Origin of the sequence: Shinella sp. (assembly GCF_052438155.1) — a bacterium.
Taxonomy (GTDB): domain Bacteria; phylum Pseudomonadota; class Alphaproteobacteria; order Rhizobiales; family Rhizobiaceae; genus Shinella.
In genome coordinates this window covers 263494-317538 of the sequence record NZ_JBQVPI010000006.1, presented here as the reverse complement: position 1 = coordinate 317538, position 54045 = coordinate 263494, and the positions used below count along the sequence as shown (strand labels likewise).

Below are 54045 nucleotides of genomic sequence, written 5' to 3'. Positions count from 1 at the left end.
CACGTCGCTTGCATCGGACATGCCGGGCGTGATGGACCAGTTGTTCTCGATCTGGCCGCGCAGCGCGTCCATTTCGCTCAGGCTCAGCTTGACGCCGCTCGTGGTCTTCTTGCCGCCCAGCGCTGCCTGCTCCTGCGAGCGTTTGGCGCCACCGCCGGCTGCCTTTTCCTTGTTGAGAAGAGCGGAAATCTCGTCGGCATTGAAGTCGCTGTCATTCAGCGAGCTTGCCTTTTCCTGCTTCTTCTTCTGGTCCTTCTTGCGGTCGGGCGTCTTGGCGGTTTCAGCCTTTGCCGTCTCGACCTTCTTGCTGTCCTCGGCCTTCTTCGCCTCGGCCGTCGCGGTTTCAAGCTTCGGCTTCATCTCGGGAAGCGGAATCTTGTCGGGCAGCGCTTCGGCTTCCGGGTCCGCGGTCGGCTTTTCCTCGGTGGGTGTCGCCTCGGGCTTCGGGTCCGGCTTGACCTCCTGCTTGGTTTCCGCGGTCGCTGCGACCTCCGTCGACGGCTCGCTGGCAGTCTCTTCCTGCTTCACGTCCTCGACGGGCTTGGTGTCAGGCGTCTGGACGACCTTCTCCGCCTTTTCCGGTGAGGCGGCCGTCTCGACATCGCGCGGCTTTTCCTCCGGTGTCGGCAGGGTCTTCAGGTCGACCTTGTTGTCTCCGGCGTTTTCCGCATTCTCGACCGGCGTTTCCTTCTTGGTCGGAATGGGGGCTGCCTTTTCCCTGACTTCGGCCTTCTTGTCGCCCTGCTGGATCTGCGTCAGCTCTTCGATCGACACCATGTCGACCGGCAGCGCCTCGACGCTGGCGACGTCGAAACTTTCAGGGCTGCCAAGCGAAACCAGCGCCGCGGTGATGACCAGGGCGTGAAGCACGGCTGATGTGGTAAGGCTGCCCTTCATGGCCTGCGATTACCTGTCCAGTTTCTGCTCGGTGACGAGGCCGATATTGGTGAACCCGCCAGCCTGGATACGCGACATCACGTCGGCGACAATGCCGTAAGGCGCATTGCCGTCGCCGCGTACGAAAACGCGCTCGGTGTAACCCGTGGTCGCCACGGCCTGCAGCTTGGCGGCAACCTCGTCGATCGGGATCGCCGTTTCCTGCAGGAAGACCTGGCCGTCGGCCTTGACCGACACGGTGATCGGCTGCGTATCGGCGTTCAGCGCCTTGGCCTGCGTCTTCGGCAGGTCGATCGGCACGCCGACCGTCATCAGGGGTGCTGCCACCATGAAGATGATGAGCAGCACGAGCATGACGTCGACGAACGGCGTCACGTTGATTTCGCTCATCGGGGCTCTCTTGCCACCCCCGCGACGACGGCGGCCACCGCCTGAATTCTTTCCACCAACTGACATGCCCATTGGCGTTGTCTCCTACTGCGCCGCGGCGCGCGGCTGCAGCTTCTCGTCGATCTGGCGCGACAGGATGGCGGAGAACTCGTCCGCAAAACCTTCCATGCGCGATGTCAGCTTGCCAGCATCAGCAGAGAACTTGTTGTAGGCAATAACCGCCGGAATTGCGGCAAGCAGGCCGATTGCGGTTGCAAGAAGCGCCTCGGCGATACCGGGTGCCACGACCGCAAGGCTTGTCTGCTTGGATCCTGCAATGGCCTGGAACGAGGTCATGATGCCGACGACCGTACCGAAGAGACCGACGAAGGGGGCCGCCGAACCGATGGTCGCAAGCGAACCCAGACGGGCTTCCAACGTTTCGGATTCCCGCGACAACGTCACGTCCATCGCCCGGTCGATACGCATTTGCAGGCCGATCGGCGATCGCGCGCCGCGCTCGAAACTCTTCTTCCACTCCCGCATCGCCGCCACGAAGATGGCGCTCATGCCGGAGGTCTGGCGATCGGAGAGCGTGCGGAAAAGCTCCTCCAGCGACTGTCCCGACCAGAACACCTGTTCGAAACTGTCAAGCTGGCGGCGCGCCTTGCCATAGCTCACCGTCTTGTCAACGACGATTGCCCAGGTCCATACGGACGCTGCGATCAGGCCGAGCATGACCAGCTTGACGACGAATCCGGCCTGCATGAAGAGTGCCCAAAGAGTCACGCTGTGCGCCGCTTCCAAACCCACTTGTTCCATAGACCTATGTCCCCGAATCCAAACACCCGGCACGGGCCCTTGCGGCTCGAACCGGGTAACATTCACGCCGCACGGTCTGCCTTAAAGGTAGAACTCGCATCGGCATTCACAGAAACGTGCGTCACAGCCAGGGATTTACTCCACACTGCTTCGCATGCCCGTCAAGAATGTCCGGTTGATGCCGCCGGCTGCCATGCCGGTCAAAACGCTTACAACCCGCCTTCTTGACGGCAAATTTGGTTAAAGGATGACGTGCAGTGCACAAAATCCTCACGACCTGAGTAAGACATCATTATGGTTAAGGGAGTGTTACTGCTAATGCGCGCCCAAAGTTTCTTGCGCCTTGGCAAGAAAACGCGCGGCCAGACCTTCCGGCAGGCGCCGGGGGCGCCCGGCGGAATTGATGACGGCAATGATGACCCGGGCGGCAATCAGAAGCTGTTCTCCGCGGCGGATTTCCTGGTTGAGGATCATCTTCGCCCCGCCTGCCTTTTCCGTGGAGGTCAGGATCGTCAGGATATCATCCATGCGCGCGGGTGACTTGAAGTCGATCTCCATGCGATGCACGACAAAGACGAGGCCCTCACGGTCCTCCTCCAGAACGAGGCTGCCCTGCTCGACACCAAGCAGCCGCAGATAATCCGTCCGCCCGCGCTCAAGAAAATGCAGATAGCGGGCATGGTAGACGACGCCGGAAAAATCCGTGTCCTCGTAATAGACCCGCTGCACGAGACGGTGGCCCGCTTCGGTCAGTTCGCCTGAGAGATGATGGTTGACGTCCGTCATGGTCGAATCCGGCTTACAGTTTCCGCCTCTCTCCCGCAAAGCGCCGACAATTGCAAGACGAGAGGGTCAGCCGAGGTCGACGACCATGACTTCCGGCGGCGAGCCGAAGCGCACCGGCGCGATCGAACAGCCAAGCCCACCGGAGACGCAAAGATGCCTGCCTTCCTCGATCACATGGCCGTAGGCGAAGCGATTGCCATAGGCAGAAGGCACCATGGGCGAATAGCCGAACAACCGCACCTGCCCGCCATGGGTATGGCCGGAAAGCGTCAACGAAACCCGCGAGGGCACTTGCGGAAAGATATCCGGCTCGTGCGCCATGAGGAGGATCGGCGCCTCATCCGTCACCTGCGCCAGCGTGCCCGGCAGGTCGTCCAGCCCGACATAGCCAAAACGGTTCCAGCGCCGGCCGGGGCGCAACGCAAGCTGGTCTTCCAGGCCGGCAAGCCAGAAGGCGCCCGTCGTCGCCTCGATCCGCGCGGCACGGTTGGAGTAGACGGCAATACCCGCCTCCCGCAGCACGCGATGACTGACCGTCTCGCCGCCACCGGCCGCCTGTGCGTCCAGATCGTCCCACCAGTCATGGTTTCCGAGGATGGCATGGACGCCGAGCGGCGCATGAAGCACCGACAGCTCCGCCGCCCATATCTCCGGCAGCACCTGGCTCCAGACCGCGCGCATGCTGGAAATGTAATCACCCAACAGCACGATAATATCGCCGCCGAGATCATTGGCATAACGGCAGATATCGCCGATGCGGCGCGCAGTCATCCAGGGTTCGCAGGCGTGAATGTCGGCAAGCGCCACGATCCGGAGTTTTTGCCCCTCCGGCCAGCCGGGTGGCACGACGCGATAGGTCGTCGTGCGCAACCGCAACAATGGCTCGATGCCGACCGCATAGGCGGAGGACGCTAAACCCACGGCAATCAATCCACCGAAGGTTTTGAGCATCCCACGCCGGGTCAGCACATCAATCGTCCTCGCTAAACAGCCTGAACTGCGACGCCTCGAGATCCTTCGGTGGCGTGAGCCCCATATGTTTCCAGGCGTTTACGGTCAAAACACGGCCGCGCGGCGTGCGCTGGATGAAACCCTGCTGGATCATGTAGGGCTCGATGATGTCCTCGATCGCGTCACGCGGTTCAGACAGGCCAGCCGCGATCGTCTCGATACCGACTGGCCCGCCGCCGAAATTGTGTGCGATCATCGAGAGATAGCGTCGGTCGAGCTGGTCCAGCCCCATATTATCGACGAGCAGCCGCGTCAGCGCGTCATCGGCAATGACCCGGGTTACCGCCTCCGCCCGCGCCACTTCGGCAAAATCGCGCACCCGGCGCAGCAGGCGGCCGGCGATGCGCGGCGTGCCGCGCGCACGACGCGCGATCTCGTGCGCGCCGTCTTCGGTGATGCCGAGCCCCATCAGCCGCGCGCCGCGGCGCACAATCGATTCCAGTTCTTCGACGGTGTAGAAATTCAGCCGCACCGGAATACCGAAACGGTCGCGCAATGGCGTGGTGAGCAGGCCGAGGCGCGTGGTCGCGGCGACAAGCGTGAATTTCGACAGGTCGATCTTCACCGAGCGCGCGGCCGGGCCTTCGCCGATGATCAGGTCGAGCTGGAAATCCTCCATGGCCGGATAGAGGATTTCCTCGACGGCCGGGTTGAGACGATGGATTTCATCGATGAAGAGCACGTCGCGTTCTTCGAGATTGGTCAGCAGCGCCGCAAGGTCGCCCGCCTTGGCGATGACTGGGCCGGAGGTCGAGCGGAAATTGACGCCGAGTTCCTTCGCCATGATCTGGGCGAGCGTCGTCTTGCCGAGGCCGGGTGGGCCGACGAAAAGCACGTGGTCGAGCGCCTCGCCGCGGTTCTTCGCCGCCTCGATGAAGATCTTAAGGTTGGCGCGCGCCTCCGCCTGGCCGGTAAAATCGTCCAGCGTCTGGGGCCGCAGGGCGGTATCGATGTCCTCGCCGCGCTTTTCCGGCGTCAGCAGTCCGTTTTCGTCGCTCATCGCGCCCTAATCCCATTGTCCACGGCGGAAGGCAACCGCATCACCGCGACAATTCCTTGAGGCCGAGACGGATGAGCTTGGCGCTGTCGCCCCCCTCCCCGCCATTCTTCAGCGCCGCCGCTATGGCATTGGCCGCCTGATCGCGCGAATAACCGAGATTGGTCAGCGCCGAGACGGCATCAGACACCGGTGCCGAAGCAACACCTTCGCCCAGCTCCTGCTTGAACCCGATCGAGGCCGAGGCCTCGCCCGCAAAAGCCGGCGCCTTGTTGCGCAGTTCGGTGACGATCCGCACCGCGACCTTCGGCCCGACGCCCGGTGCGCGCGACACCGCCGTCTTGTCCTGCAGCGCAATCGCATTCGCCAGTTCGCCCGGCGTCAGCGTCGAGAGCACCCCGAGCGCCACCTTGGAGCCGACACCCTGCACGCTCTGCAACAGGCGAAACCATTCACGCTCCAGCGCGGTGAGGAACCCGAACAGCTTGAACTGGTCCTCCCGCACATAGGTTTCGATGAACAGCACCGCCGCCTCGCCGGCCGACCCGAGCCTGCCAAGTGTTCGCGCGGAGCAATGGGCAACGTAGCCGACACCGTGCACGTCGAGCACCACATGGTCGTCGCCGATCTCGTCGATTGTGCCTTTGAGTTTGCCGATCATGGGATGGGTCCGTCAGGGATGGGTTTCGGGCGTGATCAAGCGGATCATCGGAAAATAGGTCTTGTAGCGCGCGGGATCGCGGGTCAGGAGACTGTGACCGCGCACAAGGGCGTGGGCACCTATATAAAAATCCGGCAGCGGCGAACGCTTGTCGCCCCCGCCGCGTTTGTATTGCAGGAAGGCCAGGCCGGCCGCGTGAGCGGCCTCCCACGGCAGATCTTCTCGAAGAAACGACGTGGGCGAAAGGGCCGCATCGAGGGCGCCCACCGTGGCAAAGCCGGCGGCCATTTCCGCGTAAATCAACGGGTTGATCAGTACATCACCCTGCCGCCGCGCCTCGGCGATCGCGAGGAGCGACCAACCCTCGAAGGCGCTGCCGGAATCAAAGAGGTCAATCAGGACGTTGGTGTCGATGAGCGTCGCCATCAGTCGCGCAACAGCTTGTAGAAGGCATCTCCATCGAGATCGCCAAGCGCCATTGAGCCTTTGTGGCGGCGAAGATGCTCTGTCAGAGCCTGCACTTTCTGCTCGCGCTCGTCGGTGGAGGGCTCGACAAGGCGCAACACGGCGCTGTCGCCCTGGAGCACGAATTCGACTTCCGATCCCGGCACGATGCCAAGATTGCTCCGCACATTACGCGGGATCGTCACCTGGCCTTTTTCCGTCACACGCATGGTAATACCTCCACGGTATTACTTATCGGTTAGACTAGAACAAGTCAAGAACAAATCAGCCGACAAGCTTGGCGAGGCGGCCGGAGAGGCCCTGACGGTTGTGGGCGTGGCAGATGGCGATGGCGAGCGCATCGGCGGCGTCATTGCCGGTGAAGGTGGCCTTCGGCATCAGCACCTTCAACATCATGTGGATCTGCTGCTTCTCGCCATGGCCGACGCCGATGACGGCCTTCTTGACCGCGTTCGGCGCATATTCGGCGACACGCAGGCCCGCCCGCGCCGGCACCAGCATGGCGATGCCGCGGGCCTGGCCGAGCTTCAGCGTCGCCACGGCATCCTTGTTGACGAAGGTCTGCTCGACGGCCGCCTCATGCGGCTGATAGCTGTGAATGATCTCGGAAAGTCCGTCATGCAGCTGGCAGAGGCGGGAAGCGAGATCCGCATCCCCATCGGAGGTCACGGTGCCGGAGGCAACGAAGCGCAGGGAATTTCCTAGCGTCTCGATGACGCCCCAGCCGGTGCGGCGAAGGCCGGGGTCGATACCGATGATGCGAATCATTTCCTGCATGCTGAAACCCTAATCTTGTCGGGGTGACCCTGCCAGTGAAATGTGAACAAAACAAAAACATTCAGGCTTTTGCAAAGGGGCTTGCGAAAACCTGGAAGCGGTCGCTTGGATTTCACGGAACTGAACCTACATGGGAGGACGATCAAATTCCCTTACAAAGAGGCCGCTCCCATGGTGCCCTTCTCCATCCTCGATCTTTCCCCGGTCACCGAAGGCGGCACCGTCGCCCAATCGCTCGAAAACTCCCGCCGTCTGGCGCAGGAGGCGGAGGCCTATGGCTACAAGCGCTTCTGGCTCGCCGAACATCACGGCATGCGCGGCATCGCCAGCGCCGCCACCTCGCTCGTCATCCAGCATGTAGCGGCGGGGACGAAAAAAATCCGTGTCGGTTCCGGCGGCATCATGCTGCCGAACCATTCGCCGCTCGTCATTGCCGAGCAGTTCGGCACGCTCGCCGCCCTCTTCCCGGATCGCATCGACCTCGGGCTTGGCCGCGCGCCCGGCACGGACATGCGCACGGCCCAGGCGCTTCGCCGCAATCTGGACAGTGCCGCCAACAATTTCCCGCAGGATGTCGTGGAACTCATGCAGCTCATGGGACCGACAAGCCCGCAACAACAGGTCGTCGCGATCCCCGGTGCGGGCAGCAACGTGCCGGTCTGGCTGCTCGGCTCCAGCCATTATTCGGCCCATCTTGCCGGCATGCTCGGCCTGCCCTTCGCCTTCGCCTCACATTTCGCGCCGGACATGCTGTTGTCGGCGCTGGAAATCTACCGCGAACGCTTCGAGCCCTCGCAATATCTCGACAAGCCGCATGCCATGGTTGGCGTGATGGGTGCAGCCGCCGATACGGATGCGGAGGCCGACTATCTCTTCACCTCAATGCAGCAATCCTTCGTGCGCCTCCGCCGCGGCACGCCGGGCGCCTTCCCGGCACCGGTCGACGACATGGATCCGCACTGGAGCGAAGGGGAGCGCATCAATGTCGAGCACACGCTGCAATATGCGGTGGTCGGCGGGCCCGAGAAGATCAAGCGCCAGATCGCCGATTTCCTGTCGATCACCAAGGCCGACGAGTTGATCGTCTCCATGCCGATCTACGACATGGACGCTAGGCTGAAATCGGTTCGGCTGTTCGCCGAGGCTCAGCAGGAGCTTGCGCTCGCCGCCTGAGCGAAAAAAGGCCGGGGCCATGTGGCACCCGGCCTTTTTGATGAACCTCTCTATCGTCATGGTCGGGCTTGACCCGACCATCCGTGCCGCGCTGCCGCGTGGATCCTCGGGTCAAGCCCGAGGATGAGAACGATACGAGGATAGGTCTATTTGATCAGGCCGAAAGCTTGGCCATGACTTCGTCGGACACTTCGAAGTTCGAGTAGACGTTCTGTACGTCGTCGTCGTCTTCCAGCGTGTCGATGAGCTTCATCAGCGACTGCGCCTTGTCCTCGTCGACCGGCACGGTGTTCTGGGCCTTCCAGATCGCCTTGACCGTCTCGGCTTCGCCGAGCTTGTCTTCCAGCGCCTTGGAAACCTCGCCGATATCCTCGAAGCCGCAGATGATCGTGTGGCCGTCCTCGTCCGTCGTCACGTCCTCCGCACCGGCGTCGATTGCCGCCTCCATGACGGCATCGGCGTTACCGACGGAGAGCTTGTAGGTGATTTCGCCAACGCGGTCGAAGGAGAACGAGACCGAACCGGTTTCGCCGAGCGCACCGCCAGCCTTGGAAAAGGTCGAGCGAACGACGGACGCGGTGCGGTTGCGGTTGTCGGTCAGCGCCTCGACGATGACGGCGACGCCGCCCGGGCCGTAGCCCTCGTAGCGGACTTCCTCGTAGTTCTCGCCATCGACGCCGGATGCCTTCTTGACGGCACGCTCGATATTGTCCTTCGGCATGGACTGCGCCTTGGCGTTCTGGATCGCCAGGCGCAGGCGGGCGTTCATCGACGGGTCGGGCAGACCGGTCTTTGCCGCAACCGTGATTTCGCGCGCAAGCTTGGAGAACATTTTCGACCGCACGGAATCCTGTTTTCCCTTGCGGTGCATGATATTCTTGAACTGTGAATGGCCAGCCATGGCACCCCTGTCTCGTTTTTTGGCGCCCACGTCCGGTCGCCGGTCACTGTGCCGGAGCCCTCGCCGCGCTGATGCGCCGGCCTTACGCCCCGATTTTCGAAATGCCGCCTTATAATTTCATTGCCGCCGGACGTCCAGCAGTCCTGCAAACAAAGCGGCGGGTGAGTTTCAGTCCGCCCGAACGCGGGCGCGGCTCAGCAGGAAGGAGTGCCCGTCGCTACGCTCGCAGGTCAGGCCCGTGCGCTCCGAATAGCAGGTGAAGGGACCGGCCGACCAGGTTTCGCCATAGTCGACCGTCGTCTCACCGCCGCAGCAGCCCTGGTCGCCGACATTCGTCCTCACCACGGCCCTGCCACTCCGGCCGAGCGTCGCGCGCAGATATTTCGGTTCGACCCGATCACAGGAAAGTTCCGGCCCGCCATCGATAGGCTGATACACCTCGGTGCCGCCTTCCGGAATATAGGTGCAGCCGATATTGCCGGACGGCATGACGAACCGCTGCGCCAGGCCAAAGGAACGCGTCGGCACTTTTTCGACGGGTTGCGTCACCGTCTCGCGCGGCTGGCCGGATTCGACCGCGGGACCGCCCGGCGTCGGCGCGCCGCTCGCGAAAGCAAAGGCGGACGTGAGCAACAGGACAGGCATGGCAAAGAGAAAACGCATCAAAAAACTCCGGCATCAGACGCCGGAGAGAATATGAATCGTCGGCCGCTTCGGCAAGCTGCGGATGGAAACGGTGATCGTCGCGTCCTCATCGGTCACCGCGTCGAAGCCGGTGCCGAACATCGAGAGGAACTGGCTGATCGGCGGCCCGCGGCGATGCATGGGCAGGATGAGCGAGGAGCGCAGGCGTTGCACGACGCGGCTCATGCTCTCCGCGCCCATGGTGAGGCCACCATCCACCGGCACCATCAGCACGTCGAGCCGGCCGATTTCGGCATATTGTTTTTCCGTCAGTTCATGATGCAGGTGGCCGAGATGGCCGATGCAGAGGCCGGCGACCTCGAAGATGAAGATGGAATTGCCGTTCGGCTCCATCGATCCGCCCCAGTTGCGGATGTCGGTCGGCACATTGCGGATATAGGTGTCACCCACCACGACATCGTGGTCCGCGCCCTTCTCTGAACCGTCCTGCCAGCCATGCAGCACATATTCGATGCCGGGCTCCGGCGTCATCGTGTAATGGCTGGAATGAGCCTTGTTCATCGTCACCACGGTCGGCAGCGCCGGTGGCTTGAACCAGCCGTTATAGTCGGTGGCGATTTTCACGCCCGCCGGCGTCTCGATGAAGAAGGTCGAGTGGCCGACATAGGTGATGCGCACCTCCTCGTTCGCCCTGGCCTGGACCCGCAGCGGTGTCGTCGCGGAAAAGCTGGCGAAGGTGACGGAGGGGAGCGACCTTGCTATCATCTGGCACTGGCTGACCGGCGCCTCGGCTTGCGCAAGCAATGGCCGCGGCGTGGCAACGAAAACAAGAGCGGCAAGCAAAAGCGGAATGAGCAGGAGATGCGGCATCAGCGGCTCCGTTCATTGGTCGGCGCGACTATGCGCCAGCAAGCCGGATGGGTCGAGATTTCCGACGACCCACCGCGATCACAATCGTTTGACTGCCCGCCGGGCTTCTCCCGGAACCTTCTCCACGACGGCACGTTCCATCTTCACGCAATCCAACGTGAAGAGGTATAGCTATGTCCAATCTTACCCGGGCCCGCGAAAACCCGAAAGAACAGCTCTTTGACGAGATCGACAGGATCCATGCCGGCATGCTCGGCGTCGAAGGTAGCCACATGCACATGCAGCCGATGGCGCCGCAGCTCGACCGCCAGGCGGCGACGATCTGGTTCTTCACCAAGACGGATGCCGAGATCGTTGAAGCGACTGTGCCGGGGTCGCGGGCGCATTTCTGCGTTGTCGGCAAGGACCACGACTACCATGCCTGCATTGCCGGACGGATTTCCGTGCGCCGCGACCCGATCAAGGTCGACGAATACTGGAGCTCCGTCGTCGAGGCCTGGTTCGACCACGGCAAGGACGACCCGAAGCTCACCATGCTGGCGCTGGAAATGGAGGACGCCGAAGTCTGGGCCTCGACCGGCAGCAAGCTGAAATTCGGCTGGGAGATCGCCAAGGCGAACTTCAATCCGGCCGAGGAGCCGGATGTCGGCGTCAAGGCGCACCTGACCTTCAGCGGAGGCTCGGCCGATCACCTGCGCCACATGATCTGAGGCGCTTCTTACCGCAATTCGCTGGTATCGCGTGAGATCAGCGCCAGAAATCCGGCACCGTTTCGGCCAGCCGCGGACCGAGGCGAAGCGGTGCGATCTTCTCGGCAAGCCCCGTGCGGTCGGAGATTTCGACCGCCAGCCCGCAGATCGTCGCCGGCCCGGAGGCCGCTTCGAAGCGGCTCTTCGGCATTTTGGAGATGAAGCGGTTGAGCGGCTCTTCCTTCTCCATGCCGAGCGAGGAATCATAATCCCCGCACATGCCGGCATCCGACATGTAACCCGTGCCGCCGTTCAGGATCTGGCAATCGGCCGTCGGCACATGGGTGTGCGTGCCGACCACGACGCTCGCGCGGCCGTCGACGAAATGGCCAAAGCACTGCTTCTCGCTGGTCGCTTCGGCGTGGAAGTCGAAGATGATCGCGTCCGCCTGCTCGCCGAGCGGGCAGGAAGCGAGGATCGTTTCGCCGGCTTTGAAGGGGTCATCGAGTTCCGGGTGCATGAAGACGCGGCCCATGATGTTAGCGACGAGCACGCGGGCACCGTTCTTGGCCATGAACAGGTTGGCACCGCGGCCGGGCGTGCCGGCGGGATAGTTGGCAGGGCGCAGGAACTGGTCGTGCCGGCCGGCAAACGTCACCGCTTCCTTCTGGTCCCAGACGTGGTTGCCCGTTGTCACCACGTCGGCACCGGCATTGACAGTTTCAAGAAAGATCTCTTCCGTGATGCCGAAGCCGCCGGCCGCGTTCTCCCCGTTGACGACGACGAAATCCAGCTTGAAATCGCTGATCAGCCCGGGCAGGCGCTGCCACACGGCCGTTCGCCCGGTCTTGCCCACCATATCGCCCAGAAAAAGAAAACGCATCGAACTGCCTTACAAAACCTGTTGGAACAAACGGAAGCCGCTCTCGGTGAGGATCGCGTCCAGGGGGACGTCGTGCGGTTCCGCGGGTACTGATGCCACTTCCTGGCAGTCGAACGCAATGCCGATCAGTTTTGGCGCATGGCCTTTCGCCTTCAGGCGGTCGATCGCCCGGTCGTAATGGCCGGCACCATAGCCGATGCGGTGCCCTGCCCGGTCGAAGGCCGACAGCGGCACGAGCAGGATGTTTGGATCGAGCACGGCAGCCTCCGGCCCCGGCCCGGTCGTGCCGAATCCGGTCTTCACGACGGGCGCCCCGACAACCAGTTCGCGGAAGATGATCGTCTCGCGATCGAGCACGACAGGCAAGCACAGTCGCGCGCCGCGTGTGCGCAGATGCGCCAGGAGCGGACGGATATCCGCCTCCGAGCGGATCGGCCAGAAGCCCGAAATCACGGTGCCAGGCTCGAAGTCGAGGCGATCGCCGGCATGCTCGACCATGGCGAGGCTGCCCTCGATGCGCGCCTCCGGCGTCATCGCATCGCGCAAAGCCAGCCGTTCGTTCCGGATCGCCGCCTTCTGTTCTTTGGATGTCACGTCCGTCTCCAGCCTTTTCGCGCGTGGCTTACCAGCTAGCAGCGTCCAAAGGCAAATCCCCATCTTTTTGCGACGACGCGGCGTCGCAGGAAATCAGGCCGACGGAGGGGATGAAACTTGTCCCACAGCGGGACAAAGTGGCGAAAAACCGCCCTATCCCGTTAAGCATTGGAACGCCTTGCGCTTCCCGCGGCGCACATCTGCCTTTAAGCGGGGCGCATGACGTCCTCGGAAAATGATCTTTCCCACCTCCCGGAGCTGACCGAAATCGAAAGACGGTGTCTCGAACTTGCCGCCAACGGCAGGACACCGGCCGATATCGTGCTCGAAACAGATCTCGCAATGCCGCGTGTGGCTGAGGCCATGCGCAGCGCGATCGACAAGCTCGGCACCCGCAACATTACCGGCGCGATCACCCGCGCCATTCGCCTCGACTTGCTTTAGTCAGGCGGCGGCGGCGGTTTCCGCCAGCCGCAGCATGGCCTGTGCCGCGCCCTCGTCGGTGATCAGCGTGTTGCAGCCGACGCGACGGATGGTGGCGCGAATGGCCGGCGCCCGGTGTGCGCCGCCGGAAACCAGCACGATATGGCGCGCCTTGCTCACCGTTTCGAGGTCGATCGACATGACGCGGTGACGGATCGGATGATCGATCGTGCGCCCTTCGGCATCGAGGAAATTGCACATCGTATCGCAGACGCAGCCGGCCTCGATCAGTTCCTCCAGCTCATGCCGGGCAATGAAATCACGCGACAGGGAGCTTGCACGCGGCCCGATATCGCCACAGCTCACCACCGCGATATCCATGTTCTCCGCCAGTTCAAACAGCGTCTTCAGGCCGCATTTCTCGATGAGGCTGCGCTTGGTTTCCCGCGAATCGACGAGTAGCGGCGCAAGAAACAGGTAACATTCCGCGCCGAGCTGGCTCGCCAGCCGCCAGGTATATTCGATCGGGTTGATATGATGCGCCTCGACCACACCGCCGAGCAGCGAGACGACCTTGACGCGCTCCCGCCGTGCCGGGCGGAAGCTGGCGAGCGAGGCGGTCAGTGTGCGCCCCCAGCCGACGCCGATGGTGCAATCGTCCGGGATCGCCTCGGTCAGGAACTGGCCAAGTGCCAGCCCCACGCCCTTCGCCGTCGCTTCCGCGCTTGCCGCCGCCGGCACCACCACGGCCTCGTCCAACCCGTAGGCCTTCTCGAGCCGCACGGCGAGTTCGACACAGTCGCCGACACCCTCGTTGATCCAGATCTGCACCTCGGAGCGCTTCAGCGCCTCGTCGAGCATGCGGATGACGGTGCTGCGGCTGACGCCGATCTTTTCCGCCACGTCCTTCTGGGTGAGACCCTGGTTGTAATAGAGCCAGGCGGCCCTGAGCCGAAGGGCGGCCGATTCCGAATAGGCCGTGTGTGTGTCGCGCCGGAGCCTTGTCACGTCGCCTCCATCTGTCTGCAATCGTTCTGCACCACCTTAACACACGAAATCGAAAATGCGACATATGTCCAGACGATTGAGCAAAAGTGCTTGACTTTCGCCCGCCGAAGCGACGATAGTTCATGACATATCGGCTGGCGGCCTTCCGTCGGCAGATTGGTTGTGTCGGCACGCGCGGCGACTGAAACAGGAAGCACAGTCGTCGAGCGCGCTTTCACAGGAACATGGAGGAGGGCTTGGCATTTCTCTCGGGAAACCAGCCCAGCAACAACCATTTCGGGATATCGACATGACGTCCAAGCTTGAACAACTCCGCGCGATGACCACCGTCGTGGCAGACACCGGCGACATCGAAGCCGTGCGCCGCCTGAAGCCGGTCGATTGCACCACCAATCCGACGATCGTCCTGAAGGCCCTCGGCACGCCGATGTTTGCCGACACCGTCAACGAGGCCATCCGCTGGGGCCAGTCCCAGGGCGGCAACCACGACGGCGTCGTCTCGGCGGTTGCCGATCGCCTCGCCATCTCCGTCGGCGCAGCCCTCTCCGAGCTCGTTCCCGGCCGCGTCTCGACGGAAGTCGACGCCGACCTGTCCTTCGACACGCAAGCCTCGATCGCCAAGGGCCGCGAGATCATCAAGGCCTATGAAGCGCGCGGCATTCCCCGCGACCGCATCCTCATCAAGCTCGCCTCCACCTGGGAAGGCATACGCGCTGCGGAAGTCCTCCAGAAGGACGGCATCGACTGCAACCTGACGCTGCTCTTCAACAAGGCCCAGGCCATTGCCTGCGCCGATGCCGGAGCCTTCCTGATCTCGCCCTTCGTCGGCCGTATCCTCGACTGGCACGTCAAGGCGAGCGGCAAGACGTTTTCGGCAGAAGAAGATCCGGGCGTTCTCTCGGTCCGCGCGATCTACGACTACTACAAGTCCAACGGCATCAACACGATCGTCATGGGCGCCTCCTTCCGCAACACCGGCGAAATCGAAGCGCTGGCCGGTTGCGACCGCCTGACGATCAGCCCTGCCCTGCTCGAGGAACTCGACGCAGCAGAGGGCACGCTGGAGCGCAAGCTGTCGCCGGAAAAGGCCATCAAGGCCTCGCCGATCAAGATCGACGAAAAGACCTTCCGCTGGATGCTGAACGAAGACGCCATGGCGACCGAAAAGCTCTCCGAAGGCATCCGCGCCTTCGCAAAGGATCTCGGCAGCCTGCGCGCCATGATCGACAAGGAACTGAAGGCGGCCGCGTAAGGCTTGCCAACCGATATGAACCGCAACGGCCGCCCTTTCGGGGCGGCCGTTTTGTTTTGGCCCTTAACCATAGCGCCAGCAATTGTTGAAGCGGGGCTCGCGATGCCACCGATGCACGCCTAGATTATAGCGAGGCATAGTAAGAGGGGATTCCGGCATGAGGCGTTTTCTGGCAGCAATCATCGTGCTTTGCATGGCGGGCCTCGCGGCACCGGCGGCAGCCGAAGACACCTTCCACGGCGAATGGCAGCAGGTCTCCTCCAATGCGGGCGAGTGCCAAACCTGCCGCGTCACCATTCGCCAGACCGGCTCTACGCTGCAGATCATCGCAAACAACGACTGGACGGCCATTGCCGAAACCGGGGACAGCAAGACGGCCGGCGGTGCAGGCTTCTGGAAGCGGGGGACGCGCAAGACCTATGCCGGCAAGAGCTTCGACATCAAGCTTCGGCGCAATGACGGTGGCGAACTGCTCATGTTGATGCGCATCGAACCGGCGCGCGGCCAGAGCCGCACGATCAAAGGCGTATTTCAACGCATCGAGCAGCTGAAAATCTAAGGAAAAAGAGTACGATCCGCGCAACCGATGGAGATTTACGATCATGGGTGCCTACAAACGCAGGTGGGCACCGTGTGACCCAGCCCACGGGCCAGGTCAGGGACAGCTCCCTTTGGATCGAGTATGGCAACCATCTGATTTCACAGAAGAAATATCGCTTCCTTCCGAAATCTTCGCACGCTCTTTGCCCCTGAGATAACCTCGACTTGCGACTCATCCAATTAGAGTAGTGTCACAGGCGGTGTCAAAATTTCAACCGCCAATCGCGCTGATGATCGCCTGTTCGGCAGATATTATTGCGCGTGGGCTTATCAGCCGACCCTCACGAATATCGCTTTGAAATGGCGGCAAATGACGCCCCTTCTCGAATACAAAGGGGATGCTCACATTGCGTCTATATCCCGCGCCCGGCTAAAGCGAACTATGCCCTGTCGAAAACGATCGCGCTTTTTGCGCGCCGGGGTACTTCTGCACCTCCGGCTGAATATACAATCGCGTTTATCTCAAGATTCGCTTGGTGACTGATCCTGAACCAGTACGACTCTTGAAACATCATCGCTCTTCGGCTGTTCGCCGTGCTTCGGCAGCTTGAGCCTCATGCGCTGTCGATCAGCAAAATCAAACGCGTAGCCGCGTGTACGAAACGAATGCCGGGTTTCGCCGTGCGGGTCTGAAACAGCGACGATCCAATCTCCATGTTCCACGAAAATCACGACTGAGTTTTCGCGCAACGGTTCGACCCCAAGGTTTTGAGCGGGAAGAGCAAGCGGCGGCTACTCAAAACAATGCCGCCGCTTGCAGGTGTCCCCCATTTGGACCTGTTAAACTATCTTGCTGCGACCGGCACATTTGCGTTACCGCACGCCGCGAAATCGATATGCGAGAAACCGAGCCGCATGCGCTGCCCATCAGCAAAACTGGCTGCATGCTTGTGAAATCGGAAGGGATGACGGGACTCGCCACCGTCTTCAATGACGATGACCGACCACTCTTTGTTTTCTGCGAAAAGGACAACAGACCTACGCGACATAGCTTCGCCTCGTAAAATTGGGGCGAAAGATGTCAAGCTCTCATGGTCGCGCCCGTTGGATCGGCGACCGGTGGCGCAACCATACGCTTATATTAGCGTGTGTCGAACGAAAAGGACCCGGCTTAGCGGAGCCGGGTCCTTCTCACAGTCGAGCTACAGGGGTAATCAGGGGCATGCCGACTGCGACAGAACATTAGCATTTACTACTCAATGGACAAGGATGACGGCATAGTCATATCGAGTGAGTTAAAATCGAGATTGTCGGCGACAAGCATTAGATAGCACCGACTATGATCGAACCTACGCCCTTGACGCATCGCGACTAGTATTTGTCGTTCATGGAAGAACAAAGCTGAGCGAATACATTCGATTTCACTAAACTTCAACGTGAAAAACGGAACGTTTACAGTCCAATTCACGAACTTTTGCACCGTTTTACCCCATTTGGAGGGAGTACAGCGCCGTACGTCTAATCAGCTATACCGATTGCAATTCAATGTATTTCGTAGGGTGTTTTGCAACCGCTGTCCGATGGGGTGATGTATGAGCAACTTTGCGTATCTCGCCATCCGCGTAGCGCTTGGTGCGTCCCGACAATGGTACGAAAAGGGACCCGGCATCATCACGACACCGAGTCCCTGCATCCACCCCCGGATGTGGATTTATCTCGAACGGCTGTAATAGGCCCGTGCTGAGAATTCCACGATTTTACGGAACCGTGTCGGCTCAACATGACCCATGGAATAGGTGTCGATTAGATACCGAGCAAACGACGAGCGCGCGTCCTCGCTTGTGTCAAACCAGCCCTGCGCCACGATATCATCGTATATTAGCTTCACAGAATTCAACTCTTCAGGCTCAAATTGAGTGGAGTGCATAGAAGTCTCCTTCACGGCGAAAACATGAGCGCTTTTATGAATGCTATGGTGCGCTCAAATGCTGCCTATCCGCGAAAGATACGCTCGTTGTCCCATTGCCACTATTAACTTTGACATGTCGAACGGTCGGTTGACTCCGTTCGCGACCGGAAGCACTCGCCTTTCTAATTCAATCGCCCGGGCAAATGCCGCCGCGACTCTCTTTAAATTGATCGCGACCGGCTTCGTTTCGCCCGCATCCCCTGCGTCAGGGGTTAGCCGCTCCGCATGCTCTAGCCGAAGAGCGGAGAAAAGGCGGTCAACCTCAACAACGATGGCGGGCAGGTGGCGAAGTGCTTCCCGAAAATCACGCGTACCGAGAGACCGTTGCTCAATTCGTTTGCCGTAAATCAAATGAATGTCGGAGGGGACTTTGACCCGATGATAAAAGTAGCCGTTCGGGTGCCGATAAAGACGGCACTGATTTGCCATGTTTCGATCGGTCAGTCGAAATCATTGAAATCCAAGGGGAAAGAGTACGATCCGCGCAACCGATGGAGATTTACGATCCTGGGTGCCTACAAACGTAGGTGGGCACCGTGTGACCCAGCCCACGGGCCAGGTCAGGGACAGCTCCCTTTGGATCGAGTATGGCCCCAGGGATTGTGGTTCCTGTCGAGAAGCGCAGACCGTATCAGATATATAGGATGAAAGCGGCCTCTTCGCCAGTGGCAATTGTGCCGCTCAGTTGGCTGGCGGCTTGCCGGAAAGTTTTGCCGCCATGCCCTGGATCTGGCTGGTCAGCTCGCCAAGCGCCTGGGCGATCACATCCTCGCTCTTGGCAACTTCGTCGATCACGCCTTCCCGGCCCTTGCGCAGCTCCTCGGCTTCCTTTTCCAGCTTGGTCAGGCGACGGGTGGCTTCGTTCAGCTCGTCCATCACCATGATGCCGGCCATGACGGTCAGCCGCAGATCGCCGATCTCGCCGAACTGCTCCTTCAGGTGCCCGACATACCGATCGAAGCCGGCGGCAAGCTCTTCGAGATGCGCCTCCTGCCCCTCTTCGCAGGCCATGCGATAGGCCTTGCCATCGATCTGTACGGTTACCTGTGCCATGCGAAATATCCTGATTTTTGGGAGGCGGACGGCTAGCGGTCGAGCACGGCCCGGATCGTTTCCATGGCCGTGACGAGCCGGCGAGAGACCTCGCGGTTGACCTCCTCCAGACGATTGGCGCGGAATTCGGATTGATCCAGTTCCTGGGCAAGCCGCGACCGGTCGGTGTTGACGCGACGAACCTCGCCCTCAACCTCGCCATGGTCACGCTCGCGGTCAAAGCGCATGTCGAGCGCATTGTCGAGGGTGCTGATCGCTCTGCGCAGCTCCTCGATCGCCACCCTGACTGTTTCCCCGTTCGTCATAAAGCCTTCACCGGCACTCTCAAAATACGCGAATCGCCGCCGCCAACGCCGGTTCTCTCACCTTGACAGTATTCAACTGCGGGCGGCAGCGTCAACAGCAGGCCGCCAGGCGCCGGAAAGCCGCTGTGGATCAGCGCTTAAATCGGTTGTGAAATCGACCGGCCGCACGGGGTAGAAAACACTAAAAAAGCGGCCGGAATTGGCCCGCAAAGGCCGGAAAAACGGCCGAATTCGTTGACTCCGACGGCGCACCTGCTATGTGTCTCCCGCTTCCTAACCGATGCTCCAAAAGGCATCGGGCCCAACACTCCGAAGAATACGGAACAGTCATGATCTCTCGCGAAAAACACGACCGGATGGCGAACGCAATTCGCTTCCTTTCCATGGATGCCGTGGAAAAGGCGAACTCCGGTCACCCCGGCCTGCCCATGGGCGCAGCAGACATCGCAACGGTTCTTTTCACCCGCTTTCTCTCTTTCGATCCGAAGACTCCGTCCTGGCCGAACCGCGACCGCTTCGTGCTGTCGGCCGGCCACGGCTCGATGCTGCTCTACTCGCTGCTCTATCTGACGGGCTACGAGGACATCACGATCGACGAGATCAAGAATTTCCGCCAGCTTGGCGCGCGCACCGCAGGTCACCCGGAATACGGCCACGCCGCCGGCATCGAGACGACCACCGGTCCGCTCGGCCAGGGCATTGCCAATGCCGTCGGTATGGCGATTGCCGAGCGCAAGCTGCGCGACGAGTTCGGCGCCGACCTGATGGAGCACTACACCTACGCCATCGTGGGTGACGGCTGCCTCATGGAAGGTATCAGCCAGGAAGCACTCTCGCTCGCCGGCCACCTGAAGCTCAACAAGCTGATCGTGTTCTGGGACGACAACAACATCTCGATCGACGGCCCGATCTCGATTGCCGACTCGACCGACCAGCACGCCCGCTTCCGGGCCTCGCACTGGCACACCATCGCCGTCGACGGCCATGATCCTGAGGCAATCGCTGCCGCCATCGAGGAAGCCCAGAAGTCCGACAAACCGACCCTGATCGCCTGCAAGACGACGATCGGTTTTGGCGCACCGAACAAGGCCGGCACGCACAAGGTGCACGGTTCGCCGCTCGGTGCCGAGGAAATCGCCGCCACCCGCAAGGCGCTGAACTGGGAATCGGAAGCCTTCGTGGTTCCGTCCGACGTGCTCGACGCCTGGCGCCTCGCCGGTCTTCGCTCCACCAAGGCCCACAAGGAATGGGACGCCCGCCTCGAGAAGACGGAAGCCGAGAAGAAGGCCCAGTTCGTCCGCCGCTTCGCCGGCGACCTCGAAAGCGGCCTGGATTCGGCCATCTCCGCCTACAAGAAGAAGCTTGCCGAAACCAAGCCGAACCCGGCGACCCGCAAGGCCTCCGAAGACGCGCTGGAAGTCATCAACGGCGTGCTGCTCGAAACGATCGGCGGCTCGGCCGACCTGACCGGCTCGAACAACACCAAGACGAGCCAGACCAAGTCGATCACGCCGACCGACTTCTCCGGCCGCTACATCCACTACGGTGTTCGCGAGCACGGCATGGCTGCTGCCATGAACGGCATGGCGCTGCATGGCGGCCTCATCCCCTATTCCGGCGGCTTCCTGATCTTCTCGGACTACTGCCGTCCGTCGATCCGCCTCGCCGCACTGATGGGCATCCGCGTCATCCACGTCCTGACGCATGACTCCATCGGTCTCGGCGAAGACGGCCCGACACACCAGCCGGTCGAGCACATGGCGGCACTGCGCGCCATCCCGAACCTGCTCGTCTTCCGCCCGGCCGATGCCACGGAAACGGCAGAGGTCTGGCAGCTGGCGCTCGAAAGCCATAACCGCCCGTCGGCCATCGCGCTCACCCGCCAGAACCTGATGCCGGTGCGCCTGGAATACGAGGAAGAAAACCTCTCGGCTCGCGGCGCCTACGACCTCGTCTCGGCAAGCGACGCCAAGGTGACGATCTTCGCCTCCGGCTCGGAAATCGAGATCGCGGTGAAGGCCCAGCAGGCGCTGTCCGCCAAGGGCATCTCGACCCGCGTGGTCTCCGTGCCCTGCGTCGAGCTCTTCGCCGAGCAGCCGGAAGCCTACCAGAAGGCCGTCATCGGCAACTCGCCGGTCAAGATCGCCGTCGAAGCCGGCATCCGCCAGGGCTGGGATCACTTCATCGGTTCGGACGGCATCTTCGTCGGCATGTCCTCCTTCGGCGCCTCGGGTCCCTACAAGGAACTCTACAAGCACTTCGGCATCACGCCGGAAGCTGTCGTCGCCGCGGCGGAAGCCAAGCTCGCCTGATTGTCTGTCGGGCGCGGCCTCCCGTCGCGCCCTGACGTCGCCTAGAGATTATCCATAGGGAGAGACCCCACATGACTGTGAAAGTTGCCATCAACGGTTTTGGCCGCATCGGCCGTAACGTGCTCCGCGCCATCGTCGAGTCCGGCCGCACCGACATCGAAGTCGTCGCCGTCAACGACCTCGGCCCGGTCGAGACCAACGCGCACCTCGTTCGCTACGATTCCGTCCACGGCAAGTTCCCCGGCACCGTCACCGTTTCCGGCGATACGATCGACGTCGGCCGCGGCCCGATCCGCGTCACCGCCATCCGCGACCCCAAGGAACTGCCCTGGAGTGACGTCGACATCGCGCTGGAATGCACCGGCCTGTTCACGACCAAGGAAAAGGCCGGCGCGCATCTTGCCAACGGCTCCAAGCGCGTCATCGTCTCCGCACCGTGCGACAATGCCGACAAGACGATCGTCTACGGCGTCAACCACAACACGCTGACCAAGGACGATCTCGTCATCTCGAACGCGTCGTGCACGACGAACTGCCTGGCGCCGGTCGCCTACATTCTCGACAAGGCCTTCGGCATCGAGAAGGGCTACATGACGACGATCCACTCCTACACGGGTGACCAGCCGACGCTCGACACCATGCACAAGGACCTGTATCGCGCCCGCGCCGCAGCCCTGTCCATGATCCCGACCTCGACGGGCGCCGCCAAGGCCGTCGGCCTCGTGCTGCCGCAGCTCGCCGGCAAGCTCGACGGTTCGGCTATCCGCGTTCCGACCCCGAACGTCTCGGTCGTCGACCTGAAGTTCGTGCCGAAGCGCAACGTCACGGTTGAAGAAGTCAACGCGGCTATCAAGGCTGCAGCCGAAGGCGAACTCAAGGGCATCCTCGACTACGTCACCGACCCGCTCGTCTCGATCGACTTCAACCACGACAGCCACTCCTCGAACTTCGCTGCCGACCAGACCAAGGTTCTCGACGGCAACCTCGTTCGCATCCTGTCCTGGTACGACAACGAATGGGGCTTCTCGAACCGCATGTCCGACACGGCCGTTGCCCTCGGCAAGCTGATCTAAGCAAAAACGCGAAACACCCGGACAGCGATGTCCGGGTGTTTTTTCTTGACCAGACACCAGACTTTCGGAGCCGCGCCATGACCTTCAAGACCCTCGACAACCTCACCGACATCACCGGCAAGCGCGTGCTCGTCCGCGTCGATCTCAACGTGCCGGTCAAGGACGGCAAGGTAACGGATGCAACCCGCATCGAGCGCGTCGCCCCGACCATTCTCGAACTGTCGAAGAAGGGCGCCAAGGTCATCCTGCTTGCCCATTTCGGCCGGCCGCAGGGCGCCGTCGTCGCCGACATGTCGCTGGAACAGATTCTTCCCGCCGTGAACGAGGTCCTGGGCAAGAAAGTGCACTTCGCCACCGACTGCATCGGCGAGCCGGCTGCGGCCGCCATCGCCTCGCTGCAGGATGGCGATATCCTGCTTCTCGAAAACACCCGCTTCCACAAGGGCGAAGAGAAGAACAATCCGGACTTCACCGCAGCCCTTGCCGCCAACGGCGACCTCTACGTCAACGACGCCTTTTCCGCCGCGCACCGCGCCCATGCTTCGACCGAAGGCCTTGCCCACCTGCTGCCTGCCTATGCCGGCCGCACCATGCAGGCCGAGCTTGAAGCGCTGGAAAAAGGTCTCGGCAACCCGGTTCGCCCCGTCGTCGCGATTGTCGGTGGCGCCAAGGTCTCCACCAAGATCGACCTCTTGATGAACCTCGTGAAGCGCGTTGACGCGCTGGTCATCGGCGGCGGCATGGCGAACACCTTCCTCGCCGCCCGTGGCACGAACGTCGGCAAGTCACTCTGCGAGCATGACCTCGCAGAAACCGCCAAGCAGATCATGATCGAGGCGGCAACCGCCGCCTGCGCCATCGTGCTGCCGGAAGACGGCGTCGTTGCCCGCGAATTCAAGGCCAATGCCGAAAACGAAGTGGTCGATGTCAATGCCATTCCCGCAGACGCCATGATGCTCGACGTCGGCCCGAAGACGATCGAAGCGGTCAATGCCTGGATCTCTCGCGCCACGACCCTCGTCTGGAACGGCCCGCTCGGCGCCTTTGAAATTGCCCCCTTCGACACTGCGACGGTGTCGGCTGCCAAGCACGCCGCCGCCCGTACCAAGGAAGGCAAACTGGTCTCCGTCGCCGGTGGCGGCGACACGGTTGCGGCCCTCAACCATGCCGGCGTTGCGGACGATTTCTCCTATGTCTCGACCGCCGGCGGCGCGTTCCTGGAATGGATGGAAGGCAAGCCCCTGCCGGGCGTCGAAATCCTGCACCAGCAGAAATAATACAAAAGGACTTGCGTCCGGCCACGGATCGCCTACATTTCTGGTCAGTATCAACGAACAGAAAGGAAGGTGATCCAATGTCTAATGAGATTTCGGTCTTGGCTTCGGGCATGGGAATTGTGGTGAATGAAACGAGGCAGCCCTCGTTCTGACCCCACCTTCCTGCGGGCCCAAAGGCCCGGGTCCACGCCGGACCAAACCTCATGGGGGTCACCTTCGGGTGGCCCTTTTGCGTTTTGGAGTTTGCGGCACTTGCCAGCAGCCTAGGCCACCTTCGGGTGGCCTTCTGCGTTTCAGGGCCTGATAAGCACCGTCAGCATCATCAATACGATGGCGACCACGGCGATCTTCCAGAAATCCGCACGCCGCTTCAGCCCCGGCAGGCCGACGGGCCGGATGAGATGCAGCAGCATGACGGCAAGAAGAAGTGCTGGAAGAATTTTCGACATGGCGGCCTTTCTCCGCCCTTCCTGTCATACCCGAGACATTTTTCCAAGCGACCAACACGTCGTCTGAAAATCGTGTGCGCGTCGCCTTTGCATCTGGCAATCGGCAACAGGTGCGCTATTCCTTTCCCATTGGCGAAACTCACGGAAATCCTATGCGCAACAATCTCATTTCCGTCTTCGCGCTTCTCATGGGCACCCTGTTCCTCTTCCTGGGGAACGGCCTGCACGGCCTGCTGCTGCCCATGCGCGGCGCCTTCGAAGGCTATGAGACGACGATGCTCGGCCTGCTCGGCACGTCCTGGGCCTCCGGCTTCGTGCTCGGCTGCCTGATGGCGCCGACCATCGTCAAACGCATCGGTCATGTGCGCGCCTTTTCCGGCTTCGCCTCGCTGATCGCCATCATCGCGCTTTTGACCGGCATGCTGGTCGACCCGTTCTGGTGGATCGTGCTGCGCGCCGTCACCGGCTTCTCGATCGCCGGCACCTCGATGATCATCGAAAGCTGGCTGAACGAGCGCGCCACCAACGAGAGCCGCGGCCTGATCTTCTCGCTCTACATCGCCATCACGCTGATCGGCACCGTCGGCGGTCAGATGACGGTGGCGCTCGGCGACGTGACGACGCCGATGCTCTTCATGTTCGCCGGCATTCTCTACTGCTTCGCCATGCTGCCGACGACGCTCTCGACCGCCGCCTCGCCGCAGCCGCTGAAGCAGGTGCGGCTCGATATTCCAACCCTTTTCCGCACCTCCCCCGTCGCCTGCGTCGGCATCGTGCTGATCGGCATTGCCAACGGCGCCTTCGGCACGCTGGGTGCCGTCTTCGGTGCCAATGCCGGCCTGTCCTCCAGCTCGATCGCCATCATGATGAGCGTGGCGATCTTCGCCGGCGCCGTCATGCAGCTGCCGGCCGGCCGCATGTCCGACCGGATCGACCGGCGCATCGTTCTCGCGATTCTCGCTGCTATCGCCGCCGGTGCCGGCCTCGCGCTCTTCGTCTTCCAGCCGGCCTCCGTCACCGTGCTGTTGATCCTGACGGCGGTCTATGGCGCGACGGCGAATGCGCTCTATCCCATCGCCGTCTCGCACGCCAACGACTTTGCCAGCCCCGAGGACTTCGTAAAGGTCTCCGGCGGCCTGCTGCTGCTCTATGGCGTCGGTACGATCATCGGCCCGACGCTCGGCGGTCCGATCATGTCGGCGGTCGGCCCCTATGCGCTCTTCATGGTGACCTGCTTGGCGCATATCCTGATCACGGCTTATGCCATCTTCCGCAGCCGCCGCCGCGCCGCGCTGCCGGCCGAGATGCGCGACGCCTACACGACCATCAACCCCGGCACCATGATGACGCCGGAAAGCCTTCAGCTCTCGCCGCGCGCGCTCGCCCAGCCGCAAGCCGTCGACGAACAATCGGAGGAGAAAACCGCATGAGCCTCTTCGATGAAGACGGTCGCCCGTTGAAAAAGACTGCGCACGAGATCGGCAGCGACCTGTCGCTGCTCTCGGCCGATGAACTGGCAGCGCGAATCGACCTGCTTCGAACGGAGATCGACCGTCTGGAAGCGGAGAAGGCAAGGAAGGGCGCAAGCCGGTCGGCGGCCGAAAGTCTCTTCCGCTAGAGCCGTGCCAGATCGCCGTAGCCTTGCCAAAAAGGCACAGCAACCGGCAAACCGACAATAGAGTTAACCGGCCATTAAGCCTTACACGTTATTACTTGCCCATCCGGTTCTTCCGGATTCAGACATTTTCGCCCCTTTGGGGAATCGGTCTGATTTTCTCCCTGTTTTACCTTGAGAGCCGCTTTTCGCGGCTCTTTTTTTGTTTGCCAGAGCGTGTGCACGGCACCTGTGCCGAAAGAATTGTGGAGATTAACCCTTTATTAAGAATGCCCTTGCGCGAATTAGGTTATGGGATCATCCTTGAGACATTAAAAGGCCGCTTGGAACACAGAGCGCCAACCTTCCGTTACCTGCAGTGTGATGCGTTCAACAGGGATGACACCATGTCCGAAAGAGGATTGAATACCGTCAGCTTCGCTGGCCACGTTGCGTCGTCCGCGCAATTCAAATCCCTGTACGCCGAGGGCATGGGTCTGGTCGAAGAGACCGCAAGCTATCTCGACGGCGTCGGGCGCCAGGCTTCCAAGGTGCTGCCCCGCATGGCCTCGGTGCTGTATGCAGCCGAATCGATGCGTCTTACCACCCGCCTGATGCAGATGGCCTCCTGGCTGCTGCTCCAGCGCGCCGTCAACAATGGCGAGATGAGCCGCGACCAGGTGCTGTCGGAAAAGAACAAGGTGCGCCTCGACAGCTTCAACGTCGACAAGACCGCCCCCGGTTGGAACGACCTGCCGGAAGCTTTCCGCGATCTCATCGAACGGTCGCTGCGCCTGCAGAACCGCGTCGCTCTGCTCGACCGCGAAATCTACCGCCCGCAGGAAGTCCAGGCCTTCGAGCCCGGCAACCAGAACAGCGTCCAGGCCCAGCTCAACCTGCTGCAAACCGCCTTCGGCAACAACTGAGCAGTCCACAGACACGGTGAAACGATGACCCGGCTTCGGCCGGGTTTTTTGTTGCCTGCGTTTTGCTGTCTCTGGACGGCCCCTCATCCGGCTGCCCGGGGGCAAGGCGCGCAGCGTAAGTCGACAAACCGCGGACAACAAAAAACCCGGCCGAAGCCGGGTTCTTGAAATCATCCAGTGGAAGCGGATTAGAGGCCGAGGCCTTCGAAGCGCTTCTTGAACTTGGAAACGCGGCCACCGCGGTCCAGCATGTGCTGGTTGCCGCCGGTCCAGGCCGGGTGGGACTTCGGGTCGATTTCGAGGTTCATCGTGGCGCCGGCCGAACCCCAAGTCGAACGGGTTTCGTATTCGGTGCCGTCGGTCATGACGACCTTGATGACGTGGTAGTCGGGATGGATATCAGCCTTCATGACACTCTTCCTGCTTGTTCCGGGGGCCATTTGTCGCAACGCATTGCGGCAGCGAGGCCAAAGACGTAAATGAAGCCGCGGTCGGTCGGACCTACGGCTTCCCAATTCGATGGCGAGCCTATACATGAAGGCCGTCTGGATAACAAGAGCCGAAAGACAATTCGTGCCGCCAGGCACTGGAAATGGGGGTATGGTGTCCACAGACAGAGAAGCAGTCGCGCTGGCGAAATCCGAGCGCCGGACCGTCCGTCCGCTGGGCAGGCTTATTCCTTATATCGGCCGCTACCGTGGCCTCGTCGCCGGAGCGCTGGTCGCCCTCGTCATGGCGGCCGTCACGACGCTCGTTCTGCCCCTCGCCGTGCGCCGCATGATCGACCACGGCTTTTCCGATGCCGGCGCGAGCTTCATCAATACCTATTTCACGATGCTCTTCGTGCTGGCCGGCCTTCTCGCGCTGGCGAGCGGCATGCGCTACTACTTCGTCATCACGCTCGGCGAGCGCATCGTCGCCGATCTTCGCCGCGACGTCTTCGCCCATGTGACAAAACTCTCGCCGTCTTTCTTCGATATTAACCAGTCCGGCGAGATCGTCTCGCGGCTGACCGCAGATACGACGCAGATAAAATCCGCCGTCGGCGCTACCGCCTCGGTTGCGCTGCGCAACCTGATCCTCTGTTTCGGCGCCATCGCCATGATGGTCTATACCAGCCCGAAACTCTCGAGCCTCGTTATCGCCGCCATTCCCGTCATCGTCTTCCCTCTCGTCGCCTTCGGCCGCTCGGTGCGCCGCCGCTCGCGCGAGGCGCAGGATACGCTCGCTGCCGCCTCCGCCTATGCCGGCGAGGCGATTGGCGCGACCCGCACGCTCCAGGCGTTCAATGCGGAAGACGCCGCCCGCGCGCGTTTCTTCGGCGAGGTCGAGAGCGCCTATGGCGCGGCCCGCTCCGCCATCCGCGCCCGTTCCTTGCTCACTGGTTTTGCTATCGCCATGATCTTCGGTTCGGTCGTCGCGGTGCTTTGGTTCGGTGCGCGTGACGTGCTCTCCGGAGGCATTTCGGCCGGCACGCTCGGCCAGTTCCTGCTCTACGCCGTCTTCGCTGCCGGTAGCCTCGGCGCGCTGTCCGAAGTCTGGGGCGAGCTTTCGCAGGCCGCCGGTGCAGCCGAGCGCCTGACGGAACTGCTTGCCGAGGTGCCGGCGATCGCCGCGCCCGCCAATCCGGTGACGCTTCCGTTGCCCGCACGTGGCGAAATCGCCTTCCAGGATGTGCACTTCTCCTATCCCGCCCGCCCCGGCTATCGCAGCGTCAACGGCCTGAGCTTTGCGGTGAAACAGGGCGAGACGGTCGCGATCGTCGGCCCCTCCGGCGCCGGCAAGAGCACGATCCTCTCGCTCGTTCTGCGCTTCTACGATCCCGATTCGGGCACGATCACCCTCGACGGTATCGATCTGCGCACGGCGGATCCGGAAGAACTGCGCCGCCGCATCGCGCTGGTGCCGCAGGACGTCACCATCTTTGCCGCGACGATCCGCGACAACATCGCCTTCGGCATGACCGATGTCAGCGACGATGCGATCCGCACCGCCGCTCGCGCCGCCCAGGCGGAAGAATTCATCGATCGGCTCGACAGGGGCTATGACACGATGGTCGGCGAGCGTGGTGTCACGCTCTCCGGCGGCCAGCGCCAGCGCATTGCCATTGCCCGCGCCATCCTGAAAGATGCGCCATTGCTGTTGCTCGACGAGGCGACCTCGGCGCTCGATGCCGAAAGCGAGACGCTGGTGCAAAAGGCGCTCGACGGGCAGATGGGCAAGCGTACGACGATCGTCATCGCGCACCGCCTTGCCACCGTGCTCAAGGCCGATCGCATCCTTGTCATGGATGCAGGCCAAGTCGTCGAAGAGGGCACGCACCAGTCGCTCGTCCAGCAGAATGGCCTGTACGCCCGTCTTGCGCGGCTGCAATTCGATCACGGCGGCCAGGCCTTCCTCGGAGAGGCCCGCGCGGCCGGCTGATCGTCGCCTGCCCTTGTTTCACGGGGCAAGTGCCCTATCCTGAGGAGGCGGACTTCACGTCACCTTGGGAGGAAATCCACGTGGCATTTTCGACGCTCACCCGCCGTACCCTCATGACGCTTGGCACCACCGTGCTCGCATCGCTGGCGCTTGGCATGCCCGCCAGCGCCCAGCAATTCCCCGACCGGACCATCACGCTCGTCGTGCCCTTCGCCGCCGGCGGATCGACCGACGTGGTGGCGCGCATCATCGCGCAGAAGATGGGCGACAACCTCGGCCAGCAGATCATCGTCGAAAATGTCGGCGGCGCCGGTGGCAGCCTTGGCGCCGACCGGGTGGCACGTGCCGAGCCGGACGGCTACACGATCCTGATGGGCACGGTTGCCACCCACGCGCTGAACCCGCTGATCCTGAAAACCAACCCCTATGATGCGGAAAAGGATTTTGCGCCGGTCTCGCTGCTGGTCATCGTGCCCAACGTGCTGGTGGTGAACCCGGAGCTGCCGGCGAAAAACGTGGAAGAGCTTCTGGCACTGCTGAAGGCCGATCCGGAAGCCTACAGCTATGCCTCCTCCGGCAACGGCACGCCGCTGCATCTTTCCGGCGAACTCTTCAAGAGCATGGCCGGCGTCAGCATGCAGCATGTGCCCTACAAGGGCTCTGGTCCGGCCCTGAACGACGTGATCGGCAACCAGATCCCGATCATGTTCGACAACCTGCCCTCCTCGTCCAGCCACATCAAGGCCGGCACGCTACGTGCGCTCGCTGTCACGACGAAGGAACGTGCAGCCTCCTTCCCGGATGTGCCGACGATCGCCGAATCCGGCATTCCCGGCTACGAGACCTATACGTGGAACGCCCTCTTCGCCCCGGCCGGCACGCCGACGGAGGTCGTGGCAAAGCTCAACGAAGCGGCCAACAACGCCATGAAGGATCCGGCCGTCGTGGAGCGCATGAAGGAGTTCAGCGCCACCATCGTCGGCTCGACGCCCGAAGAACTCGGCAAGCACGTGACCGCCGAACTCGCCAAGTGGAAACCGGTCGTCGAAGGCGCCAAGATCCAGATGGATTGATCGACATCCAGGCCGTCGGCGCTCTCAGGCGCCGACGGCCCTGCCCGCTACGCGCCCCGAAAACAGGCACCCGCCAAGGAAAGTGCCTTCCAGCGCATTATAGCCATGCACACCGCCGCCGCCGAAACCGGCGACCTCACCGGCCGCATAAAGGCCCGGCACCGGCTTGCCGGACAGTTCCAGCACGCGCCCGGAAAGGTCCGTCTGGAGGCCACCCAGGCTCTTGCGCGTCAGGATGTTGAGACGCACGGCAATCAAAGGCCCCGCCTTCGGATCAAGCAGACGATGCGGCCGCGCCGTGCGCATCAGCTTGTCGCCGAGATAGGCGCGTGCGCCGCGGATGGCAGTCACCTGCGCATCCTTCGAGAAGGGATTGTCGATCTCGCGGTCGCGTGCTTCCACCTCGGCCCGCACCTGCTCGATGTCCAGCAAGACCTCCCCCGTCAGCGTGTTCATCGCGGAGACGAGGTCGCCGAGATCGTTGCGCACGACGAAATCCGCCCCCTTGTCCACGAAGGCCTGCACGGGACCGGGCGGGTTCTTGCCGAGCCGCTTCAGGAGCAGCGGAATATCCTTGCCGGTCAGATCCGGGTTCTGCTCGGAGCCCGACAGGGCAAATTCCTTCTTGATGATCGCCTTCGTCAGGATGAACCAGCTGTGGTCATACCCCGTTGCGCGGATGGCCTTCAGGGTCGCCAGCGTGTCGAAGCCCGGCATGGCCGGCGCTGGAAAGCGCCGCCCGCGTGCGTCCAGCCAGAGTGAGGACGGACCCGGCAGGATGCGGATACCGTGGCCGGGCCAGATCGGATCCCAGTTCCTCAGACCTTCCGTATAATGCCACATGCGGTCGCCATTGATGACCGAACCACCGGCAGCTTGCGAGATCGCCAGCATGCGCCCATCGACATGGGCCGGCACGCCGCTCACCATGAAGGCAGGCGGCTCACCCAGACGATCACGCGGCCAGTTCTGCCGCACCATTTCGTGATTGCCACCGATGCCGCCGGAGGACACAAGCACGGCCCCCGCCCGAAAACTGAAATCGCCAGTCACGTCGCGAGACGTTGACCGGCCGCGCTCTGCAACGTCCGCCGCCAGAACGGCGCCATGCGCACCGACGACGGCACCGTTTTCGACGATCAGGCCATCGACCCGATGGCGGAAACGGAAGGCCAGCGCATTGGAAGCCCGAAGCTCCTGCGCCCGTCGGATGAACGGCGCAAGCACGCCGGGGCCAGTACCCCAGGTCACGTGGAAGCGCGGCACGGAATTGCCGTGGCCGGTCGCAAGCCCGCCGCCGCGCTCGGCCCAACCGACGACCGGGAACCAGCGCATGCCCATGGCGTGCAGCCAGGCGCGTTTCTCACCGCTCGCAAAATCGAGATAGGCCTCCGCCCAGCGACGCGGCCAATGATCCTCCGGCCGGTCGAAACCCGCGGAGCCGAACCAGTCCTGCCGGGCGAGCGCCATGCTGTCACGGATGCGCAGACGCCGCTGTTCCGGACTGTCGACGAAGAAAAGGCCACCGAGCGACCAGAAGGCCTGCCCGCCAAGGCTTTGCTCGCCTTCCTGGTCGAGGATGATCACCTTGAGGCCCCGCGCCGCCGCTTCCGTCGCCGCCACGAGGCCAGCCAGCCCCGCCCCGATCACCAGCAGGTCGCAATCCATAAACCGCCTCCCGTCGCTATGTGGAAAAAACTTACGCGTACGTACGCGTAAGATCAACATGCCGATGAGAATGGTCGCGCCGGGCGGCACGAGGCGACTATCGTTCGGTGAGCTTCAGTTCGATACGGCGATTGGTGGCGCGGGCGGCATCGTCGCTGCCTTCGGCGATCGGCTGGAATTCGCCGAAACCGGCCGCAACCAGCCGATTGGCTGGTACGCCATTGGCGATCAGGAATTTGACCACCGAGGTCGCGCGCGCCGAGGAAAGCTCCCAGTTGTCGCGGTAGCGGCCGGTGCCGGAGAGCGGCACGTTGTCGGTATGGCCATCGACGCGCAGCACCCAGTTGATCTCGGAGGGGATTTCCTTGGCGAGATCGAGCAGGGCGGTGGCGAGCTTGCGCATCTCCACCTGCCCTTCCGGGTTCAACTCGTTGCCGCCTGACGGGAACAGCACTTCCGACTGGAAGACGAACCGGTCGCCGACGATGCGGATGTTTTCGCGATCGGAGAGGATTTCCCGCAGGCGTCCGAAGAAGTCGGAGCGATAGCGGTTGAGCTCCTGCACACGCTGCGCCAGAGCGACGTTGAGGCGGCGGCCGAGATCGGCAATCTTCGTCTGAGAGGATTGATCCTTTGCCTCCGAGGCCTGAAGCGCCTCCTCCACCGCCGCAATCTGGCTGCGCAGCGCAGCAATCTGCTGGTTCAGCAGTTCGATCTGGCTCATCGCGCGGGCGCTGACCTGCTTTTCCGAATCAAGCTCGCCTTCAAGCGTCGTCGCGCGCGCACTCGCCTGGTCCGAAGCACCAGTGCCGCTATCGAGCAACTGCTGCAAGCGGCTGCGGTCGCTTTCCGACTGGGCGAGCGACGCCTGCAGGTTGGCGAGCGCATCCTCGATATCCTGCTTGCCGCTCTTTTCGAGCGCCAGAAGCTGGGTCAGTTCGTTGATCTGGCTGGTCAGCCGGTTCAGCACGTCGTCCTTGCCGGAGATTTCCCGGCTCAGGAAGAACTGTGCGAGCACGAACACCGTCAGCAGGAACATGATGGAGAGCAACAGCGTCGACAGCGCATCGACGAAGCCCGGCCAGTAATCGACCGTGCGCTGGCTGCGCCGGTTGCGGGCGAGCGCCATCTCTACTCGCCCCCGGCCTTGTGGGCTTTCTCCGTCGTCCGCTCGGGCAGCCGCTCGACATTTTTCTCGCCGCTGCGCGCCGCAAGCCGGTCGAGCGTGCGGCGCAGCGCCTTGGCTTCTTCCTGCTGCGCCTCGATCCAGTCACGCAGCATCTGCTGTTCACTGCGCATGTTCTTGACGAGCCCCTGGATGCCTTCCGCAAGGCTTGCCATTGCCGCCGTCGAACGGTGGCTGCCACCGCTGTCATGCGCAAGCTTCAGGATCTGCTCCGCCAAAGCCTGCACGTCGGCGGAGGAAGAGCCCGCGGCCAGATCGGCAACCGGCTGGAGTTCGGAGCCGACGTCGGTGACCGAGGAAAGCCAGTTTTCCAGGTCCGTATAGAACCGGTTCTGCGCGCGCCCGGCCTGGAGATCGAGGAAACCGAGGATCAACGAGCTGGCGAGGCCGAAAAGCGAGGTGGAGAAGGCGGTTCCCATGCCCTCGAGCGGCGCGGACAGGCCCTGCTTCAGGGCGGTCAGGATGTCGTTCGTCGAGCCGCCGCCGGCATCGAGCGACTGGATGACCGCGCTGATCGAGCCGATCGTGCCGAGCAGGCCCCAGAAGGTGCCGAGCAGGCCGAGGAAGACGAGCAGGCCGATCAGGTAGCGGGATGTATCACGGGATTCGTCGAGGCGGGTCGCGATGGAATCGAGGATCGAGCGCAGCGCATTGGCCGAGAGCGCGACGGAATGCCGGCGGCCGATCAGCGCGCGCATCGGCGCAAGCAGCACCGGATCGCGCCCGACCTTCTCGGCGCTGCCGGCCGCGCGGAAGGAATTGAACCAGCGGACTTCCGGCCGCAACGCCAGCACATGATTGAAAACCAGGAGGATGCCGATCAGCAGCACGCCGATAATCAGACCGTTGAGGCCCGGATTGCTGAGGAAGGCCGATTGCGCCTGGCGGAAGAGGATGGCGGCCACGAAACCGACGATGATGAGAAAGATCACCATCGTCCAGAAGAAGGCCATGGGGCTTGAAAGTTTGTTGGGGTAATCGTCCCCGGTCCCGGCTGATCCTCCCCAGCCCGACAGCCCAAGCTTCGCCATGTCGTCGCATCTCCACTTCCTCGTCGCGGCGGAGACTAGAGGAAGATTAAGCCGAATTGAAGGGCTTAGCAGCAACAGCGGCGCGGAATGCGCCGCCCTGATACAGGCTTTTAGCGGGTGGGGACCGGACGATGCACGACGTCGCGCAGTGCCTTGTGGATATATTCGTTGCCGGCGACGATCGTGCCGGTGTCGAACATTGCGCTACCGCCATCGAGATCGCTTGCATAACCGCCAGCTTCGCGAATCAGGAGAATGCCGGCCGCGATGTCCCACGGCGCGAGGTCCCGTTCCCAGAAACCGTCGAAACGGCCGGCCGCGACATAGGCAAGGTCCAGTGCGGGGGAGCCGAGACGACGCACGCCGGCGACCTCGCCCATCACATGGCGCAGCTCGATGAGGAACTTGCCGTGATTACCATCGCCGAGATGCGGCACGCTGCAACCGATGACGGCATCGGAGAGGCTCTTGCGGGCCGCGACGCGCAGGCGACGGTCGTTGACAAAGGCGCCACCGCCGCGCTCGGCGGTGAAAAGCTCGTCCGTCGCCGCGTTCAGCACCACGGCCGCGACGATTTCGCCGTTGCGCTCCAGCGCGATGGTGCTGGCAAAAAGCGGAATGCCGTGCAGGAAATTCGTCGTGCCGTCGAGCGGGTTGACGATCCAGCGATGCGCGCCGTCCGTGCCGTCGATCTCTTCGCCATCCGCGCCGAGAAAGCCATAGGTCGGGCGTGCCTTCAGCAGCTCGTCACGCATCAGCTTTTCCGCCTTGCGGTCGGCCTGCGCGACGTATTCGCCCGGCCCCTTGACCGAGACCTGCAGGTTCTGCACTTCGCCGAAATCACGGGAGAGCGATTTTCCGGCCTTGAAAGCGGCCTGAACCATGACGTTGAGAAGAGCTGAACGAGCCATAAACTAAAGTCCTTCGGGAATGTCCGGTGCTCGGGACGGCAAGAACCGCGGCGCGCAAACGCACCGGGACCGGAATTTCAGGCTTCAAGACCACAAATTCCCCGAAGTTTCAAGTCTTGAGACCCTGCATCCGCTGCAATGCAGGGTATCGCATCGTGCAACAGGGTAAATGGGCGCAGTTAAGAACCCGAGCGGTACTTGTTCGCCGCGGTGACCGCCGCCTTCTGCTGCTCGTCGTTGAGGCCGAGATAGAAGTCCTCCAGCGACGGGTCGTTAAGGCCGGCCCGACGCGCCAGCACGAACCATTTCGCCGCCTCGACCGGATCCGGCCGCGTCCCGAGCGCATGGATGTAAAGCTGGGCAAGCTTGCTCTGAGCCACGGGATTGCCGCCGTCGGCCGCCCGTTTCATCCATTTGAAGCCGGCGTCGTAGTCGCGTTCGCCGGCGGTGCCGTTCACCAGCCACATGCCGAGATCGAGCTGGGCGGTGTCGAAACCGGCACGCGCCGCACGCAGCAGCCATTCACGCGCCCGCTTGGTCTTTTCTTCCGGCAGGTCGGGCAGGTTGATGTAGATCTGCGACAGGGCGTACTGCGCATCCGCAATGCCCTGCTCGGCGGATTTTTCGTAATAGGGCAGCGCATCGCGCAGGCCCTTTTCACCGGGGCTATCGGCAACCAGAACCTGGCCATAGTTAAACTGCGCCGAGGCGTTGCCGAGGTCGGCCGCCTTCTTCATCAGTTCGTCGGCCTTCTTGCGGTCCTCTTTCGAGCCCGAGCGCTCCATCAGGAGGACTGCATATTTGAACATGCCGGTCGGATCGCCGCCGCCTGCCGCCTGCTCGTACCAGAACATGGCCTGGTCACGGTTGCGCTTGACGCCGAGGCCGCGATCGAGAATTTCCGCCACCAGCGTCTGCGCCGCCGGGTCGCCCAGTTGCGCGCGCGGCAGCGCAAGTTCCATCGCCGTCAGGTAGTGGCCGCGCTGGAAGGCGCCGTAAGCCTCGTCGACCTTGCCGGCAAACGGCTTTTCCTCCGGCAGCGCCGGCAGGTCCGCACCCATGCGGTCCAGCACCGAAAGCCCGGACGACGGACCGTCGACAGGCTTGTCCTTGTCGGTTTTCGCTGCGGGCTTGTCTTCGACGGATGCAGGCTCGACCGCGGGCGTCTGGTCTTTCGCTTCCGCTCCGGCATCACCGGCGGTGACCGACGGCCCCTTCTTCACTGTCTCTGCCCAGGCGGGCGCAACAACGAGAACGCCCGTGGCGAGAAACGCCACCGGCACCATACGGCAAGCTTGAAAGAACATGGCCCTGATCATGAGCGCCTACTTGTCCCCAAACCGTGGCGCTTTTTCGTCAAGAAGGGCGTTGACGGCAGCAATCACATGCGGCGCCTGCGCGGGATCGGCAAAGACCGCCTTGTCGAGCGCCACGAACTCCGCGCCGGTTTCGGCAGCGGCGAGTGCGGACTGCGGGTCCGTGCCGCCCAGCACGATGCAGGGAATTTCCACCATCGAGGCCCACCATTCGGCAAGCGCCAGGTTCTTCGGATGCGCTTCCGGCTTGATGTCGCCGCCGATCTTGCCGAAGAAGATATAATCCGGCTGCACATCGCCGATCTCCAGCGCCTTGTGCCGGTCGGTCGCATTGCCGCCACCGACAATGAGCTGCGGCGTGAACTTCTCCACCGCCTCGGCCAGTTCCCCGACGGCGCCCGTCACGTGAATGCCATCGGCCTTCACCCGGCCGGCAACGCGTGTATCGCCGGCGACAAGGGCCGCAGCACCGGCATTCTGCACGATCCCCACCAACACCTCGGCATGCTTCTGGAACAGGCCGTCGTCAAGCCCGTATTGCGGCAGGATCACCGAAGCAACGTCACCGCCCTTCAGCGCGCCTTCCAGCATTGCGGCGCGCACGGAAAGGTCGTCGCCCTCGGGAAGGATCAGCACCAGGCGGCAGCGGTTTTGGACGTCGGACATGAATGGGCACTTCCCTTGGGTTCAGATAGTCGGGGCTCGTCATAACAGATCAAAGCGGTTAGACGGAAGAACGAACAGGATCAATCGCTCTCCATGTCCATCGACCCCTCTATTTACTACGCTGCCATCCCTGCGGTTCTCCTGGTCGGCTTGACGAAGGGCGGCATGGGCGAGGCGCTGGCGCTGATGGGCGTGCCGCTGCTCGCCATGGCCGTGCCGCCGGTGCAGGCCGCCGCAATACTGCTGCCGATCCTCGTCGTGATGGACTGCGTGTCGCTCTGGATCTGGCGTGAGCACAACGACCGCACACTCCTGAAAATGCTGCTGCCCGGCGCCCTGCTCGGCATCGCCATCGGCTGGGCGACCTCGGCCTATGTGCCGCGCGATGCGCTGCGCCTCATCATCGGTCTCATCACCGTCCTCTTCGCCGCCCGCTATTTCTACAACAGCTGGCGCGCGCGCCACGGCCATATCGTGCAGCCGAAACCACACCGCCTCATCCCCGCCGCCTTCTTCGGCACGCTTTCCGGCTATGGCAGCTTCGTCGCGCATGCCGGCGGCGCACCTTTCCAGGTCTATGGCCTGCCGCTGAAACTGCCGCCGCGTGATTATACCGGCGCGGCCGTACGCTTCTTCGCCATCCTCAATTTCATCAAGCTCGGCCCCTATTTCGCGCTCGGCCAGCTCGACACGGCAAATCTCACCATCTCCGCCACGCTCGTGCCGCTTGCCATCGTGGCGACGGCTCTCGGCGGCTTCATGGTCAAGCGCATGAAGCCGGAAGTCTTCTATCCCTTCATGTACGCGATGGCCTTCATCGCCGGCCTCAAGCTTGTCTATGACGGCGTAGTCGTCTTCGTCTAAAGCGTTACTTTGCAGCGCACAAAATACTTGCCGCAAATGCTGCTTTGCCATAGCGTTCAGCCATGGCGCACCCCGATCCCTTCGCTGCGATTGCCGATCCCAACCGCAGGTTCCTGCTGGAGGAACTGCGACGTGCACCGCGCACCGTCAATGAACTCTCCGAAGGCCTGCCGATCAGCCGCCCGGCCGTCTCCCAGCACCTGAAAGCGTTGCTCGACTCCAATCTCGTCAGCGTGAAATCCGAAGGCACGAGGCGCATCTACGCGATCAATGCCAAGGGTTTCGACGGGCTCAATCTCTGGCTCGACCAGTTCTGGGCCTGAAAAGCCCGCAGCCCCGTCTCAAAACAGAACGCCCCGGCGCGCGTTTCAAGCGGGCCAGGGCGTCTCGACATCTATGATTTCGTTTACGGAAGTGGTTTCGCGAAACGGGCTCCTACCCTGGTCCTCCCATACAGACCATGTGTATCCGCGACATGCCTCCTTCTAAATTCTTGGAAAAATCCCTGTCTTTTCAGTGAGTTGATGAGCGAAGGCGCTCGATCTCGTCTTTGATGCGCAGCTTGCGACGCTTGATATCCGCGATCGTTTGATCCTTCGAGGAGGGACGCGTGACTGCGGCATGCAGTTCCTCCTCCAGAGCAAAATGCTTCTTTTCCAGCGTAGCCAGGTGTGCCTCAATCGTCATGTGACAGTTCCTTCCTTTTGCTTACGCCCGGTCATTCACACGCCGGGTGGTCCAGGTTGCAACAGAACTAGTGTGCCATGTCATTTTTCATTTGTCGAAGGCGAAAACGTGGCAAGGGATAACTTCCCGTTACCAGGGGTTTCGTGGTAGGAGCACCCTTTATCGAGAATGGAGACGGGTGGGCGAACCACCTCTCCGCCGAGGGGAACGAATAGCATGCCAGACCAGGACCAGGCTGAAATGCGGCTTGCCGTTGCACGGCTGCGCCAGGAACACGAAGACTATGATGCTGCGATCAACGCCATGATCCAGATTGGCGCCGAAGCCCTCAGAATCCAGCGCATGAAGAAGAAGAAACTGGGCCTGAAGGACAAGATTTCCAAGCTGGAAGACCAGATCATCCCCGACATCATCGCCTGAACCGGACGAGAAGCCTTGGACACAACAGAAACGCCCCCCGTCGCCATCATCATGGGAAGCCAGTCTGACTGGGAGACGATGAAGAACGCTGCCGATACGCTCGATGCGCTCGGCGTCGACTACGAGGCCCGCATCATTTCGGCGCACCGTACCCCCGACCGGCTCTACAGCTTCGCCCGCGGCGCCAAGGCGGAAGGCTTCAAGATCATCATCGCCGGCGCCGGCGGTGCGGCCCACCTGCCGGGCATGGCGGCTGCGATGACGCCGCTGCCGGTCTTCGGCGTGCCGGTGCAATCCAAGGCGCTGTCCGGCCAGGACAGCCTGCTCTCCATCGTGCAGATGCCGGCGGGCATTCCGGTCGGCACGCTCGCCATCGGCCGGGCCGGCGCCGTCAACGCCGCGCTGCTGTCCGCCGCCGTGCTTGCGCTGAGCGATCCGGAACTGGCCCACCGCCTCGACGAATGGCGCGAGAACCAGTCGAACGCCGTTGCCGAATATCCCGTGGACGGCCCGCTATGACGGTCCGCACGATCGGCATCATCGGCGGCGGCCAGCTCGGCCGCATGCTGGCCATGGCGGCTGCACGCCTCAACCTGCGCACCGTCATTCTGGAACCGCAGGCCGATTGTCCGGCTGCCCAGGTCGCCAACGCCCAGATCGTCGCCGCCTATGACGACCCGGATGCGCTTGCCGAGCTTGCCCGCCTCTGCGACGTCGTCACCTACGAATTCGAGAACGTGCCCGTCGCCGCCGCCGAGGCGCTGGCAAACGCCGTTCCCGTCTACCCGCCGCCACGCGCTCTGGAAGTCTCGCAGGACCGGCTGGTCGAAAAAAGCTTTATCCGCGATTGCGGCATCGTCACCGCCGATTTCGCCGCCGTGGACAGCCAGGCCGACCTCGAGGCAGCCCTCGACCGCTTCGGCGGCGTTGGCGTCTTGAAGACGCGCCGGCTCGGCTATGATGGCAAGGGACAGCGCCTCTTCCGTTCGCCGGCCGAAAGCCGCGACGGCGCCTTCGAGGCGCTTGGCGGCGTACCGCTGATTCTCGAAAGCTTCGTGCCCTTCGAGCGGGAAATCTCCATTATCGCCGCGCGCGACCACGATGGCACCATCGCCTGCTATGACCCGGCGGAAAACGTTCACCTGAACGGCATCCTGCACACCTCCACCCTGCCCGCCCTCGTAAACGAATCGACGGTGGATCAGGCACGCCAGGCGGCGCGCGCGATTCTCGACCAGCTCGACTATGTCGGCGTCATCGGCGTCGAATTCTTCGTGCTTGCCGACGGAGGGCTCGTTGCCAACGAGATCGCTCCGCGCGTGCACAATTCCGGCCACTGGACGGAGGCGGGCTGCATCGTTTCGCAGTTCGAGCAGCATATCCGCGCCGTTGCCGGTCACACGCTCGGCGATCCCCGCCGCCACTCGGACTGCGTGATGCAGAATCTCATCGGCGACGACATCGACGACGTTCCCGCCTGGCTCGCCAAGCCCGGCGTGCTTGTCCATCTCTATGGCAAGACGGAAGCCCGTCCCGGTCGAAAAATGGGGCATATCACCCATATTCTCGACTGAGACAGGCTGGAAAACCGGCCGGAAGCGCGGAAAACCCGCCGCTTACGGTTGACACGGCACAGGCCACAGGGTACATGCCTGCCAACCCGAAAGCGCGCCCGAAACGGCGCGTTTTTGATTGAAGAAATCCGGCGAGCTCGTATCGCCCTGCAATACGCGGATCAGAAAAATGAAGATCAAGAATTCGCTCAAGTCGCTCAAGGCTCGCCACCGCGAAAACCGCCTTGTTCGCCGCAAGGGCCGCATCTACATCATCAACAAGCAGAACCCGCGCTTCAAGGCTCGTCAGGGCTGATCAAGCGTCACGGTTACCTGTGGGTGATCGAGAAATATTGATTTGAAGTTGGGCGCTGGCGGTCTACCATGACCGCCATGCGCTTTTTTATGCTTTCCACATTCTGCCTTTCCCTTTTCCTCATCGGCGCAGCACCGACCGCTGCTCTTGCGCAGTCGGCGGACAAGGCCTCGCTTGACGCCTCCTCCGGTGCCTTCACGACGCCTGCCCAGCGCCTCGACAAACTGTTCGGCGAGCTGAAACGCGAGGCGAACCCGGACGCGGCCACCGGCATCGCCAACCAGATCCGCCGGGAATGGCAGGACTCCGGCAGCGCCACGATCAACCTGCTCATCCAATGGGCCGACAAGGCCGTGAGCGAGGAAAAGAACGCCGCGGCGCTCGATTTCCTCGACGAGGCGATTCGCCTGAAGCCGGACTATGTCGAGGGCTGGAACCGCCGCGCGACGCTGCATTTCAAGATGGGCAACTATCGCAAGTCCATGTCCGACATAAACCAGGTGCTCACCATCGAGCCACGCCACTTCGGCGCTCTCGCCGGCATGGCCGCCATCATGCAGCAGACCGACCGCGACGAGATGGCGCTGAAGGCTTGGGAACGCTTCCTGGAGGTCTACCCCACCGAGCGGCAGGCACAAAAGGAGATGGGTGAGCTCGCGGAAAAACTGACGGGCCAGCGGACCTGATTGCCATGCCGGAGCGCCGGCGTTGTGGCGATCGCGACGATATCGGTATCGATACTCCAACCCGGACCCTTCCTTGCCCTCCCCTATCCGCCTCATGCTGACAGTCCTTCTCGCCGCGCCCTTTGCCCTTGTGCTCGCCGGTTTCGTCTTCACCGCGTGGAAGACGCGCGCCATCGAACGGCAGTTCCCGAACATCGGCGAACGCATCGACGTGGGCGGCCTCAGCATGAACAGCGTGTTCGTCCCTGCCGGTGCGACGGCCGACCTGCCGCCCATCGTCTTCATCCATGGCGCGAGCGGCAACCTGCGCGACCCGATGCATGCCTTCCGGCAAAAGCTCGAAGGGCGAGCGGACCTGTTGTTCCTCGACCGGCCGGGCCACGGCTACTCGGACCGTGGCGGGCCGGAGAATGCCTGGCCCGACGGCCAGGCCAACGCCATCGCACGGCTGATGGACAAGCGCGGCATCGGAAAGGCGATCATCGTCGGCCATTCCTTCGGCGGCGCCACGGCCGCAAGCTTCGCGCTGCAGCACCCGGACAGGACGGCCGGCCTGCTCTTCCTCGCGCCGGCAACCCATCCCTGGCCCGGCGGCGTCGACTGGTACTACGATCTGGCGAAGATGCCGGTCCTCGGCTGGCTGTTCACCCGCATAGCGGCGCTACCCGCCGGCCTGTCGCGCATCGACAGCGGCACCCGTTTCGTCTTCGCCCCGAACCCGCGCCCGAACGATTACATCGAGGCCACTGCACCGGCGCTCGTGCTGCGCCCGGCAACCTTCCGTAACAACGCAATCGACGTTGCGAGCCTGCTTGACTACGTCGGCCGCATACAGCCGCGCTACCACGAGATCCACACGCCCACGGTCATCGTTACCGGGGACAAGGATGGTGTCGTCTATGAGGAAATCCATTCGCGCGGGCTGGCGCGCGACATCGCGGGATCGGAACTCGTTTGGATCCGCAATCTCGGCCACAAGCCGGATTACGTCGTGACCGACCTTGCCATCGAAGCGCTTGAGAAGATCGCCGGCAAGGATCGCGACCTCCAGGAAACAGCAAGGCGGGCCGAAGCCCGCCTTGCGAAGGATCATGAAGAGTAGAGCAATTCCAGCGGTTTTCCGTCCGGAATTGCGTCGATCAGACGCCGCTGACGCCGTCGGCGCCGATATAGGCGATGCGCAGCATGTTCGTCGCACCCGGCGTGCGCAGCGGAACGCCGGCCGAAACGATGATGCGGTCGCCCGGCTTGCCGAACTCTTCTGCAACGACGATGCGGCAGGCGCGGTTGACCATGTCGTCAAGGTTTTCAGCATCGCCCGTGACGACGCAGTGCAGGCCCCAGACGACCGAGAGGCGACGCGCCGTCTCGATGACCGGCGACAGCGCCAAGACCGGTACTTCCGGCCGCTCGCGCGCGGCGCGCAGGCCCGTCGTGCCCGACGAGGTGTAACAGACGATAGCCGACAGCTTCAGCGTCTCGGCGATCTGGCGGGCGGCGAGCGAGATGGCATCGGCGCCCGTGGCTTCCGGCGCTGCGCGCTGGGCGTAGATGATGCCCGGATAATGCGGGTCGCGCTCGACCGTGCTGGCGATCGAGGCCATGGTGGAGACAGCTTCGACCGGATAGTCGCCCGAGGCGGACTCGGCCGAGAGCATGACGGCGTCCGCGCCTTCGAAGACGGCAGTTGCGACGTCCGACACTTCGGCGCGGGTCGGCACCGGTGCGGAAATCATCGATTCCAGCATCTGCGTCGCGACGACGACCGGCTTGCCGGCGCGGCGGCAGGCGCGGATGAGCTGCTTCTGGATGCCAGGAACGGCTTCCAGCGGCATTTCCACACCGAGATCGCCACGCGCCACCATCAGCGCATCGGAAAGTTCGATGATCTCGTCGATACGCTCGACGGCCTGCGGCTTTTCGATCTTCGACATCAGACCGACGCGACCGCGCGCGATCTTGCGCACTTCGACCAGATCCTCCGGACGCTGGATGAAGGAGAGCGCAACCCAGTCGACGCTACCGGTCGCAAGCACGGCATCGAGATCGACGCGGTCCTTTTCCGTCAGCGCACCGACGCCGAGAAGCGTGTCGGGCAGGCTGACGCCCTTGCGGTCTGAAATCTTGGTGCCGGAGACGACCGTGCAGACGATCGACTTGCCATCGGACGATTCGGCGCGCAGGTGCAGCTTGCCGTCGTCGATCAGAAGGCGATGGCCGGGCTTGACCGCCTCGAGGATTTCCGGATGGGGCAGGTAAACGCGGACGTTGTCGCCGGGCTCGTCCTTGTTGTCGAGCGTGAAGGTCTGGCCGGGCTTCAGCTCTTCCGAACCGTTGGCGAACTTGCCGACGCGCAGCTTCGGCCCCTGAAGGTCGGCAAGGATGCCGATCGGCCGGCCGCAGCGCGCTTCGACCGCACGAATGCGGCTGATCAGCGAGCGCATCACATCGTGGCTCGCATGGCTCATGTTGATGCGGAACAGGTCTGCTCCCGCCTCATGCAGCTTCTGGATCATCTGCTCGTCAGACGATGCCGGCCCGAGCGTGGCGAGGATTTTGACTTTTCGGTTCCGTCTCATCAGTTCTGGCTCTCCTGCGTCCCTGGCGTATCGGAAAGCTGTACCATCCAGCTTCCCTGCCGTCCTGTGTCATATTCCTTGAAGCCCATGCGCTGGAATCCGCGCGCGAAGCAGTCCTCGACGCCGGTGATCTTGAACTCGTTTTCGGCAACGCACATGTTGACGTCACCGGTCCAGCGGCCACCGCGGGCGGCATCTTCGGCATAGAGGTAATAGTAGCGCGACTGCAGCTCGCCCTCGATCAGCGTGGCGCAAGTCGTGGCCGGCACCTGCCACCAACCTTCGGTCATCCAGCCTTCCTTGGAGCGGTAGCCGATGGCGACGCCGACAAGGTTTTGCGTGCCGTTGCAGACGCGGAATTCCGCCTTCGCCTCATCCGGAACGGAAAGGGCGAGGAAACCCGCAAACAGGAAAAGCCCCGCCTGGAAAAGGCGGCCGGCTTTCGGAAAAAACGGGTGATAGCTCTTGGTTCTCACGGCTTCCGATGGAACTCCGTTGATTTGAATATGCGCTTTCTTGCGACGGCGGGGCATGAATGTCAACGCAACATCAATCGATTACATTTTCACGCCAGGAAGGGGAATTGCCGCTGCTCTCAAGGGTTCGCGCCTTGCAGGGCGCCTCGCCACATGCGATCAGTCGGCATCCGCAGCACAGTATCGGCAAAAGCATGCAGGACCATCCTTCGTTCGAGGTCATTGACGGCGATTTGAGCCTCGGGCTCGTCGTTCTGGCAGACCATGCCACCAATCTTCTCCCTTCCCGTTACGGCCGGCTCGGCCTGCCGGACAGCGCCTTCGAACGCCATATCGCCTACGATATCGGCGTCGAGGGCGTGGTGCGTGGTCTGAACGCCCGGCTGAACGTGCCGGTCGTCATGAGCCGCTTTTCCCGCCTGCTGATCGACCCCAATCGCGGCGAGGACGACCCGACGCTCGTCATGCGCATTTCCGACGGTGCAATCGTTCCAGGCAATCACCCGATCACGCCCGAAGAATGGCAATACCGGCTGGAAACCTTCCACCGTCCCTATCACGATGCCGTGTCCCGCACGATCGGCGCGGTGGCAAAGAAGACCGGCAAGGCGCCACTCATCATCTCCATGCATTCCTTCACACCCGCCTGGAAAGGCGTGGCACGGCCCTGGCAGGTGACGGTGCTTTGGGATAGCGACCACCGTGCCGTCCGCCCTCTGCTCTTGGAACTGGAAGCGCTCGGCGACGTCGTGGTGGGCGACAACGAGCCCTATGACGGGGCACTGCGCGGCGACACCCTGTTCCGCCATTGCATGAAGCCCGGCATTGCGCACGCCCTGATCGAAATCCGGCAGGACGAAATCGGCAATGAGGCCGGTATCGCCAACTGGGTCGAGCGGCTTGCCCCCATCCTCGGCCGGTTGAACGCCGACGACACCCTGCACACATACGAGATATTCCCCTCCCGCACCGGGCCCTACTGAGCCCCGAGGACGAGACAATGAGCGATCTGAGCAAAGAGCAGCAGACGGAATTCGAGGCCGCCGCCTTCCGGCGCCTCCTGAACCACCTGCGCGAACGCAGCGATGTGCAGAACATCGACCTGATGAACCTCGCCGGCTTCTGCCGCAACTGCCTGTCCAACTGGTACCGCGATGCGGCAAACGAGGCTGGTGTCCCGCTCGACAAGGAAGCCTCGCGCGAAATCGTCTACGGCATGCCCTATGAAGAGTGGCGTGAACGCTACCAGCGCGAGGCGAGCGATGCCCAGAAGACAGCCTTCGAGGTCAACCGCCCGAAGGAATGACGCCCGCTTGCGGAAAATCCTTAGCGCATTTCCGCTTTTCTTCGAATCGCGAAAAAGCTCTACCTCTTTGTTTTTACGCAATTCCGGACGCAAAACCGCTACGCACTTTTGCTGGAATTGCTCCAGGCGCCGCGCGATAGGCCTTGATCTTGCCGAAAGTTCGCGGCAAGTCACGGCACCTTTGAATTTCTAGCCTATCCAAGGAGAACATCATGTCGGATGCCCACGGCGTCGCACGCGACCAGCTTCGCGCATTCATCGAACGCATCGAGCGTCTCGAGGAAGAAAAGAAAACCATCGCCGACGACATCAAGGATGTCTACGGCGAAGCCAAGGGTACCGGCTTCGATGCCAAGGTCCTGCGCAAGGTCATCCAGATCCGCAAGCAGGACAAGGACGAGCGCATGGAGCAGGAAGCGATCCTCGACACCTACCTCCAGGCCCTCGGCATGCTCGAACTGCCGCCGGAAGCCGAATAAGCATCTCGCGAAACGCCCAAAGAAAAACCCCGCCGGATCGCTCCGGCGGGGTTTTTTGATGGATCATTTCCGGCGTCTAGTTTTCCCGGCCTTCGAACTTGCGGACTTCCAGGAAGTTCACTGCAGTGCCGCTGAAGCGCCCGGCATCGATCGACTTCTCCTCCGGCTGGAAGCCGGCCATGTAGACGGTCGTCGGTGCGGCACGCAGTTTCCGGCTGACAAAGCGTGGTGCCTTGACCGGCTTGGACAGCGTCGCGACGCGGTCCTGTGTCAGCGCCCACTTCGAGAGGATCTTCTGGTTCAGCTTCGGCTCGGTGCGGATCGCGCCGCGGCTTGCCGCGTCGGCATCCTTCTTCTTCGGGCGACCGCCCTTGGACGTCGTCTCCTCGGCAGGCTTGCCATCAAAGGCGTCAAGGCCAGCGAGCGAACGGCTGCCGCTGTCTCGCGTCGAAACGAGCGCAGCCATTTCGACCGGATTGCCCTGCGTTTCGCCCACCGTCGGGTCAGCGAGCGCGGCAAGACCGGAGCGATCGGCAGAACGCGGCAGCGCCACATCCGCTTCCGCAGCCGCCATCAGCGCCGTCTGCGACTGGTCCAGCTCGACCTGCGGACGCAGGCCCGGAACAGGAACCATCGCCAGTTCTTCGGCATCCTCGACCGTCGCTTCGGCGGTCATGACAGCGCCGGCCTGAGCATCGCCCGGCACAGCGTCGCCGGCCTGGGTGCGGGCACCCAGGGAAACAGGAACCGGGATCTTATAAGAGGCAAGGTCCTCGAATTCAGGCTTCTGTTCTTCAACCGTCGCCGCTTCGAGGGCCGCAACGGCGCCGCTCGTCGTCGGAGCGACAAGGGCAAGCTCGGTGGTCGTCGTCTCCGCAGCCTTGAAGGCCGGACGGCTGCCGGGAACAGGTGCCGTGAAGGCCACTTCCGTCTCGGCCTCGGTCACGATCGGCTTCTTTTCTTCAACGGCTTTCGCCGTCGCACCGCTGGATGCGCCACCTTCATCGAAGGAATCGGCAATCGTGGCGTTGCTTGCAATCATTTCGGGTTCTTCATCCTCGTCGCCGCCGCCGCCGAAGAGGGCCGCGAGGAAGCCGCCCTTGCGCTTGGATGCGCTCGGCGTCGAGCCACCACCGGCGACCTCGATGCCATTTGCCCCGACGCGGCGCTTGTAGTCCGCAACCGCCTGCTGGTAGCCCGGCAGCGGCTTGCCATCGGTCGGCAGATGCATGGTCTTGCCGTCCGGGAAGATACGGGTGAGTTCCTGGCGGCTCATGCGCGGCCAGGCGCGCACGCTGCCAACGTCGAGATGGACGAAGGGCGAACCGGAGGTGGGATAGTAGCCGACGCCGCCGACCTGGAATTTTACCGCGTTGGCGCGCAGCGTCGCGAGCTTGACGCCCGGAATGTAGAAATCCATCGCCTTGCCGAGCATGTGCTGGCTCTTCTTCGCGACACCCTTGGAACGCGAACGCAGCATGCCGTTCGTCGCGGGCGAGCGATAGGCGGAGACAACGTTGATGTAACCCGTGCCGCCGGACTTCTGGTAGACTTCCCACACGAGGTCGAAAAGCCGCGGATCCATCTTCGTCGGTTCGTTGCGGCGCCAGTCGCGCAGGAACGTATTGAGCTGCTTCAGGCCGCGCTGGTCATAACGGCCATTGCGCTTGAAGGTGATCTCGGCCTTTTCCTTGGTATGGATGAAATAGAGCTTGAGCGTGCGGTTGCCGCTCTCGGCCTGGACCGTCGCGGGAAAGGCCGTGGGCAGAATGAGGGCGGCAGAAAGCACGGCTGTAGACAGCGCCTTGGGCAGCTTGTGCAACAGTGCTTTGCAGAGGCTGCGCAGGGAGGCCCCTGGGCGCTTCATCGATGCGAACAAATTTGCCAACTCTTTCCCCGTCCGAAGGACAACGAACGTCCGTTATCCCAAATGACTGCCAATTGCGGTGAGAGCATGGCAAATCCGCCACACTCGTCATCCCGCACCCGTTATAGTGAACAATCCACTAACAGGAAATAAACGGCAATCGAGAAATCGCAAGTGGCCGGGATTCCAAGGGTTTTTACGCAGCTTCTTTCACAGGATTGTCTGGGTCGATGCCATAGTCCTTCAGTTTGCGATAGAGAGTCGAACGGCCAATGCCCAATTTTCGGGCAACCTGGCTCATCTGGCCATGATAGAATTTCAGGGCAAAGCGGATCAATTCCTCTTCCACCTCGGCCAGTTTGCGCACATGACCGCCCTTGTCGACGCTGAGAATGGCGTTGTCCGAGCCGGTATCGACGCTTGCTGATTCGGCCGGCCGGAAGTCCGGATAGACGCCCGGCAGGCGGGATTCCGAGGTGGGATCGGACATGCGCTGGCTTGTCGCTTCCCAGGTAACGGCGCCGTCTTCGGCGAGCCCATAACCCGGAACCTGCGCGGCGATCTGCGGGAAATCGGCCGCATTCAGCTCGGCCCCTTCCGACAGCACGACGGCGCGGAAGATCGCGTTTTCGAGCTGGCGAATATTGCCCGGCCAGTCATAAGAGGTCAGCAAAGCCATGGCGTCGGCGGAAACACCGAGCGGGCGGGCAAGCTTCTGCTCGCCGGCAAAGCGCTGCACGAAGGCACGCACGAGAACCGGAATGTCCTCCTTGCGCTTGCGCAGCGCCGGAATGGTGATCGGGAAGACATTCAGGCGATAATAGAGGTCTTCGCGGAAGCGGCCTTCGCGCACCTCGTTGATGAGGTCGCGGTTGGTCGCGGAGATGAGGCGCACATTGACCTTCTGCGGGAAGCGCGCGCCGATCGTCTCGATCTCGCCCTGCTGCACGGCGCGCAACAGCTTCACCTGCACCTCGAGCGGCAGGTCGCCGATCTCGTCGAGGAACAGCGTGCCGCCATCGGCCTCCATGAATTTGCCGGTATGGCGCTCGGTCGCACCGGTGAAGGCGCCCTTCTCGTGGCCGAACAGGATGCTTTCGACCAGATTGTGCGGGATGGCGCCGCAATTGACGGTGACGAAGGGCTTGTGCGCCCGCTCGCTCGCCGCCTGGATGGCACGGGCCACCATTTCCTTGCCGACGCCCGATTCGCCTTCCAGCACCACCGGAATGTTCGACTGTGCGGCGCGGCGGCCGAGTTCGATGACACGCAGCATTTCGGGGCTGGCCGAAACGATGTCGTCGAAATGCACGCTCTCGGTGCGATTGCGGCGTCCGCCGCGGCTGCGGCCTTCGCGCTGGTCCATCTTCAAGGCATTGCCGACGGCAACACCGAGACGTTCCGGCGAAACCGGCTTCACCACGAAATCGAAAGCACCGGCGCGCATGGCCATGACGACCGTCTCGATGCCGCCCTGCCCGGTCTGCACGATCACGGGAATGGTATTCTCCCGCTCGGCGAGGGCGTCGAGGAAGGCCGAGCCGTTCATTTCCGGCATCATCAGGTCGAGCAGGATCACATTGATCAGACCGCCCTTGCGATCGAGCATATCAAGACCGGCGCGGCCGTTTTCCGCCATATGGGCGACATGGCCGGAGCGCTCGATCATGTTCTTCAACAACCGGCGCTGGACAGGATCATCGTCGATGACAAGAATATGGGCCGTCACTGGAACCTCCTTGCCTCTAGACATGCATCATGCATGCCCAAGGGAACTGAACACCAGCGAACCTTGGCAGAAAGGGTTGAACATGCCGTTTTGAGAAAGGCTTGCATTTTAACCATTGCCGACGCAAGCAAGGCGACCGACCCGACCTCCTGGAAGAGAGATGGAATATGACCAGAAATTTTGTTGAACCCCGCATCGACTTCGCACCGGCCGACGCTGCCGCTGCCGCCGAGCTGGGCAATCTTCCAGGCTGGAACCTCGGTGATCTTTACCCTTCGCAGACCTCGCCGGAATTCCAGAACGACATGAAGAAGGCAGAGGCGGATTCGCTCGCCTTCGAAGCCAAATGGAAGGGCAAGCTGGACGCCGCAACGGAAAAGACCGGCGACCACGGCATCGGTGCGGCCGTGCGTGAATTCGAGGCGCTGGAAGACGTGATGGGCCGTATCATCTCGTTTGCCGGCCTTACCTATTTCACCAACACGACCGACCCGGCAAACGGCAAGTTCTACGGAGACATGCAGTCGAAGCTCACCGATCTCGGCGCGCATCTCCTATTTTTCTCGCTTGAACTCAACAGGATAGCGGATGACCGCATCGACGCGGCGCTGAACAATGATGCGCTTGCGGGACACTATCGCCCGTGGATCGAGGACCTGCGCAAGGACAAGCCCTACCAGCTCGACGACAAGACGGAGCAGCTCTTCCTCGAAAAGTCGATGACGGGCGCCGCCGCCTGGAACCGGCTCTTCGATGAGACCATGGCGTCGCTGCGCTACACGATCGACGGCGAAGAGGTGCCGCTGGAAATCGCCCTCAACCAGCTCCAGTCGCCCGATCGCGACGCCCGCCGTGAGGCGGCGCAGGCGCTGGCCGCGACCTTCAAGGAAAATATCCGCACCTTCACGCTGATTACCAACACGCTCGCCAAGGACAAGGAAATCTCCGACCGCTGGCGCGGTTTCGCCGATATCGCCGACAGCCGGCACCTGGCAAACCGCGTCGAGCCGGAAGTCGTCGCAGCCCTCGCCGCGGCCGTACGCGAAGCGTATCCGCGCCTCTCCCACCGCTATTATGCGATGAAGGCGAAATGGCTCGGAATGGAGCAGATGGAGTTCTGGGATCGCAATGCGCCCCTTCCCGAGACATCCGACGCGACGATCTCCTGGGACGAGGCCCGCGACACCGTGCTGTCAGCCTACAGCGCCTTCGCGCCTGAAATGGCCGACATTGCCAAGGACTTTTTCGACAAGGGCTGGATCGATGCACCGGTGCGCCCCGGCAAGGCGCCGGGCGCCTTCGCGCATCCGACGGTGCCCTCGGCGCACCCCTATGTGCTCGTCAACTATATGGGCAAGCCGCGCGACGTGATGACGCTCGCCCACGAACTCGGCCATGGCGTGCATCAGGTGCTCGCCGGCGGCCAGGGCGCGCTAATGGCGTCGACACCGCTGACACTTGCCGAAACCGCCTCCGTCTTCGGCGAAATGCTGACCTTCCGCAGCCTGCTCGAAAAGACGAAGGACAAGCGCGAACGCAAGGCCATGCTCGCCCAGAAGGTCGAGGACATGATCAACACGGTCGTGCGCCAGATCGCCTTCTATGAATTCGAGCGCAAGCTGCATACTGCCCGCAAGGAGGGCGAACTGACCTCCGACCAGATCGGCGACCTCTGGCTATCCGTGCAGGAGGAAAGCCTCGGCCCGGCGATCCGGATTTCCGAGGGTTATGAGACCTACTGGGCCTACATCCCCCACTTCATCCACTCGCCCTTCTACGTCTACGCCTATGCCTTCGGCGATTGCCTGGTGAACTCGCTCTACGCCGTCTACAGCCAAGCCGACGCAGGCTTCCAGACCAAGTATTTCGACCTGCTAAAGGCCGGCGGCACCAAGCATCACTCCGAACTCCTGAAGCCGTTCGGCCTTGATGCGAGCGATCCGTCGTTCTGGAGCAAGGGACTGTCGATGATCGAGGGGCTGATCGACGAGTTGGAAGCGCTTGATAAGGCCTCCTCTTAAAAGAAGCCGGACGCCCGCATGACCGACCGCGAACGCTATGTGCTCCTCAGGGACGACCGCGAGGATCGGACGGTGGTTTTCGCCGATCCGATCGCGGTCGTCACCGTACGCGACCGCGCCGGCTTCGAGCCCGCCTTTGCGGCTTTGCAGGCGGCGCACGAAAAGGGCCATTGGATCGCCGGCTTCATGAGCTATGAGGCCGGCCATCTCTTCGAGGAGAAGCTGGCCCCACTCGCCATCGAAAACCGGCCGACGCCGCTGATGAGTTTCGGCATTTTCGAAAAGCCGGCGGACGATCATCCGCTCACGAAGCCGCGCCAGCGCACCGAGAACGAGCCCTTTCTCACCGAACCGAAAGCCCACTGGGATTTCGAGACCTACCGCAGCCGTTTTGACCGCCTGCACCAGCATCTGCGCCAGGGCGACTGCTACCAGGCGAACCTCACCATGCCGATCCGCGCCCGCTGGAACGGCGACCCACTCGCCGCTTTCTGGTCGCTGATCGAGCGCCAGCCGGTGCGCTACGGCGCGTTTGTCTCGCTCGACGGGCCGCAACTGCTTTCCCGCTCGCCAGAACTCTTTTTCGATATCGACAGGGACGGCTGGATCGAGACGCATCCGATGAAGGGCACGGCGCCGCGCGGCGCCAATGCGGCGGAGGACGCAGAGATCATCGCCGCCATGCAGGCGGACCCCAAGTCGCAGGCCGAAAACCGCATGATCGTCGATCTCCTGCGCAACGACATCTCCCGCATCACCGCGGTCGGCACGCTTAATGTGCCAAAACTCTTTGCAGTCGAGACCTACCCGACCGTGCACCAGATGGTGAGCCATGTGCGGGCGAAGCTCACGCCCGGCACCTCGATCCGCGACATCTTCGCCGCCCTCTTCCCCTGCGGCTCGATCACCGGCGCGCCGAAAATGCGCGCCATGGAGATCCTGCACGACCTGGAGGACGGCCCGCGCGACGCCTATTGCGGCGCCATCGGCATGATCGCCCCGGACGGCACCATGCGCTTCAACGTCGCGATCCGAACCATCTCGCTCTACGAAGACGGCGAAGCCATCTTCAACGTCGGCGGCGGCATCGTCTTCGATTCGACCGCGGAAGCCGAATACGAGGAAGCCCTGCTAAAGGCGCGCTATGCGGTGGGGGATCTATGGATCTCTCGCTGATAGAGACCTTGCGCTGGGAACCCGGCGCCGGCTTTGTGCGGTTGGAGCGGCATCTGGCACGGCTTGCCCAATCGGCAAAAGACTTGAAGCTCATGAACAGCGAGCAAGCACGCGATGCGCTGACCGCGGCCATTCCGACCCATGCATCAGCCGCTCTGCGCGTCCGCCTCGAACTGTTTGCGGACGGCCGGATCGACGTGCAGACCGCACCTTTCACCCCTCTCGGCCCCGACGCGACATGGCGCCTGAAGGTCGCCACCACCCGCCTCGCCTCCACCGACCCGCTGCTGCGCCACAAGACCTCCCGCCGCGCGGCCTATGCTGCGGCCCGCGCCGAATTCCCGGCAACGGAGGCCGATGAGGTGATCCTCGCCAACGAGCACGGTGAACTCTGCGAGGGCACCATCACCTCGCTCTTCCTCGACGAGGGTTCAGGCATCCTGAAAACCCCGCCACTCGCTTGCGGCCTGCTCGCCGGCATATTGCGGGAAGAACTGCTCGAAAGCGGCAAGGCCGTCGAGCAGGTCCTGCGGCCGGAGGACCTTGCCCATGGCATGGTTTTCGTCGGCAATTCTTTGCGCGGACTGATCCCAAGCGAGCGTGCAGGTTGACACGCAGTTAGCCGCCATACTATACGGCGACTTATGAATATCGAACAAAAACACCACGCCATGCTCGAGGAGGCGCAGCGCCGAGGCCACTCCGGTGTCGGCGAGCTTCGACTTTGTTTTGAGCTGCTGGCGCTGACCGCCGCAATCGATCGCGATTGTGCCGCGCGCCTGGCCCCGCACCAATTGTCCGAAGGCAGGTTTGTCCTGCTGTTCCTGTTGCGGGGCAAGCCGGACGGCCTTTCCCCGCATGAGTTGGCCGAACGGGCAGGCGTGACGCGC

General features: G+C 62.6%; 60 protein-coding genes, 1 other RNA gene and 1 pseudogene (2 of these 62 cut by a window edge). 29 read left to right on the top strand and 33 right to left on the bottom strand.

Going from position 1 to position 54045, the window contains the following annotated elements; all coding sequences use genetic code 11:
• The 10 genes from ACT6VE_RS14385 to ruvC form a co-directional block, all read right to left on the bottom strand.
• Positions 1–897, bottom strand: the 5' portion of a protein-coding gene (locus ACT6VE_RS14385; protein WP_444799253.1) for a hypothetical protein. The gene continues 216 nt to the left of window position 1, outside the view; 897 of the gene's 1113 nt are visible here — the first part of the coding sequence; the start codon lies at positions 895–897; its stop codon lies beyond the left edge, outside the window.
• Positions 898–906: 9 nt separating this feature from the next.
• Complete coding sequence (tolR, locus tag ACT6VE_RS14380; protein ID WP_444799252.1) at positions 907–1359, bottom strand: protein TolR; 453 nt, start codon at positions 1357–1359, stop codon at positions 907–909.
• Between the two features lie 12 nt (positions 1360–1371).
• Positions 1372–2088: a protein TolQ gene (tolQ, locus tag ACT6VE_RS14375; protein ID WP_444799251.1), complete on the bottom strand. Its 717-nt coding sequence runs from the start codon at positions 2086–2088 to the stop codon at positions 1372–1374.
• Positions 2089–2403: 315 nt separating this feature from the next.
• A complete protein-coding gene (gene ybgC / locus ACT6VE_RS14370; protein ID WP_444799250.1) occupies positions 2404–2874 on the bottom strand; it encodes a tol-pal system-associated acyl-CoA thioesterase in 471 nt (156 codons plus the stop codon).
• A 66-nt stretch (positions 2875–2940) separates the two neighbouring features.
• Positions 2941–3843 (bottom strand): metallophosphoesterase, encoded by a 903-nt coding sequence (locus ACT6VE_RS14365; RefSeq protein WP_444799249.1) that lies wholly within the window; start codon positions 3841–3843, stop codon positions 2941–2943.
• Between the two features lies 1 nt (position 3844).
• The gene (gene ruvB, locus ACT6VE_RS14360; RefSeq protein ID WP_444799248.1) at positions 3845–4885 is read right to left on the bottom strand and encodes a Holliday junction branch migration DNA helicase RuvB; all 1041 of its coding nucleotides are present in this window, start codon (positions 4883–4885) and stop codon (positions 3845–3847) included.
• Between the two features lie 40 nt (positions 4886–4925).
• Positions 4926–5543, bottom strand: a complete 618-nt coding sequence (ruvA, locus tag ACT6VE_RS14355) for a Holliday junction branch migration protein RuvA (RefSeq protein ID WP_444799247.1) — start codon at positions 5541–5543, stop codon at positions 4926–4928.
• A 12-nt stretch (positions 5544–5555) separates the two neighbouring features.
• A complete protein-coding gene (locus tag ACT6VE_RS14350; RefSeq protein ID WP_444799246.1) occupies positions 5556–5969 on the bottom strand; it encodes a type II toxin-antitoxin system VapC family toxin in 414 nt (137 codons plus the stop codon).
• Positions 5969–6217, bottom strand: a complete 249-nt coding sequence (locus tag ACT6VE_RS14345; protein ID WP_444799245.1) for an AbrB/MazE/SpoVT family DNA-binding domain-containing protein — start codon at positions 6215–6217, stop codon at positions 5969–5971. Before ACT6VE_RS14345 ends, ACT6VE_RS14350 begins: the two co-directional genes overlap by 1 nt.
• 55 nt (positions 6218–6272) lie before the next feature.
• Positions 6273–6785 carry a crossover junction endodeoxyribonuclease RuvC gene (gene ruvC, locus ACT6VE_RS14340; RefSeq protein WP_444799244.1) on the bottom strand — a complete coding sequence of 171 codons (513 nt, stop codon included), beginning with the start codon at positions 6783–6785 and terminating at the stop codon, positions 6273–6275.
• Positions 6786–6956: 171 nt separating this feature from the next.
• On the opposite strand from ruvC, the gene ACT6VE_RS14335 reads away from it, so the two are divergent.
• On the top strand, positions 6957–7958 hold the full coding sequence (locus ACT6VE_RS14335) for an LLM class flavin-dependent oxidoreductase (protein ID WP_444799243.1): 1002 nt from the start codon (positions 6957–6959) through the stop codon (positions 7956–7958).
• 154 nt (positions 7959–8112) lie between these two features.
• On the opposite strand, the gene ACT6VE_RS14330 is transcribed toward ACT6VE_RS14335, so the two are convergent.
• The 3 genes from ACT6VE_RS14330 to ACT6VE_RS14320 form a co-directional block, all read right to left on the bottom strand.
• Entirely contained in the window at positions 8113–8859 is a 747-nt protein-coding gene (locus ACT6VE_RS14330; RefSeq protein ID WP_444799242.1) for a YebC/PmpR family DNA-binding transcriptional regulator, read from the bottom strand.
• A 168-nt stretch (positions 8860–9027) separates the two neighbouring features.
• A complete protein-coding gene (locus tag ACT6VE_RS14325) occupies positions 9028–9522 on the bottom strand; it encodes a hypothetical protein (protein ID WP_444799241.1) in 495 nt (164 codons plus the stop codon).
• A 15-nt stretch (positions 9523–9537) separates the two neighbouring features.
• Positions 9538–10377, bottom strand: a complete 840-nt coding sequence (locus tag ACT6VE_RS14320; protein WP_444799292.1) for an MBL fold metallo-hydrolase — start codon at positions 10375–10377, stop codon at positions 9538–9540.
• 170 nt (positions 10378–10547) lie between these two features.
• Here ACT6VE_RS14320 and ACT6VE_RS14315 point away from each other — a divergent pair, with 170 nt between their 5' ends.
• Complete coding sequence (locus tag ACT6VE_RS14315; protein ID WP_444799240.1) at positions 10548–11084, top strand: pyridoxamine 5'-phosphate oxidase family protein; 537 nt, start codon at positions 10548–10550, stop codon at positions 11082–11084.
• Positions 11085–11121: 37 nt separating this feature from the next.
• Here the strand turns inward: ACT6VE_RS14315 and ACT6VE_RS14310 are convergent, their stop codons facing one another.
• Together ACT6VE_RS14310 and ACT6VE_RS14305 are read right to left on the bottom strand one after the other, a co-directional pair.
• Entirely contained in the window at positions 11122–11946 is an 825-nt protein-coding gene (locus tag ACT6VE_RS14310) for a TIGR00282 family metallophosphoesterase (protein ID WP_069061208.1), read from the bottom strand.
• A 9-nt stretch (positions 11947–11955) separates the two neighbouring features.
• Complete coding sequence (locus ACT6VE_RS14305) at positions 11956–12540, bottom strand: 5-formyltetrahydrofolate cyclo-ligase (protein WP_444799239.1); 585 nt, start codon at positions 12538–12540, stop codon at positions 11956–11958.
• A gap of 219 nt (positions 12541–12759) precedes the next feature.
• Here ACT6VE_RS14305 and ACT6VE_RS14300 point away from each other — a divergent pair, with 219 nt between their 5' ends.
• Positions 12760–12984, top strand: a complete 225-nt coding sequence (locus ACT6VE_RS14300) for a hypothetical protein (RefSeq protein ID WP_444799238.1) — start codon at positions 12760–12762, stop codon at positions 12982–12984.
• Here the strand turns inward: ACT6VE_RS14300 and ACT6VE_RS14295 are convergent, their stop codons facing one another.
• The gene (locus tag ACT6VE_RS14295) at positions 12985–13971 is read right to left on the bottom strand and encodes a sugar-binding transcriptional regulator (protein ID WP_444799237.1); all 987 of its coding nucleotides are present in this window, start codon (positions 13969–13971) and stop codon (positions 12985–12987) included.
• A gap of 289 nt (positions 13972–14260) precedes the next feature.
• Between ACT6VE_RS14295 and tal the strand changes: the two genes are divergently transcribed.
• The 3 genes from tal (at position 14261) to ACT6VE_RS14280 (ending at position 17493) form a co-directional block, all read left to right on the top strand.
• The gene (tal, locus tag ACT6VE_RS14290) at positions 14261–15223 is read left to right on the top strand and encodes a transaldolase (RefSeq protein WP_444799236.1); all 963 of its coding nucleotides are present in this window, start codon (positions 14261–14263) and stop codon (positions 15221–15223) included.
• 157 nt (positions 15224–15380) lie between these two features.
• A complete protein-coding gene (locus ACT6VE_RS14285; protein ID WP_444799235.1) occupies positions 15381–15782 on the top strand; it encodes a hypothetical protein in 402 nt (133 codons plus the stop codon).
• Between the two features lie 1573 nt (positions 15783–17355).
• Positions 17356–17493, top strand: coding sequence for a hypothetical protein (locus ACT6VE_RS14280; protein ID WP_171902435.1), 138 nt, complete (start codon positions 17356–17358; stop codon positions 17491–17493).
• Positions 17494–17744: 251 nt separating this feature from the next.
• Here the strand turns inward: ACT6VE_RS14280 and ACT6VE_RS14275 are convergent, their stop codons facing one another.
• The 4 genes from ACT6VE_RS14275 to ACT6VE_RS14260 form a co-directional block, all read right to left on the bottom strand.
• On the bottom strand, positions 17745–18161 hold the full coding sequence (locus ACT6VE_RS14275) for a DUF6538 domain-containing protein (RefSeq protein ID WP_444799234.1): 417 nt from the start codon (positions 18159–18161) through the stop codon (positions 17745–17747).
• Between the two features lie 44 nt (positions 18162–18205).
• A non-coding RNA gene (gene ssrS, locus ACT6VE_RS14270) (6S RNA) lies at positions 18206–18363 on the bottom strand.
• Between the two features lie 50 nt (positions 18364–18413).
• On the bottom strand, positions 18414–18785 hold the full coding sequence (locus ACT6VE_RS14265) for a cell division protein ZapA (protein ID WP_444799233.1): 372 nt from the start codon (positions 18783–18785) through the stop codon (positions 18414–18416).
• Positions 18786–18817: 32 nt separating this feature from the next.
• Positions 18818–19090 carry a DUF4164 domain-containing protein gene (locus ACT6VE_RS14260; protein ID WP_444799232.1) on the bottom strand — a complete coding sequence of 91 codons (273 nt, stop codon included), beginning with the start codon at positions 19088–19090 and terminating at the stop codon, positions 18818–18820.
• A 329-nt stretch (positions 19091–19419) separates the two neighbouring features.
• Here ACT6VE_RS14260 and tkt point away from each other — a divergent pair, with 329 nt between their 5' ends.
• The 3 genes from tkt (at position 19420) to ACT6VE_RS14245 (ending at position 23752) form a co-directional block, all read left to right on the top strand.
• Positions 19420–21402 (top strand): transketolase, encoded by a 1983-nt coding sequence (gene tkt / locus ACT6VE_RS14255; RefSeq protein WP_444799231.1) that lies wholly within the window; start codon positions 19420–19422, stop codon positions 21400–21402.
• A 71-nt stretch (positions 21403–21473) separates the two neighbouring features.
• Entirely contained in the window at positions 21474–22475 is a 1002-nt protein-coding gene (gap, locus tag ACT6VE_RS14250) for a type I glyceraldehyde-3-phosphate dehydrogenase (protein ID WP_444799230.1), read from the top strand.
• Positions 22476–22552: 77 nt separating this feature from the next.
• Positions 22553–23752 (top strand): phosphoglycerate kinase, encoded by a 1200-nt coding sequence (locus ACT6VE_RS14245; protein ID WP_444799229.1) that lies wholly within the window; start codon positions 22553–22555, stop codon positions 23750–23752.
• Positions 23753–24045: 293 nt separating this feature from the next.
• Here ACT6VE_RS14245 and ACT6VE_RS14240 read toward each other — a convergent pair whose 3' ends face one another.
• Entirely contained in the window at positions 24046–24201 is a 156-nt protein-coding gene (locus tag ACT6VE_RS14240) for a hypothetical protein (RefSeq protein WP_171902434.1), read from the bottom strand.
• Between the two features lie 152 nt (positions 24202–24353).
• On the opposite strand from ACT6VE_RS14240, the gene ACT6VE_RS14235 reads away from it, so the two are divergent.
• From ACT6VE_RS14235 to rcdA, 3 genes are all read left to right on the top strand, one after another.
• Positions 24354–25631, top strand: a complete 1278-nt coding sequence (locus ACT6VE_RS14235) for an MFS transporter (RefSeq protein WP_444799228.1) — start codon at positions 24354–24356, stop codon at positions 25629–25631.
• Positions 25628–25819 (top strand): DUF1192 domain-containing protein, encoded by a 192-nt coding sequence (locus ACT6VE_RS14230; RefSeq protein ID WP_444799227.1) that lies wholly within the window; start codon positions 25628–25630, stop codon positions 25817–25819. Before ACT6VE_RS14235 ends, ACT6VE_RS14230 begins: the two co-directional genes overlap by 4 nt.
• A 383-nt stretch (positions 25820–26202) precedes the next feature.
• Entirely contained in the window at positions 26203–26721 is a 519-nt protein-coding gene (gene rcdA / locus ACT6VE_RS14225) for a protease adaptor protein RcdA (RefSeq protein ID WP_444799226.1), read from the top strand.
• 188 nt (positions 26722–26909) lie between these two features.
• Here the strand turns inward: rcdA and rpmE are convergent, their stop codons facing one another.
• Positions 26910–27131, bottom strand: a complete 222-nt coding sequence (gene rpmE, locus ACT6VE_RS14220) for a 50S ribosomal protein L31 (RefSeq protein ID WP_069061193.1) — start codon at positions 27129–27131, stop codon at positions 26910–26912.
• Positions 27132–27321: 190 nt separating this feature from the next.
• On the opposite strand from rpmE, the gene ACT6VE_RS14215 reads away from it, so the two are divergent.
• Entirely contained in the window at positions 27322–29145 is a 1824-nt protein-coding gene (locus ACT6VE_RS14215) for an ABC transporter transmembrane domain-containing protein (RefSeq protein ID WP_444799225.1), read from the top strand.
• Positions 29146–29258: 113 nt separating this feature from the next.
• On the top strand, positions 29259–30218 hold the full coding sequence (locus ACT6VE_RS14210) for a Bug family tripartite tricarboxylate transporter substrate binding protein (RefSeq protein WP_444799291.1): 960 nt from the start codon (positions 29259–29261) through the stop codon (positions 30216–30218).
• Between the two features lie 24 nt (positions 30219–30242).
• On the opposite strand, the gene ACT6VE_RS14205 is transcribed toward ACT6VE_RS14210, so the two are convergent.
• The 6 genes from ACT6VE_RS14205 to ACT6VE_RS14180 form a co-directional block, all read right to left on the bottom strand.
• Positions 30243–31886: an FAD-binding dehydrogenase gene (locus ACT6VE_RS14205; RefSeq protein WP_444799224.1), complete on the bottom strand. Its 1644-nt coding sequence runs from the start codon at positions 31884–31886 to the stop codon at positions 30243–30245.
• A gap of 97 nt (positions 31887–31983) precedes the next feature.
• Positions 31984–33015 carry a peptidoglycan -binding protein gene (locus ACT6VE_RS14200; protein WP_444799223.1) on the bottom strand — a complete coding sequence of 344 codons (1032 nt, stop codon included), beginning with the start codon at positions 33013–33015 and terminating at the stop codon, positions 31984–31986.
• A 2-nt stretch (positions 33016–33017) separates the two neighbouring features.
• A complete protein-coding gene (locus ACT6VE_RS14195; RefSeq protein ID WP_444799222.1) occupies positions 33018–34103 on the bottom strand; it encodes a flagellar motor protein MotA in 1086 nt (361 codons plus the stop codon).
• Between the two features lie 110 nt (positions 34104–34213).
• Entirely contained in the window at positions 34214–35014 is an 801-nt protein-coding gene (locus tag ACT6VE_RS14190; RefSeq protein ID WP_444799221.1) for an inositol monophosphatase family protein, read from the bottom strand.
• Between the two features lie 179 nt (positions 35015–35193).
• Entirely contained in the window at positions 35194–36321 is a 1128-nt protein-coding gene (locus ACT6VE_RS14185; RefSeq protein WP_444799220.1) for a tetratricopeptide repeat protein, read from the bottom strand.
• 18 nt (positions 36322–36339) lie between these two features.
• Positions 36340–36996: a thiamine phosphate synthase gene (locus tag ACT6VE_RS14180; protein WP_444799219.1), complete on the bottom strand. Its 657-nt coding sequence runs from the start codon at positions 36994–36996 to the stop codon at positions 36340–36342.
• Positions 36997–37089: 93 nt separating this feature from the next.
• On the opposite strand from ACT6VE_RS14180, the gene ACT6VE_RS14175 reads away from it, so the two are divergent.
• Entirely contained in the window at positions 37090–37860 is a 771-nt protein-coding gene (locus ACT6VE_RS14175; RefSeq protein WP_444799218.1) for a sulfite exporter TauE/SafE family protein, read from the top strand.
• Between the two features lie 62 nt (positions 37861–37922).
• A complete protein-coding gene (locus tag ACT6VE_RS14170) occupies positions 37923–38183 on the top strand; it encodes an ArsR/SmtB family transcription factor (protein ID WP_444799217.1) in 261 nt (86 codons plus the stop codon).
• Positions 38184–38373: 190 nt separating this feature from the next.
• Here the strand turns inward: ACT6VE_RS14170 and ACT6VE_RS14165 are convergent, their stop codons facing one another.
• Positions 38374–38547 (bottom strand): YdcH family protein, encoded by a 174-nt coding sequence (locus tag ACT6VE_RS14165; RefSeq protein WP_444799216.1) that lies wholly within the window; start codon positions 38545–38547, stop codon positions 38374–38376.
• A gap of 216 nt (positions 38548–38763) precedes the next feature.
• Here ACT6VE_RS14165 and ACT6VE_RS14160 point away from each other — a divergent pair, with 216 nt between their 5' ends.
• The 6 genes from ACT6VE_RS14160 (at position 38764) to ACT6VE_RS14135 (ending at position 42624) form a co-directional block, all read left to right on the top strand.
• Positions 38764–38967: a YdcH family protein gene (locus ACT6VE_RS14160; protein ID WP_444799215.1), complete on the top strand. Its 204-nt coding sequence runs from the start codon at positions 38764–38766 to the stop codon at positions 38965–38967.
• Between the two features lie 51 nt (positions 38968–39018).
• Complete coding sequence (gene purE / locus ACT6VE_RS14155; RefSeq protein ID WP_069061632.1) at positions 39019–39486, top strand: 5-(carboxyamino)imidazole ribonucleotide mutase; 468 nt, start codon at positions 39019–39021, stop codon at positions 39484–39486.
• On the top strand, positions 39483–40541 hold the full coding sequence (locus ACT6VE_RS14150; RefSeq protein WP_444799214.1) for a 5-(carboxyamino)imidazole ribonucleotide synthase: 1059 nt from the start codon (positions 39483–39485) through the stop codon (positions 40539–40541). The genes purE and ACT6VE_RS14150 overlap by 4 nt, the downstream gene beginning before the upstream one ends.
• A 169-nt stretch (positions 40542–40710) precedes the next feature.
• A complete protein-coding gene (gene ykgO / locus ACT6VE_RS14145) occupies positions 40711–40836 on the top strand; it encodes a type B 50S ribosomal protein L36 (RefSeq protein WP_024271182.1) in 126 nt (41 codons plus the stop codon).
• Positions 40837–40904: 68 nt separating this feature from the next.
• On the top strand, positions 40905–41522 hold the full coding sequence (locus tag ACT6VE_RS14140) for a hypothetical protein (protein ID WP_444799213.1): 618 nt from the start codon (positions 40905–40907) through the stop codon (positions 41520–41522).
• A gap of 94 nt (positions 41523–41616) precedes the next feature.
• Positions 41617–42624 carry an alpha/beta fold hydrolase gene (locus tag ACT6VE_RS14135; protein ID WP_444799290.1) on the top strand — a complete coding sequence of 336 codons (1008 nt, stop codon included), beginning with the start codon at positions 41617–41619 and terminating at the stop codon, positions 42622–42624.
• Positions 42625–42661: 37 nt separating this feature from the next.
• On the opposite strand, the gene pyk is transcribed toward ACT6VE_RS14135, so the two are convergent.
• Together pyk and ACT6VE_RS14125 are read right to left on the bottom strand one after the other, a co-directional pair.
• Positions 42662–44101, bottom strand: coding sequence for a pyruvate kinase (gene pyk, locus ACT6VE_RS14130; RefSeq protein WP_444799212.1), 1440 nt, complete (start codon positions 44099–44101; stop codon positions 42662–42664).
• Positions 44101–44478: pseudogene (locus ACT6VE_RS14125) on the bottom strand (DUF1036 domain-containing protein); the annotation flags it as partial. The gene pyk and the pseudogene ACT6VE_RS14125, both read right to left, overlap by 1 nt.
• Positions 44479–44771: 293 nt before the next feature.
• Between ACT6VE_RS14125 and ACT6VE_RS14120 the strand changes: the two are divergent.
• The 3 genes from ACT6VE_RS14120 to ACT6VE_RS14110 all read left to right on the top strand — a co-directional run bounded on the left by ACT6VE_RS14120 (position 44772) and on the right by ACT6VE_RS14110 (position 46362).
• Positions 44772–45560, top strand: coding sequence for an N-formylglutamate amidohydrolase (locus tag ACT6VE_RS14120; RefSeq protein ID WP_444799211.1), 789 nt, complete (start codon positions 44772–44774; stop codon positions 45558–45560).
• Positions 45561–45577: 17 nt separating this feature from the next.
• Positions 45578–45883, top strand: coding sequence for a DUF1244 domain-containing protein (locus ACT6VE_RS14115; protein ID WP_444799210.1), 306 nt, complete (start codon positions 45578–45580; stop codon positions 45881–45883).
• 212 nt (positions 45884–46095) lie between these two features.
• On the top strand, positions 46096–46362 hold the full coding sequence (locus ACT6VE_RS14110; RefSeq protein WP_444799209.1) for a DUF2312 domain-containing protein: 267 nt from the start codon (positions 46096–46098) through the stop codon (positions 46360–46362).
• Between the two features lie 76 nt (positions 46363–46438).
• Here the strand turns inward: ACT6VE_RS14110 and ACT6VE_RS14105 are convergent, their stop codons facing one another.
• Positions 46439–48250, bottom strand: a complete 1812-nt coding sequence (locus ACT6VE_RS14105; protein ID WP_444799208.1) for a DUF882 domain-containing protein — start codon at positions 48248–48250, stop codon at positions 46439–46441.
• A 175-nt stretch (positions 48251–48425) separates the two neighbouring features.
• Positions 48426–49958 carry a sigma-54-dependent transcriptional regulator gene (locus tag ACT6VE_RS14100; protein WP_444799207.1) on the bottom strand — a complete coding sequence of 511 codons (1533 nt, stop codon included), beginning with the start codon at positions 49956–49958 and terminating at the stop codon, positions 48426–48428.
• 167 nt (positions 49959–50125) lie between these two features.
• Here ACT6VE_RS14100 and ACT6VE_RS14095 point away from each other — a divergent pair, with 167 nt between their 5' ends.
• The 4 genes in view from ACT6VE_RS14095 to ACT6VE_RS14080 are tightly spaced (at most 33 nt apart) and all read left to right on the top strand, a layout consistent with a single transcriptional unit that may run on beyond the window.
• A complete protein-coding gene (locus tag ACT6VE_RS14095) occupies positions 50126–51979 on the top strand; it encodes a M3 family oligoendopeptidase (protein WP_444799206.1) in 1854 nt (617 codons plus the stop codon).
• An 18-nt stretch (positions 51980–51997) separates the two neighbouring features.
• Entirely contained in the window at positions 51998–53155 is a 1158-nt protein-coding gene (locus tag ACT6VE_RS14090; RefSeq protein ID WP_444799205.1) for an aminodeoxychorismate synthase component I, read from the top strand.
• A complete protein-coding gene (locus tag ACT6VE_RS14085; protein ID WP_444799204.1) occupies positions 53140–53766 on the top strand; it encodes an aminotransferase class IV family protein in 627 nt (208 codons plus the stop codon). Before ACT6VE_RS14090 ends, ACT6VE_RS14085 begins: the two co-directional genes overlap by 16 nt.
• Before the next feature lie 33 nt (positions 53767–53799).
• Positions 53800–54045, top strand: the 5' portion of a protein-coding gene (locus tag ACT6VE_RS14080; protein WP_444799203.1) for a MarR family winged helix-turn-helix transcriptional regulator. The gene runs 261 nt beyond the window's last position; only the first 246 of its 507 coding nucleotides appear in the window; its start codon is at positions 53800–53802; its stop codon lies beyond the right edge, outside the window.

Excerpts from the sequence above, each read along its gene's own strand:
- tolR (WP_444799252.1), bottom strand. The coding sequence starts at position 1,359 with ATGGGCATGTCAGTTGGTGGAAAGAATTCAGGCGGTGGCCGCCGTCGT.
- tolQ (WP_444799251.1), bottom strand. The coding sequence starts at position 2,088 with ATGGAACAAGTGGGTTTGGAAGCGGCGCACAGCGTGACTCTTTGGGCA.
- ybgC (WP_444799250.1), bottom strand. The coding sequence starts at position 2,874 with ATGACGGACGTCAACCATCATCTCTCAGGCGAACTGACCGAAGCGGGC.
- ruvB (WP_444799248.1), bottom strand. The coding sequence starts at position 4,885 with ATGAGCGACGAAAACGGACTGCTGACGCCGGAAAAGCGCGGCGAGGAC.
- ruvA (WP_444799247.1), bottom strand. The coding sequence starts at position 5,543 with ATGATCGGCAAACTCAAAGGCACAATCGACGAGATCGGCGACGACCAT.
- ACT6VE_RS14350 (WP_444799246.1), bottom strand. The coding sequence starts at position 5,969 with ATGGCGACGCTCATCGACACCAACGTCCTGATTGACCTCTTTGATTCC.
- ACT6VE_RS14345 (WP_444799245.1), bottom strand. The coding sequence starts at position 6,217 with ATGCGTGTGACGGAAAAAGGCCAGGTGACGATCCCGCGTAATGTGCGG.
- ruvC (WP_444799244.1), bottom strand. The coding sequence starts at position 6,785 with ATGCAGGAAATGATTCGCATCATCGGTATCGACCCCGGCCTTCGCCGC.
- ACT6VE_RS14335 (WP_444799243.1), top strand. The coding sequence starts at position 6,957 with ATGGTGCCCTTCTCCATCCTCGATCTTTCCCCGGTCACCGAAGGCGGC.
- ACT6VE_RS14330 (WP_444799242.1), bottom strand. The coding sequence starts at position 8,859 with ATGGCTGGCCATTCACAGTTCAAGAATATCATGCACCGCAAGGGAAAA.
- ACT6VE_RS14325 (WP_444799241.1), bottom strand. The coding sequence starts at position 9,522 with ATGCGTTTTCTCTTTGCCATGCCTGTCCTGTTGCTCACGTCCGCCTTT.
- ACT6VE_RS14315 (WP_444799240.1), top strand. The coding sequence starts at position 10,548 with ATGTCCAATCTTACCCGGGCCCGCGAAAACCCGAAAGAACAGCTCTTT.
- ACT6VE_RS14310 (WP_069061208.1), bottom strand. The coding sequence starts at position 11,946 with ATGCGTTTTCTTTTTCTGGGCGATATGGTGGGCAAGACCGGGCGAACG.
- ACT6VE_RS14300 (WP_444799238.1), top strand. The coding sequence starts at position 12,760 with ATGACGTCCTCGGAAAATGATCTTTCCCACCTCCCGGAGCTGACCGAA.
- tal (WP_444799236.1), top strand. The coding sequence starts at position 14,261 with ATGACGTCCAAGCTTGAACAACTCCGCGCGATGACCACCGTCGTGGCA.
- ACT6VE_RS14285 (WP_444799235.1), top strand. The coding sequence starts at position 15,381 with ATGAGGCGTTTTCTGGCAGCAATCATCGTGCTTTGCATGGCGGGCCTC.
- ACT6VE_RS14280 (WP_171902435.1), top strand. The coding sequence starts at position 17,356 with ATGAGCAACTTTGCGTATCTCGCCATCCGCGTAGCGCTTGGTGCGTCC.
- ACT6VE_RS14275 (WP_444799234.1), bottom strand. The coding sequence starts at position 18,161 with ATGGCAAATCAGTGCCGTCTTTATCGGCACCCGAACGGCTACTTTTAT.
- ACT6VE_RS14265 (WP_444799233.1), bottom strand. The coding sequence starts at position 18,785 with ATGGCACAGGTAACCGTACAGATCGATGGCAAGGCCTATCGCATGGCC.
- ACT6VE_RS14260 (WP_444799232.1), bottom strand. The coding sequence starts at position 19,090 with ATGACGAACGGGGAAACAGTCAGGGTGGCGATCGAGGAGCTGCGCAGA.
- tkt (WP_444799231.1), top strand. The coding sequence starts at position 19,420 with ATGATCTCTCGCGAAAAACACGACCGGATGGCGAACGCAATTCGCTTC.
- gap (WP_444799230.1), top strand. The coding sequence starts at position 21,474 with ATGACTGTGAAAGTTGCCATCAACGGTTTTGGCCGCATCGGCCGTAAC.
- ACT6VE_RS14245 (WP_444799229.1), top strand. The coding sequence starts at position 22,553 with ATGACCTTCAAGACCCTCGACAACCTCACCGACATCACCGGCAAGCGC.
- ACT6VE_RS14240 (WP_171902434.1), bottom strand. The coding sequence starts at position 24,201 with ATGTCGAAAATTCTTCCAGCACTTCTTCTTGCCGTCATGCTGCTGCAT.
- ACT6VE_RS14235 (WP_444799228.1), top strand. The coding sequence starts at position 24,354 with ATGCGCAACAATCTCATTTCCGTCTTCGCGCTTCTCATGGGCACCCTG.
- ACT6VE_RS14230 (WP_444799227.1), top strand. The coding sequence starts at position 25,628 with ATGAGCCTCTTCGATGAAGACGGTCGCCCGTTGAAAAAGACTGCGCAC.
- rcdA (WP_444799226.1), top strand. The coding sequence starts at position 26,203 with ATGTCCGAAAGAGGATTGAATACCGTCAGCTTCGCTGGCCACGTTGCG.
- rpmE (WP_069061193.1), bottom strand. The coding sequence starts at position 27,131 with ATGAAGGCTGATATCCATCCCGACTACCACGTCATCAAGGTCGTCATG.
- ACT6VE_RS14215 (WP_444799225.1), top strand. The coding sequence starts at position 27,322 with ATGGTGTCCACAGACAGAGAAGCAGTCGCGCTGGCGAAATCCGAGCGC.
- ACT6VE_RS14210 (WP_444799291.1), top strand. The coding sequence starts at position 29,259 with ATGACGCTTGGCACCACCGTGCTCGCATCGCTGGCGCTTGGCATGCCC.
- ACT6VE_RS14205 (WP_444799224.1), bottom strand. The coding sequence starts at position 31,886 with ATGGATTGCGACCTGCTGGTGATCGGGGCGGGGCTGGCTGGCCTCGTG.
- ACT6VE_RS14200 (WP_444799223.1), bottom strand. The coding sequence starts at position 33,015 with ATGGCGCTCGCCCGCAACCGGCGCAGCCAGCGCACGGTCGATTACTGG.
- ACT6VE_RS14195 (WP_444799222.1), bottom strand. The coding sequence starts at position 34,103 with ATGGCGAAGCTTGGGCTGTCGGGCTGGGGAGGATCAGCCGGGACCGGG.
- ACT6VE_RS14190 (WP_444799221.1), bottom strand. The coding sequence starts at position 35,014 with ATGGCTCGTTCAGCTCTTCTCAACGTCATGGTTCAGGCCGCTTTCAAG.
- ACT6VE_RS14185 (WP_444799220.1), bottom strand. The coding sequence starts at position 36,321 with ATGTTCTTTCAAGCTTGCCGTATGGTGCCGGTGGCGTTTCTCGCCACG.
- ACT6VE_RS14180 (WP_444799219.1), bottom strand. The coding sequence starts at position 36,996 with ATGTCCGACGTCCAAAACCGCTGCCGCCTGGTGCTGATCCTTCCCGAG.
- ACT6VE_RS14175 (WP_444799218.1), top strand. The coding sequence starts at position 37,090 with ATGTCCATCGACCCCTCTATTTACTACGCTGCCATCCCTGCGGTTCTC.
- ACT6VE_RS14170 (WP_444799217.1), top strand. The coding sequence starts at position 37,923 with ATGGCGCACCCCGATCCCTTCGCTGCGATTGCCGATCCCAACCGCAGG.
- ACT6VE_RS14165 (WP_444799216.1), bottom strand. The coding sequence starts at position 38,547 with ATGACGATTGAGGCACACCTGGCTACGCTGGAAAAGAAGCATTTTGCT.
- ACT6VE_RS14160 (WP_444799215.1), top strand. The coding sequence starts at position 38,764 with ATGCCAGACCAGGACCAGGCTGAAATGCGGCTTGCCGTTGCACGGCTG.
- purE (WP_069061632.1), top strand. The coding sequence starts at position 39,019 with ATGGGAAGCCAGTCTGACTGGGAGACGATGAAGAACGCTGCCGATACG.
- ACT6VE_RS14150 (WP_444799214.1), top strand. The coding sequence starts at position 39,483 with ATGACGGTCCGCACGATCGGCATCATCGGCGGCGGCCAGCTCGGCCGC.
- ykgO (WP_024271182.1), top strand. The coding sequence starts at position 40,711 with ATGAAGATCAAGAATTCGCTCAAGTCGCTCAAGGCTCGCCACCGCGAA.
- ACT6VE_RS14140 (WP_444799213.1), top strand. The coding sequence starts at position 40,905 with ATGACCGCCATGCGCTTTTTTATGCTTTCCACATTCTGCCTTTCCCTT.
- ACT6VE_RS14135 (WP_444799290.1), top strand. The coding sequence starts at position 41,617 with ATGCTGACAGTCCTTCTCGCCGCGCCCTTTGCCCTTGTGCTCGCCGGT.
- pyk (WP_444799212.1), bottom strand. The coding sequence starts at position 44,101 with ATGAGACGGAACCGAAAAGTCAAAATCCTCGCCACGCTCGGGCCGGCA.
- ACT6VE_RS14120 (WP_444799211.1), top strand. The coding sequence starts at position 44,772 with ATGCAGGACCATCCTTCGTTCGAGGTCATTGACGGCGATTTGAGCCTC.
- ACT6VE_RS14115 (WP_444799210.1), top strand. The coding sequence starts at position 45,578 with ATGAGCGATCTGAGCAAAGAGCAGCAGACGGAATTCGAGGCCGCCGCC.
- ACT6VE_RS14110 (WP_444799209.1), top strand. The coding sequence starts at position 46,096 with ATGTCGGATGCCCACGGCGTCGCACGCGACCAGCTTCGCGCATTCATC.
- ACT6VE_RS14095 (WP_444799206.1), top strand. The coding sequence starts at position 50,126 with ATGACCAGAAATTTTGTTGAACCCCGCATCGACTTCGCACCGGCCGAC.
- ACT6VE_RS14090 (WP_444799205.1), top strand. The coding sequence starts at position 51,998 with ATGACCGACCGCGAACGCTATGTGCTCCTCAGGGACGACCGCGAGGAT.
- ACT6VE_RS14085 (WP_444799204.1), top strand. The coding sequence starts at position 53,140 with ATGGATCTCTCGCTGATAGAGACCTTGCGCTGGGAACCCGGCGCCGGC.